This window comes from Pseudomonas sp. PGPPP1, from assembly GCF_002255865.1.
Taxonomy (GTDB): Bacteria; Pseudomonadota; Gammaproteobacteria; order Pseudomonadales; family Pseudomonadaceae; genus Aquipseudomonas; species Aquipseudomonas cremoris.
Genome location: NZ_NKIG01000010.1, coordinates 56,274 through 111,354, shown reverse-complemented (window position 1 = coordinate 111,354; position 55,081 = coordinate 56,274). Strand labels below are relative to the sequence as shown.

Below are 55,081 nucleotides of genomic sequence, written 5' to 3'. Positions count from 1 at the left end.
TGATCGGTGTACACCTGGCGGAAAACCAGTTGAACGTGGCCGACGTGAAGCGCTTCTGGCTGCACCAGGCCAACCTGAGCATGAACCACCTGATCGTGAAGAAACTGCTGGGCCGCGAAGCCACGGTGGAAGAAGCTCCGGTGATCCTCGATACCTACGCCAACACCAGCTCGGCGGGTTCGGTGATTGCCTTTCATAAATACCAGGACGATCTGCCTAAGGGCACCGTTGCGGTACTCAGTTCGTTCGGTGCAGGTTATTCGATCGGCAGCGTGATCCTGCGTAAACGCTGATACCGCGACGGGCTGTAGTGAGCGGGCTTGCCCCGCGCTGGAGTGCGTAGCGCTCCCGTTTTGTGGGGCCGCTGCGCAGCCCGGCGCGGGGCAAGCCCGCTCACTACAGGGGCCGCGTCCAACGTGAAATCGAGGTAGACAATGGCAGCAGCGGACGACGCGCACCTGCTTGAACGGCTGCTCAAGGGTGAGCAACGCGCCTATAAAGAGTTGGTCACCACCTACCAGAGCGCCATGCGCGCGGTGGCCTATGCCATCGTCGGTCAGCGCCACGCCGATGAAATCGTCCAGGACGCCTGGCTGTCGGTGGTGCGCAACCTTTCCAAGTTTGAAGGGCGTTCCAGCCTCAAGACGTGGCTGCTGACCATCACCGCCAATGCTGCCAAGGGTCGCTACAAACAAAACCGCCGCGAAGTGCTGCTCGATGATCTGCCTTCACCCCACGGCACCATTGGTGATGATCGCTTCGTCCCTGACGATGGGCATTGGGCAGTAGCGCCGTACGCATGGCATCAGGACACCCCAGAAGCCCTGCTGACCGAAGATGAGCTGCGTGATTGCCTGGAGCATACGTTGCTGAGCCTGTCGGATTTGCAAAGCAGTGTGCTGGTGCTGCGTGAACGCCAGGGCCTGGAGTTGGAGGAGATCTGTAATCTTCTGACGCTCTCGCTCTCCAATGTCCGTGTGCTGTTGCATAGAGCACGGCTTAAAGTCTTCGCCACGGTGGAGCATTTTGAGGAAACGGGCGAATGTTGACCTGTAAAGAACAAGTGGCACGTTCCAGTGACTATCTCGATGGGCAACTGACCTTTCGCGAGCGCTTGCTGGTGCGTCATCACTTGATGTTTTGCCCTAACTGCCGACGTTTTATCCGCCAGATGCGCCTGATGCAGGCCACGCTGAAGCTAATGCCGGAACAGCCGGTAGAGGGGGTGGATGCCTTGGCGCAGCGTCTGGCCGACGAGCGACTCAAGGATCAGAAAGGCTTGGAATAAGCAGGCTCGCGTGGCGGAGTCGAACGGATGATGGGGATCGATCCAACCACGCAAGACTGTTGCAGCGACCTCGGGCCGTCCTGGCCCAAGGCTTTTAACACTCACATTTAGAACTTGGCTTCTGCGTCCAGTTGCAGGGTGTTGACCTTCGCATCCCGGTAGTTAGGCGCGCTGGAGTAATCGGCCTTGGTCAGGAAGTAAGTGGCGCCGATGGCGAAGTTTTTGTCGATGTCGTAACCGACCTTGAACTTGTGACCACGCGAACCGGTGACACCGCCGGCGAAGTCCGAGTCGGTGAAACCACCCACCACGGCATAACGCTGAATGTCGCGATAGTTGTAGTCCAGGTTCAAGCCAAACACTTTGGACTTGGCGCCCACCAGCCAGGCAGTGTCCTTGTCGCTGTCAGTGGCTTTGGTGTTTTGCACATATTGACCGTAGAACGACAACGGTACGGCCAGGCCGCCAACATCCACTTGGCTGAAGCCTTCGTACAAGCGGTACTCGCTGGCATTGCCGGCGACGGTGTTGAGGATGGTTTCCTGTGGCGTCAGGCAAGCCACGGAGCCCGCGGTCGGGCAACGGCTGTCTTCGTCATTCTGGAAGGCGTACATGCTGCCGCCCACGGTGACTTTGAGGTTATCGGTCACGGAGAAACGAGCGCCCAACTGGCCGGCGTTCATGCGCAGGTCGTTGCGAAATTGCACGCCTTCGCCGTTGACGTTGTCCTTGAGGCTGTAGGTACCGGCGCTGCCGAACAGCTCGGCGCTGCTACCCAGTGGGTACTTGTAGGTCAGGGCCAGACCTTCCGGGTTCACGTCGGTGTCCCAGATCACGTCTCCCATGCTGACCCACGGTTGCAGCATCTTGCCGCCGATTACGTGCAGGTTCTTGATCTGGTCCGGGTGGTAGTCGATGTAGCCCAGGTCCAGCCACAGTGCTTTCTTGACGAAGTAGCCGTCCAGATCCACGTTGGTGGAGCGCGGGTCTTCGCTGCTGCCAGTGGCGATGCGGATGCCGCTGTCCACTTGCGAGTTGATTTCGGTGAAGGCACCCAGGCGGGCACGCAAGCGCTGACGATCCTTGTCCTTGCCGCCGTTGTTTGGCGAGCCTTCGACCTTGACGGTTTCCTGGCGAACACGCACGTCGCCTTTGAACTGAGTCTTGGCCGCCCAGGCCAGCTTCTGGTCAAACGTGCTCAGCTCGTTGGTTTTTTTCGCGGTGGCCGCGATCTGTTCGTTGGTCTCTTGTTGAGCTTGCCGTGCGATCTGCTTTTCTTTCTGATCGTTGGCCAGTTCGGTTTGCAGTTCGGTGTACTGCGCGGCAGTGATCTGGCCGTTGGCCTTGAGCATGTCGAGCAATTTAGCGTCGACTGCAGCGCTGGCCGGAACGCTCACGGCCAATAGCAGGCCGCCGCACAGAATCGCCGCAGTTTTAGTGGAAGCAAGACGCATATCAATCTCCGAAGGTGAGGAGGGATGGCAAACCATCCAGGACACAACCGACCGATGACGGACGGAAAAATAACCACCTGCTAGAACCAGGCGCTCTAAAAACAGGCGTCAGTATCACGATCGTTTATGACGGCGCAGTGGCTAAGTGATGTCATGTAGATGACAAAAAATTTAAGTTGGAACTAATCGATTTGCGTCTTGTCGCTCGATTTCGAGGTGTGCGAAGCCAGCTGATCGGCGATACTCGCCAGGCTTTTACGTCCGAAACAGTGAGGATTGCGATGCCGCTGCAACGCCTGGACAGCCTGTCCGAAATCGCCCCGCAGGCCTGGGATTGCCTGGTGCCGCAGGCACAGCCGTTCGTGCGGCATGCGTTCCTCAGCGCGCTGGAAGACAGCACCAGCCTGGGCCCGCAATCGGGCTGGCAACCGGAGCATTTGCTGCATTGGGAAGGCGACAGGCTGGTGGCGGCCTTACCCAGTTATCGCAAGTGGCATTCCTACGGCGAGTACGTGTTCGATCATGGGTGGGCGGATGCCTGTGAGCGGGCGGGTATCGATTACTACCCCAAGCTGCTGACGGCGGTGCCGTTTAGTCCAGTGAGTGGCCCACGCCTATTGGCGGCCACTGCCGATGATGGTTTTGAGTTGCTGAAAAGCCTGCCGGGCTATCTGGAAATCGAAGGGCTCTCCAGTGCCCATATCAACTTCACCGACGAGTTGGCCGACACGGCGTTGGCCCAACAGCCGGGCTGGCTGCAGCGCCTGGGTTGCCAGTTTCACTGGCAGAACCGTGGCTACCGTGACTTCCAGGATTTCCTCGACGCCCTCAGCTCGCGCAAGCGCAAGCAAATGCGCAAGGAGCGCGAACAAGTGGCCGGGCAGGGCATCGACTTCGAGTGGCTGCAAGGCCATGAGCTGAGCGAGGCGCAGTGGGATTTTGTCTACGCCTGCTACGCCAACACCTACGCGGTCCGCCGCCAATCGCCCTATCTGACCCGCGCGTTTTTCAGCCTGTTGGCCGAGCGCATGCCCGAGGCCATTCGTGTGGTGCTGGCCAAGCAGGGCACCCGGCCGGTGGCCATGGCCTTCAGCCTGATCGGTGGCGACAGCTTCTACGGCCGCTACTGGGGTTGCTTGGCGGAGTTCGACCGCCTGCACTTCGAAACCTGTTTCTACCAGGGCATGGACTACGTCATCGCCCACGGCCTGCAACGTTTCGACGCGGGGGCACAGGGCGAGCACAAGTTGATTCGTGGGTTTGAGCCGGTGATCACACGGTCCTGGCACTACCTGCGCCATCCCGGATTGAAGAATGCCGTGGAGGATTTCCTGGAGCGTGAGCGCGTAGGCATTGTGGCGTATGCCGAGGAAGCGCGGGCAGCCCTGCCTTACCGGCAGGGCTGAACCCGCGTTGTCTTATGCCGGCTCCTCCTTGCCCAGCCACCGATAGACAAAACCACCCACCACCGCGCCCAGGATCGGCGCGAGCCAAAACATCCACAATTGCTGGATCGCCCAGCCGCCGACGATCAAGGCCGGGCCGGTACTGCGGGCCGGGTTGACCGAGGTGTTGGTGACGGGGATGGAGATCAAGTGGATCAACGTCAAGGCCAGGCCGATGGCGATGGGCGCGAAGCCCTTCGGGGCGCGATGGTCGGTGGCGCCGAGGATGATCAGCACGAACATCGCCGTCATCACCAACTCACACACAAACCCCGCAGCCATCGAATAACCGCCCGGCGAATGCTCGCCATAGCCGTTGGAGGCCAGGCCCGACGCCAGTTCAAACCCCGGCTTGCCGCTGGCAATGAAGTACAACAGCGCAGCGGCGATGGTGCCGCCGACGACCTGCGCCACGATATACGCCGGTAACTCCCTGGCCGGAAACCGCCCGCCCACTACCAGCCCCACCGACACTGCCGGGTTGAGGTGGCACCCGCTGATGTGCCCGATGGCAAACGCCATGGTCAGCACCGTAAGCCCGAATGCCAGGGCCACACCCAATAAGCCGATCCCGACTGCAGGGAACGCTGCGGCCAACACCGCACTCCCGCAGCCGCCCAACACCAGCCAAAACGTACCCAACCCCTCCGTGACTGAACGCTTGAACAAAGACATGGAACACGTCCTTGATAGATCGCTCTACCGAAACAGTAAAACCGTGATGCTCCCTGCGATTACTACAGCGCCTATCTGGGCACTGCTGTGAGTACAGCACGGTTATGGCACAAATCCAGTGCATGAAAAAACGCCAGGGCCCAATGAAATCGGGCGCCTGGCGCTGATTAAATGTGTATGACCTGTCAATTATCAGTCGATACCGACGAAGCCTCCGGTCTGGTGCTGCCACAGCCGCGCATACAGCCCGCCATGGGCCAGCAGCTCGGCATGGCTGCCACTTTCGGCGATCTTGCCTTTCTCCAGCACCACCAAGCGGTCCATCCGCGCGATGGTCGACAACCGGTGGGCAATGGCGATTACCGTCTTGCCTTGCATCAGGGTTTCCAGGCTTTCCTGGATCGCGGCTTCCACTTCCGAGTCCAGCGCGGAGGTGGCCTCGTCCATGATCAGGATTGGCGCATCCTTGAGCAGCACACGGGCGATGGCAATCCGTTGACGCTGCCCGCCGGAGAGTTTCACTCCGCGCTCACCGACGTGCGCATCCAGCCCTGTGCGACCTTCTGAGTCGGACAGCAGTGGGATGAATTCATCGGCCCGCGCCTTGTGCACGGCAGCCCAGAGTTCTTCATCGGTGGCGTCCGGCTTGCCGTACAGCAGGTTGTCGCGGATCGAGCGGTGCAGCAGTGACGTGTCCTGCGTGATCATGCCGATCTGTTCGCGCAAGGACTCCTGGGCCACGTCGGCGATGTTCTGGCCGTCGATCAGGATGCGCCCGCCTTGCAGGTCGTACAAACGCAGCAGCAGGTTGACCAGTGTGGACTTGCCCGCGCCGGACGGGCCGATCAGGCCGATCTTTTCGCCGGCCTTGATCTCAAGGTTCAGGCCGCCAATGATCCCGCTCTTCTTGCCGTAGTGGAAATCCACCTGTTCAAAGCGTACTTCGCCACGGGGCACGTTCAGGCGCGGGGCGTTCTCGCGGTCGATCACCGCCAGCGGCTGGGCGATGGTTTTCAAACCGTCCTGCACCATGCCGATGTTTTCGAAAATGCCGTTGACCACCCACATGATCCAGCCGGACATGTTGACGATACGGATCACCAGGCCGGTAGCCAGGGCGATGGCGCCGACGGAGATCAGCGACTGCGTCCACAACCACAACGCCAGGCCGGTGGTGGTGACGATCAACAGGCCGTTCATGCTGGTGATCACGATGTCCATGCTGGTGACGACACGGCTGGCCAACTGGGTTTTTTCGGTCTGCTCGATGATCGCTTCCTTGGCGTACTGCTGCTCATACTGGGTATGGGCGAACAGCTTCAAGGTGGTGATGTTGGTGTAACCGTCGACGATGCGGCCCATCAACTTGGAACGCGCCTCGGAGGAGATCACCGAGCGTTCCTTCACCCGTGGCACGAAGTAGCGCAGTGCCAGGCTGTAGCAGATGATCCAGGTCACCAGCGGGATCATCAGGCGCCAGTCGGCCTCGGCAAACAGCACCAGGGAACTGATGGCGTAGATCGCCACGTGCCAGATCGCATCCACTGCCGCTACGGCGGAGTCACGCAGTGAGTTGCCGGTTTGCATGATGCGCTGGGCGATACGCCCGGCGAAGTCGTTCTGGAAGAAATTCAGGCTCTGCTTGAGCACGTAGCTGTGGTTCTGCCAGCGGATCAGGCTGGTCATGCCGGGGCTGATGGTCTGGTGCACCAGCAGGTCATGCAGGGCGCCGAAGATCGGGCGCAGCAACAGGGCGACCACGGCCATCCAGATCAGCTCGGTGCTGTGCAGTTGGAAGAAATTGGCCGGCGGGGTGCCCTGGGCCAGGTCGATGATGCGGCTCAGGTAGCTGAACAGCGCGACTTCGATCAGCGCACCAATCAGGCCCACTACCAGCAGCGCGGCAAAATGTGGCCATACCTGACGCAGGTAGTAGAGGTAGAAGGGCAGGACTTTATCGGGCGGGGCGGCGCTGGGTGCGTCGCGGAAAATATCGATCAGTTGTTCGAAACGACGATAGAGCATTAAGTATGACGCCCGCAGGGCGGGCTCTCCTTTCAAATGCGCGCGCGACCTTGTGGGCCACGCGCGGAGCTACCTGCTACCTCAGTCGATGCGCTTGGCCGACTTGATGTACACAGGATCGATTGGCACGTTCTGCATGCCCTGCTTGGTGGTGGTCTGGGAGTTGACGATGATATCGACCACATCCATGCCCTTGACCACTTTGGCGAATACCGCGTAACCGGCATCACGGCCCGGGTCGAGGAAGGCATTGTCGGCGACGTTGATGAAGAATTGGCTGGTGGCCGAGTTCGGGTCGTTGGTGCGGGCCATGGACAGGGTCCCGCGTACGTTATGCAGGCCGTTGCTGGCTTCGTTCTTGATCGGTGCTTCGGTCGGCTTTTGCGACATCTGTGCGGTGAACCCGCCGCCCTGGACCATGAAGCCCGGGATCACGCGGTGGAAGATCGTGTTGGTGTAGAAGCCCTTGTCGACATAGGCCAGGAAGTTCTTGGTGCTGATGGGCGCCTTGACCGGGTCCAGTTCGATCTCGATGTCACCGTTGGTGGTGGTGATCAGCACGTGGGGCGCCTTGGCAGGCTCGGCGGCCATCAGGTTGGCGGCGAACAGAACAGAACCGGCGAAGAAGGCGATTTTTTTCAGCATGGGTCAGTGATCCTGGGTAGTGGTTTCGACTGTCTTTAGAAATTCGAGCAGGGTTGCGTTAAAGACTTCGGGTTGGTCCAAGGGCGTGGCGTGGCGCGAATCTTCAATCACCACCAGCCTCGCATCGGGCAGCAGTTTTACATAGTTTTCTTTTTGCGCCACGGGGGTGTAGTCGTGGTCGGCGCTGATGACCAGGGTTGGACAGGTAATCCTCGAAAGTCGTTCCTGTACGCCCCAGCCCACAATCGCATCGAAGCTGGCGAGATAAGCACGTTTGTCGTTTTTTGCCCAGCGTTCGGCCATCTTGCGGCGCAGGTCGGCCTGTTCGGGTTTCGGGAACAACCGGTCGCCCAGCGCCTTGCCGATAGTGCCAAGGCTAAGCACACGTGCCAGGCTCCAACGCTTGGCCCACTGCCAATAATCATCGGCACTGCGCACCTTGACCTCAGGCGCGCTGTTGACGATGCACAGGCTCTTGACCTGTGCGGGTTCATCCACCGCCAATTGGAACGCGATCATGCCGCCCATGGACAAGCCGACCACATGGGACGGCGGCAGGTGCAAGTGTTCGATCAGGGCAAGCAGGTCGAAGGTGAACCCCTGGATGCTGTAGCGCTCGCGCGGTTTGTCGGAGCGACCATGGCCGCGCACGTCTACCACGATCAGGCGGTAATGCCTGGCCAATACCGGGATTTGCAGCTCCCAATCCTGGCTGCTGGAGCCCAAGCCGTGGATCAGGATCAGCGGCGTGCCGTGGCCATATTCCTCGTAGTGCAGACTGCATCCTTCGTGGTCGAACCAGGCCATGCGTGAACTCCGTTTCAGGCTTGCTGGGGGGCGGCGAAAGGCGCGTCCAACGGGGCGGTGTCAAAGGTGCGCAGCAGCTCCACGAGGATCTGCGTTGCCGGCCCCAAGGGTTTGTCCTTGTTTGAATACAGGAAGAACGTAGGGTGGCGGCTGCCGCCCTGTTCCAAGGGTAGCTGCTTGAGTATGCCTTCGGCGAGTTCGCGTTCGATCATGTGCCGGGGCAACCACGCAAACCCCAGGCCGCTGCCCACAAAGGCGGCCGCGGTAGCCAGGCTGCCGACGGTCCAGCGTTGTTCGGCGCCGAGCCAGCCGACATCGCGGGGCTGTTGGCGGCCAGAGTCACGGATCACCACCTGCATCTGGCTTTCCAGGTCCTGGAAGCTCAGCTCGCGGTGCATGCGATGCAGGGCATGTTCGGGATGCGCCACGGCGACAAATTCCACATCGCTCATTTCCGTGCCCAGGTAGCCGGGGATGCTGAAACCGCAAATGGCCAGGTCGGCCACGCCTTCTATCAACAACTCCTCAACACCCGACAACACCTCTTCACGAAGGCGCACGCGGCAACCGCGGCTTTGCGGCATGAAGGCGGAGAGGGCGCGCACCAGGCGGGCATTCGGATAAGCCGCGTCGACCACCAGGCGCACTTCGGCTTCCCAGCCTTGTTCCATATGGTGAGCGAGGTCTTCCAGTTGGCTGGCGTTTTTCACCAGTTGCCGGGAGCGGCGCAACAATACTTCACCGGCGTCGGTGAGCACCGCCTTGCGCCCGTCGATACGCAGCAGTGGCACGCCAAGCTGGTCTTGCATGCGGGCCACGGTGTAGCTCACCGAGGACTGCGAACGGTGCAGCGCTTCAGCCGCCTGGGCGAAGCCGCCATGGTCGACCACGGCTTGCAACGTACGCCATTGATCGAGGGTAACGCGGGGCGCTTTCAAGATGGGTTCCTCTTGTCCTAAGCTGACAGTCCTTATTGGAGACTGCCGAATGAGAAAATTCTGTTGTGTGTTGCTGGCGCTGCTGCCGATGAGCGCGTTTGCCTACCCCATCGACGTCACCAAAAAGATCGACGGCGTAAGCATTGATTACACCCCCTCCGACGTGGACGGCGATATCAGTTCGATCCAACTCAATAACTACGGCACCAACGACGCGGTGTGTTCGGTAACCTTCACCAACGGCCCGGAATCGCCGCGCCGTCGTACGGTCACGGTGCCGGCGGGCAAAAGCACCAACACCACGGTCAAGTTCAACCGGGCCATCATCAAGATGCGGATTGCCCTGGCCTGCACGCCGAAATAACCAGCAGCGGAGCATGGCTCCGCTTATAAACAAATTTATAGATGGGTTATAGCAGTTTTTTGCGCTTTTTTATCGAATGAGCCCTGGTTAATCTTATCTCCATCGTCTTACAGCAATTACAGATGGAGCCTACGAAGCCATGTCCAACGTTCTGATCATCGAAAGCAGTGCTCGCCAGCAGGATTCGATCTCCCGCCAACTGACCCAGCAGTTCATCAGCCAATGGCAGGCCGCCCATCCGGCGGATCAGATCACCGTGCGTGACGTAGCCCTTAACCCGGTGCCGCACCTGGACGCCAACCTGCTCGGCGGCTGGATGAAACCTGCGGATCAGCGCAACGCAAGCGAACAGGCGTCACTGGCTCGCTCCAACGAATTGACCGACGAATTGCTGGCTGCCGACGTGCTGGTGATGGCTGCGCCGATGTACAACTTCGCCATCCCCAGCACCCTTAAAGCCTGGCTGGACCACGTGTTGCGTGCGGGTGTGACCTTCAAGTACACCGCCACCGGCCCTCAAGGTCTGCTGACCGGCAAGCGTGCCATCGTGCTCACCGCTCGCGGCGGTATCCACACCGGTGCGAGCTCCGATCACCAGGAACCGTACTTGCGTCAGGTCATGGGCTTTATCGGCATTCACGATGTCACCTTCATTCACGCCGAGGGTGTGAACCTGAGCGGCGACTTCCAGGAAAAAGGCATCAACCACGCCAAGGCGCTGCTCGCACAAGTCGCGTGATGATCCTTTAATCGTCAGATAATCCCGCGATGTTTATATCGCTTCACGCAAACCCTTCAAGTACGCGTAACGAACCTCCCTTTGCACTTCTGCTCCTGAGTGCTCCAGCCCGACTGCCGCTATAGCGAGGTCGGGTTTTTTTTGCCCCGAGTTTCGTGAAACGCCGAAAACCTTTAATGTCCCGCCCATTCGAAACGAGGCGCGCATGGGCTATCTACTGGTTGTCACCCTGATTCAGGCATTTTCCTTCAGCTTGATCGGCGAATACCTCGCCGGTCACGTCGACAGCTACTTCGCGGTGCTGGTGCGCGTATTGCTGGCCGGGCTGGTATTTATCCCATTGACCCGCTGGCGCTCGGTGGAACCGGCGTTCATGCGCGGCATGCTAGTGATCGGCGCGTTGCAGTTTGGCGTGACCTACGTGTGCCTGTACCTGAGCTTTCGCGTGCTGACGGTGCCGGAGGTGTTGCTGTTCACCATCCTCACGCCGCTGCATGTGACCTTGATCGAAGACGCCCTTAATCGGCGCTTCAACCCTTGGGCATTGGTGGCGGCACTGGTGGCCGTGGCCGGCGCGGCGGTGATTCGCTTCGACCAGATCACCCCGCACTTCCTCGGTGGCTTCCTGCTGCTGCAGCTGGCCAACTTCACCTACGCCGCTGGGCAAGTGATGTACAAGCACCTGGTGAAACGCTACCCAAGCGACCTGCCGCATTACCGGCGTTTTGGCTTCTTCTACGTGGGTGCGCTGCTGGTGGTGTTGCCGGCGTTCCTGATGTTCGGCAAGGCCAACTACCTGCCCGATGCACCGCTGCAATGGGGCGTGTTGGTGTTCCTTGGGTTGGTCAGCACGGCGCTGGGCATGTACTGGTGGAACAAAGGCGCCTGCCTGGTGCAGGGCGGAACGTTGGCGGTGATGAACAACCTGCACGTGCCGGTGGGGTTGTTGCTGAACTTGCTGATCTGGAACCAGCATGAGCCGCTGGGCCGCCTGGCGTTGGGTGGGTTGGTGATCTTGGGAGCGGTGTGGATCAGTCGGTTGGGGGTACGCAAGGAGCCGATTCTTCGCTGAACCCTGTGGGGGCGGGCTTGCCCGCTCCCACAGTAGGTGGCGTCAGGCCAACTTGTTTTCCAGCGTCGGCAAGTGACTGGCACCTAATAACGCAGGCAACACCCCAGCGCGCAAATCATTGCCACTCGGCTGCTGATACAAGCTCAAACCGAACTCTGGCAGCACCGCCAGCAGATAATCAAAAATATCCCCCTGGATGCGCTCGTAATCGGCCCACGCCGTAGTGCGGGTAAAGCAGTAGATCTCCAGCGGCACGCCTTGGGCGGTGGTCTGCATCTGGCGCACCATGCAGGTCATGTTCGGCTGGATGTCCGGATGGCTTTTCAGATAGGCCAGCGCATAAGCGCGGAAGGTACCCAGGTTGGTCATGCGACGACGGTTGGCCGACAGTTGCGCGCTGTGGCCCTGGGCTTCGTTCCAGGCCTTGAGCTCGGCCTGCTTGCGCCCGATGTAGTCGGTGAGCAGGTGCACTTGGGTCATGCGTACTTCTTCGTCGTCACGCAGGAAGCGCACGCCGCTGGCGTCGATAAACAGGCTGCGTTTGATGCGCCGCCCGCCGGAGGCCTGCATGCCGCGCCAGTTCTTGAACGATTCGGACATCAGGCGCCAGGTGGGGATGGAGACGATGGTCTTGTCGAAGTTCTGCACCTTGACCGTGTGCAGGGTGATATCCACCACGTCGCCATCCGCGCCAACCTGAGGCATTTCGATCCAGTCGCCAACTCGCAGCATGTCGTTGCTGGTCAGTTGCACACTGGCGACGAAGGACAGCAGGGTGTCCTTGTACACCAACAAGATCACCGCCGACATGGCACCCAGACCCGACAGCAGCAACAGCGGCGAACGGTCGATCAGCGTGGCGACGATGATGATCGCGCCAAACACGTAGAGGACCATTTTCGCCAACTGCACGTAGCCTTTGATCGAGCGGGTGCGGGCGTGTTCGGTGCGGGCGTAGATGTCTAGCAGGGCGCTGAGCAGGGCGCTCATGGCCAGCATCAGGAACAGGATAGTGATCGCCAGGGCCACGTTGCCGATGAACAGGATCGCGGTCTTGCTCAGGTCCGGTACCAGGTACAGGCCGAACTGGATCACCAGAGAGGGCGTCATCTGGGCCAGGCGGTGGAAGACTTTGTTGTGCCGCAGGTCGTTGAGCCAGTGCAGGGCCGGTTGCCTGCCAAGCAATTTGATGGCGTGTAGGGTGACGTAGCGCGCCACTCGTCCGAGCAGCAGGGCCACTACCAGTAACACCAGCAAGCCGAGGCTGGCATGCAGCAGTGGGTGTTCGTCGAGGGCGCCCCAGAGGTCTTGGGCGTTGAGCCAGAGCTGTTTGATATCCATGGATGAAACCGATTCTTCTGTGGGACAAGACGGGGCGATTAGAGCATTTAAGTGCAACAAAGTTGTCCTTACAGACAAATGCCCTGACAAAAAAGCAGCTGATTAGCACCGTTCGCGTAAAGAAACTCGGTTTGGACGCCCGAAACCGGTAACCTATGCCGCTGATATTTTGTATTTCTTCGAGGTAGCACCCGTGTTTTCCCAATTCGCCCTGCACGAACGCCTGCTCAAAGCCGTGGCCGAGCTTAAATTTGTCGAGCCTACGCCTGTGCAAGCAGCGGCCATCCCGCTCGCGCTCGAAGGGCGTGACCTGCGGGTGACGGCTCAAACCGGTAGCGGCAAAACTGCCGCATTCGTCCTGCCGGTTCTGAACCGCCTGATCGGCCCGGCCAAGGTTCGCGTCAGCATCAAGACCCTGATCCTGCTGCCGACCCGCGAGCTGGCCCAACAGACCCTGAAGGAAGTCGAGCGCTTCTCGCAGTTCACCTTCATCAAGTCCGGCATCATCACCGGCGGCGAAGACTTCAAGGTCCAGGCCGCCATGCTGCGCAAGGTTCCGGATATCTTGATCGGCACCCCGGGCCGCATGATCGAGCAACTCAACGCCGGCAACCTCGACCTCAAGGAAGTCGAAGTGCTGGTGCTTGACGAAGCCGACCGTATGCTCGACATGGGCTTTGCCGACGACGTACAGCGCCTGGTGGGTGAATGCGTCAACCGTCAGCAGACCATGCTGTTCTCGGCGACTACTGGCGGTTCGACCCTGCGTGACATGGTTGCCAAGGTTCTGAACAACCCTGAGCACCTGCAGGTCAACAACGTCAGCGACCTGAACGCCACCACGCGTCAGCAGATCGTCACCGCCGACCACAATGTGCACAAAGAGCAGATCCTCAACTGGCTGCTGGCCAACGAGACCTATCAGAAGGCCATCGTGTTCACCAACACCCGCGCCGCTGCCGACCGCATCTACGGTCGTCTCGTGGCCCAGGAATACAAGGCGTTCGTGCTGCACGGCGAAAAAGACCAGAAGGACCGCAAGCTGGCCATCGACCGCCTCAAGGCAGGCGGCGTGAAGATCCTGGTGGCCACCGACGTCGCCGCTCGCGGCCTGGACGTGGACGGCCTGGACCTGGTGATCAACTTCGACATGCCCCGCAGCGGCGACGAATACGTGCACCGTATTGGCCGTACCGGGCGTGCCGGCAACGACGGCCTGGCGATCTCGCTGATCTGCCACGGCGACTGGAACCTGATGTCGAGCATCGAGCGCTACCTCAAGCAGTCGTTCGAGCGCCGCACCATCAAGGAAGTCAAAGGCACCTACACCGGGCCGAAGAAGGTCAAGGCTTCGGGCAAGGCCGTGGGTGTGAAGAAGAAAAAGACCGACGCCAAGGGCGACAAGAAAAAAACCGGCGCCAAGTCGCCAACCAAGCGCAAGATCGCCAACCGTCCGAAGACCGACAACCTGTCGCTCGTCAGCAAGGACGGCATGGCCCCGCTCAAGCGCCGCAAGCCAGAAGCGCCAGCTGCCGAGTAAGGCTGGGCGGATGTGAAAAAACCGGACGATTGTCCGGTTTTTTTATGGGCGTAGGTTTGTAGCTTCGTCAGATGGACTGAACGGCGCGAACGGCAACCGGTCCACCGCTTAACGGGCCACTTTTCCATCAGCCCGCAGGAGGAATCAGGATGACGACTTACAATTGGGATCTGATCGAACGTCTGCTGCATGAAGTGCAGAACGGTGAGGGCAGCTTCGCTCCGCGTAAGTATGCCGAGCAGGAAGCGGCTGAAAAGGCTACGGCGGGAGAGTCCACCGGGAACCTGGATGCGCTGAAAAAGACCGCGGCGGATTATGAAGCGCTGTTGTTCAAGCGCGGGTTTATCGAGTCGCGGCCCGAAGAGCAGGGCGGTAACGGCGAGAACTTTATTCTGACCCCGCTCGGCGCGCAGTTATTGGCGCTGATCGACAGTTCGATCCCGGGCAATGACCACCCGCGCCAGGTGCTGGATGAGCAAGCCGATGCGCTGGACCCGGCGACCTTTGCCGAGGTGGCCTCCAAGGCCCAGATCGCCTGATACCCACGCGCCCCGGCACCCGTTGCGGTGCCGGGCGAAACTGTCAGATCAGTAATCTGCCGCTAAGCTGGCTGACAGCCGCCCCTGACTACCCTGCTGCCATTCAACTCATGGAATTGAATCGGCATGCACTCCAAAACCACCCGACGAACCTTTGTCAAAGGCTTGGCCGCCAGCGGCTTGCTGGGCGGGCTCGGGCTCTGGCGCAGCCCGGTCTGGGCCTTGACCAGTGCCGGGCAACCCACGGTATTGGCAGGTACCGAATTTGACCTGTTTATCGACCAGACCCCAGTCAACCTGACCGGCCGCCCGCGTACCGCACAGACCGTCAATGGCAGACTGCCCGGCCCGCTGCTGCGCTGGCGCGAAGGCGACACCGTGACCCTGCGCGTGAAGAATCGCCTGGCTGAGCCAACGTCGATTCACTGGCACGGCATTCTCCTGCCGTCGAACATGGACGGCGTGCCCGGTTTGAGCTTCAAGGGTATCGAGCCGGGTGGCGAGTTTGTCTACCAATTCACGGTCAAGCAGCACGGCACCTACTGGTACCACAGCCACTCTGGGTTCCAGGAGCAGCAGGGCGTATATGGTCCGCTGGTGATCGACCCTAGGGAGCCTGAGCCATTTACCTATCAGCGCGACTACGTGGTGATGCTGTCGGACTGGACCGACGAAGACCCCGTCGCGCTGATGAAAACCCTCAAGAAACAGTCCGACTACTACAACCTGCACAAGCCCACCGTGAGCGATTTTGCGAGGGATGTGGGCAAAGAGGGGTGGTCGGCCACGGTTGCCGACCGCCTGATGTGGGCGCAAATGAAGATGAACCCCACGGATCTGGCCGACGTCAGCGGTGAAACCTACACCTACCTGCTCAACGGCCAGCCGCCGGAGCGCAATTGGACGGGCGTGTTCCAAGCCGGTGAAACCCTTCGCCTACGGTTTATCAACGGCTCGGCGATGAGCTATTTCGACGTGCGCATTCCGGGCCTGAAGATGACCGTGATTGCCGCCGATGGCCAGCCGGTGCAACCAGTGAGCGTCGATGAGTTCCGCATCGCCGTGGCAGAGACCTTTGATGTGCTGGTCGAGCCGTCGGCTGCGGCCTACACGCTGTTTGCTCAGTCGATGGATCGCAGTGGCTACGCTCGCGGCACACTCACCCGGCAAGCCGGAGCGACGGCGTCGGTGCCTGGGCTGGATCCGCGTCCCTGGATCAGCATGGACGATATGGGCATGGGCGGTATGGACCATGGCGCCATGGCGGATATGCCGGATATGGCCGGCATGGACCACAGTGCCATGGCGATGCAGGCGCATCCGGCCAGCGAGCAACACAACCCGCTGGTGGATATGCAGGCCATGAGTCCAGTGCCCAAGCTCGACGACCCTGGCATCGGCCTGCGCAACAACGGGCGGCGTGTCCTGACGTACGCCGACCTGCGCAGTACCTTTGAAGATCCCGACGGCCGTGACCCTGGCCGCACCATCGAGTTGCACCTCACCGGGCATATGGAGAAGTTCGCCTGGTCGTTCAATGGCGTGAAGTTTTCCGATGCCGAGCCCTTGCTCCTGACCTACGGCGAGCGGGTCCGTCTGGTGCTGGTCAACGACACCATGATGAGTCACCCCATCCACCTGCACGGCCTGTGGAGCGACCTGGAAGACGAAAACGGTCAGTTCCAGGTGCGCAAACACACGATCGACATGCCACCGGGCTCCCGGCGCAGTTACCGGGTGACCGCCGACGCGTTGGGCCGCTGGGCCTATCACTGCCACCTGCTGTACCACATGGAAATGGGCATGTTCCGTGAGGTGCGTGTGCATGAATGAGGACGCGAGCATGAGCCGTCATGTTTTACCCGCGTTGATCGCGCTGGTGTTCGTTCCGCTGGCGCAGGCCGACGAGTTCCAGGGCATGAGCCCGGCCACGCCGGCACTCACCGAGAGCCGTACCCCGATCCCCGTGCTGATGGATGCCGATCGCGCTGCGGTCTACAACGCGCCCGGCGGCCATATCGTTCACGACAGTGCGATCAACTCGCTGCTGCTGATCAACCAGTTGGAATGGCAAGGCGGCGGCGGTGATGGCGCGCTGAACTGGGATATCAAGGGTTGGGTCGGTGGCGATATCGACCGCCTGTGGCTGCGCAGCGAAGGCGAGCGCAGTGCCGGTCGCACCGAAAACGCCGAAGTCCAGGCTCTGTGGGGCCATGCCATCAGCCCGTGGTGGGACTGGGTGGGCGGTGTGCGCCAGGACTTCAAACCGGGTGATGGCCAGACCTGGGCGGCGTTTGGCGCCCAAGGCATGGCGCTGTACAACCTTGAAGTGGAAGCCACGCTGTTCGTCGGTGAGGCGGGGCGTACCGCTGCTCGGTTGGAAGGCGACTACGACATCCTGCTGACCAATCGGTTGATCCTGCAGCCTACGGCCGAATTCAATTTTTATGGGCGCAACGACCCGCAGCGCGACATTGGCTCGGGCCTCTCGGACAGTGAGCTGGGCCTGCGGTTGCGTTACGAAGTGCGCCGCGAATTCGCTCCCTACGTAGGCGTCACCTGGAATCGCAGCTACGGCCAGACCGCGCAATACGCCCGTGATGAGGGCGAAGACACGAGCCAGGTGCGCTGGGTGGTCGGTGTGCGCCTGTGGTTCTGATATTTGTACTCTTCCTATAACTCGCCGCCATGAGCGGCGTGGAGCCTTGCATGTCGATGTTTAAAACCGCCCTGGCGGGCGTTGTGCTGTGCGTTGGATCAATCACCAGCCTGGCGGCTTCAGCCCATCCGAAGCTGCTGTCTTCGACCCCGGTGGCCGGTGCCCAGGGAGCGGCCCCGGCAGTGATTGAGCTGCGTTTCTCGGAAAACCTGCTGACGCAGTTTTCCGGCGCCAAGCTGATCATGACCGATATGCCCGGCATGCCGAACTCGCCGATGCCGGTTAAAGCCAGTGTTGCGGCCAGCAGCGATCCCAAGGTGATGCTGATCAAACCGGCCTCTACGTTAACGACGGGAACCTACCGTGTGGACTGGCGTGCGGTGTCTTCCGACACCCACCCGATCCTGGGCAATGTGGTGTTCAGCGTTCAGCCATGAGTGAACTGGTCCCGGTTTTATTGCGTTTTGCGCTTTATCTGGACTTGATGCTGGTGTTTGGTCTGGGGCTATTTGGCTGGTACGCCGACAGCAGGCTGTTGCTTCTGAAATCGCCGCTAAGGATGTTGGCGTGCTTGGGCGTGCTGCTTTCGATGGTGTCGCTGCTGTCCATGACCCAGGCCATGAGCGGCGCCGAAGATTGGCAAACACTGCGCACGCACCTGCAGGTGATGCTCTGGCAGACCGAGCTGGGCTGGACCTGGTGGCTACGTATTGCGGCGCTGGTTCTGGTTGCGTTCAACACCCGTTTGGCCACCCTGTGCGGCGGCGTCGCTTTGGTGACGTTGGCCTGGACGGGGCATGGCGTGATGCATGAGGGCGTACTTGGGACGTGGCATATGTTCAGCGACGGTGTGCACTTGCTGGCGGCGGCGGGTTGGGTCGGGGCGTTGGCGGCGTTCGGGTTGTTACTGATGTGCGCGTCTTCGCAGGCGGTGCCGGTGCTTGCGCGTGCCTTGGCGGGCTTTGAGCGTATGGGCGCGGTATTCGTGGGGGTGCTGATCATCACGGGCGTGGTGAATTATCTGTTTGTGGTAGGGCCGAACCTGGAGGGCATCACGCGGGGGACTTACGCGATCCTGTTGTGCCTCAAGCTGGGATTGTTTGGCCTGATGCTGGGGTTGGCTGCGCTCAATCGCTGGCACCTGACGCCGTTGTTGCAGCGCTCCTTGGCTGCTGGCGACGTGACGGCGGCGCATAAGACACTGCGCCGCAGCATAGGCTTGGAATGTGCGGCGGTGGTGCTGATCCTGGTGTTGGTGGCTTGGTTGGGAACCTTGGCGCCGAATTAGGCCTGTGCACTCTTCAAGCATTTAAGCGCCTGGAAATCGCTGCGCACCTTGTCGATTTTCTGAGTGAGCTTCTGTCGTTGCTGCAAGGTGCTTTCGGCCATCACGTCGACAATCAGGCTGCGGGCCGCCGCCTCTGTCTGTGCATAGGCTGCGCGGTACTGCGCAGGCCACAAACTCTCGCGGTCTACCAGCAGTTGCTGGATTTTCTGTGGGAAATCGGCGCTGTGGCGTTGCTGCACGGCGTCGATGAATTGTGCCTGCCAACGGGCGCGGTTGCCGATCCATTCCTGGTTCTGTTCGCCCAACGCGATGGACCAAGCGGTCACGCGGTTCTGCTGGCTGGTGCTGAGCGGGCCGATCCAGGCGTCCAGGCGTTTGTTCATGCGCTCGGCGCGTTCCTTGATCTGCTGGGCCAGAGGCGGTTTGAGGTATTCGTCTTGACGCTTGCGCAGGTCCTTGGCCAGAGCGTCGTTCATTTCCTTGACCTGTTGATCGTCCAGGCCTTGAAGCAATTCGATGGCGGACGGTGTTATTTCGCGGGCGATCTCGTCGATGGCCTGTTTGGCCTCGGTGGTACGGGCCTGTAGGGCGGCGTCGGTGACTTGGTTGTCATCGGCCATCTTTTGCAGGCGGTCGAGCCAATCCAGATAGCCGGGCAATTGCGTCGTGCAGTGCCAGGCCAGGTGTTCCTTGAGTTTGTCGTTGAACCAGTTCTTCTGCTCGGCGTGCATGCCCAGGTAGTCATTGAGGGTCCAGGGGATGATCACATCAAGGTTGCGGTAGGCCAGGCCCACCCGATTGCAGCCGCCGAGCACCAGGCTCAGGGTCAGCAATACCACCAGTAGTTTGAGCCGACGCAGCATGGGCGGGTCCTTCGCAGAGTGGGTTGTCACATGTGAACCCACGCGGTGCGCGACAGTTCAGCCCATCAATAAAACGACCGTGCAGCCTTCAAGGTCAACAGACCATCGCATTGCGAATTGTGTCCGGAATAGGCCGAGCAATCGCCGCCGCTGAGGCTGGAGTCGCTGTAGATCAGGTTGAGGTCAACGCCCATCCACTGCCGGGAGAATTGCACCGACCAGTCGCTGAACGTGCGAATGGAGCCGCCATCCACCGAAACCGGGGTGCCCAACTGATGAGTGGTGTATTTCATGCTCACACCGATGCCGAAGGGCTGGGTGCCACCGAGGTCGGCGAACAGGGTGCTGTCTTGGCGGTCCGGATCGTTGCTGAAAGAGGCGCCGAAGCGATTGCCCAACAGGTTCAGGCCGCCGTAGAACTCCTGGCTGTCCAGAGGGCTGAGCTTGGGGTAGCTGTAGTGGATCAGGCCTACTTCGTAGCCCAGGGTCTGGTCGAAAGGGTGTTTAAAGCCCATGTAGGAATCGACTTCGAGGGTGCTGGCGGAGGAGAGGCCCATATTGGGTGAGAATTGACCGAAATACAGGCCGCTGTCGTGGCTCAGGTCGAGGCCACCGTGGAATGAGTCACTGCCGGGAGATGTTGGCTTAACCAACCCCTGGGCCATGCTGCGGCTGGGCGTGGTGCCCAATTTCAGGTCGAAGTCGCCCAATTCGCGCTGGAAGATCTGCGCTTCGGCAAGGGGGCTGGCTGCTAAGGCAGTGACCAGGAAGATGCAGGCTTTGAACATGCTTCACTCCATGAAAAGCGAGGAGCAGTAACGGAGGAAATCGGGCAGATGCCCGTTCTAGACGTGTGCAAGCATACCGGCGAATGCAAGGCGGTGAGGCCCGTTCGTCGATTGGCTGGCTAATGAAAAGAGTTGCGAGGGTGTTTCGGGCTCTAGTCCTAGCGCCTTGATGGCAAGACGCTTAGGGACCAGGTGTGCTGCGCGGTGTTACTTTTTACCCAGGCTGATCTGCTTGGACGGGCCGAAAGTCTGGCCGCTTACGCCCTTGGCAATTTGCTGGATTTCGCCGCCGGACTTGAGGAAAGCAGCAATCTGGCTGTTGATCGATTCGCTGGTTTCAACGGCGGGAGCTGGCTTTGCTTTGCTGTTGGATGCTTTTACGCGCATGGCGGCCACTAACCTGTAGAAAATTAACTTGGCCAGGCATCGTACAGGAAATACTTGACAATTGCTTGGCAAATATCCCCCTGAAATAAAGGCGGTGCGTGAAAATAACCAAAGTTCATCTTTGAAATAAGCCGCTAACTTACTGTTTTAACTCGAATCCAAGGGCGTACCGGCGCCGAGGGAGGCATAAAAATTCAGCCGATTGATCGGACGAGCGGGGCGGTGCCACTGGAACGCCACGCAAGCCCGCGATTTTTCAGGCGCGCGCGCGTGGCGGGCGCAACTCGGGTAGAATGCCGCCCACGTAACGAGGGTATTGGAAATGGCTTTAGTCGGGCGCTACAACAGCTTGCAAGTGGTTAAACACACTAACTTTGGTTTGTACCTGGACGGTGCGCAAGACGGTGAAATCCTCTTGCCTAATCGGTATATCCCCAAAGATATTCCCAGTGAAGATGAAGATTGGCTTAACGTTTTCATTTATCTGGACAGCGATGACAAACTTATCGCCACGACTGAAAAGCCGAAAGTTCAAGTAGGCGAGTTTGCCAGTTTGAAAGTCGTGGAAGTCAACAGCATTGGCGTATTCCTCGATTGGGGTTTGCCAAAAGATCTGTTGTTGCCGTATTCGGAAGAAAAACGCCAGATGACGGCCGGCGAGTACTGCGTGGTGCACGTCTACCTCGACAAGCACACCAAGCGCATCACCGCGACCGCACGCCTGGACCGCTACCTGGACAAGACCCCGGCCAACTATCAGGTCGGCCAGGAAGTTGACCTGCTGGTTGCCGAAGCCACGGACATGGGCTTCAAGGCGATCATCAACAACAAGCATTGGGGCCTGATCCACAAGAACGAAGTGTTCAAGTTCTTGCGCCCTGGCAAGGAAGAGAAAGGCTTTATCAAAGAGATCCGTGCCGATGGCAACATCAGCCTGAGCTTGCAACCGGTCGGCCAGGAAGCGGCCTCCAGTCTGAACTCGAAGATCCTCGCCAAGTTGCGTGAGAACAACGGCACCTTGCCGGTCAGCGACAAGAGCGATCCGGCGGTGATCAGCAACTTGTTCGGCGTAAGCAAGGGCAACTTCAAGAAGGCCATCGGTGCCCTCTACAAGCAGGGCCAGATTGTAATTCATGCGGATCGCATTGAACTAAGCTGAGAGCGGTTTGCTCTTCTGTAGGAGCCAATCGGCTCCTGCAGAGGCTGTCTCAATGTCCAGAAAAGCTATCTTCGCCTACCTCGGCACCCTGTTCGCCTTCCTTGTGCTCGACGGCCTCTGGCTCGGCGTCGTGATGGGGCCCACCTACAAATCCCTGCTGGGCCCGCTGATGCTTGATCAGCCACGCCTGTTGCCCGCAGCACTCTTCTACCTTCTCTATGTCCTCGGTTGCGTGGTGTTTGTTGTCCTGCCCAGTGCAAGTTGGCGGCGCGCTGCCCGCTTGGGCGCCTTGCTGGGGTTGGTTGCCTATGGCACCTATGACTTGAGCAATTGGGCAACCCTGCAAGGCTGGTCCGCCGGGTTGGCGGTGATGGACATGGCGTGGGGCACCGTCCTGACGGCAATGTGCTGCACAGTTGGGTATTTGTGTGCACATCGGGTGCGGGAGTGATTGTGTACAGGATTTTTGTGCACCGTTGCTGAGCGATGCCCCCGCTTCTAAACCTTGTTCACATCCTTTGGAACGCCGTATTAGAAGGATTGTGTGCCATTGGCACGCATTCTGCTGACTGCTTCGTATACAAACCGCGCCGCCTTCCGTATGCACACCCGCAACGGCAGCGCAGGCGGGTATTACGAGGAGCCCAGCGATGACCGAACAATTGCCCAAAGGCTATAGCCCGCGCCTGTATAACCAGGACTTGGGCCCACTGCCGCAAAAGTGGACCTGGTACAACATCTTTGCCTTCTGGATGAGCGACGTGCACAGCGTCGGCGGCTATGTGTTCGCCGCCAGTTTGTTCGCGCTTGGCCTGGCCAGTTGGCAGGTGCTGATCGCCTTGCTCGCGGGTATCTGTATCGTGCAGTTGATCGCCAATCTGGTGGCCAAGCCGAGCCAGCAAGCTGCTGTACCGTATCCGGTGATCTGTCGGTTGGCCTTCGGCGTGTTCGGCGCGAATATTCCCGCAGTGATCCGCGGCCTGATCGCTGTAGCGTGGTATGGGATTCAGACGTACTTGGCGTCGAGTGCCTTGATCATCGTGGTGCTGCGGTTTTTCCCACAGATGGCGGTATACGCCGAGCCGCATTTTGCGGGCCTGTCCTACCTCGGCTGGTTTGGTTTCCTCAGTCTGTGGGTGCTGCAGGCGGCGGTGTTCTGGGCCGGCATGGAGTCCATCCGTCGTTTTATCGATTGGGCCGGGCCGGTGGTGTATGCGGTGATGTTTGCCTTGGCCGGTTGGATTGTGTGGAAGGCCGGCTGGGCGAACATCAGCTTTACCCTGGCGGAAAAATCCCTGTCGGGCTGGCAGGCTTTTGGCCAGGTGATCGTCGCAACCGCATTGGTGGTGTCGTACTTTTCCGGGCCGACCCTTAACTTTGGCGACTTCAGCCGTTACTGCCGTAGCATGCACGACGTACGACGCGGCAACTTCTGGGGGCTGCCGGTGAATTTCCTGGCGTTCTCGCTGGTGACGGTAGTGATTGTCTCGGGCACCTTGCCGGTGTTTGGCGAAATGCTCCACGACCCGATTGCCACTGTCTCGCGCATCGATAACAGCATGGCCGTATTGCTCGGTGCCTTTGCCTTTGTGACCGCCACTATCGGCATCAACATCGTCGCCAACTTCGTATCCCCGGCGTTCGATTTCGCCAACGTTGCGCCAAGCAAGATCAGCTGGCGTGCGGGTGGGATGATCGCCGCCGTGGCCTCGATCTTTATCACTCCCTGGAACCTGTTCAACAACCCGCTGATGATCCACTACACCCTGGACATCCTCGCCGCCTTTATCGGGCCGTTGTTCGGCATCCTGTTGGTGGACTTCTACCTGATCAAAAAGCAGAAGATCGACGTGGATGCGCTGTTCGATGACAGCCCGAGCGGGCGCTATTACTTCGACGGTGGTGTGAACTGGACGGCGGTCAAGGCGCTGGTGCCGGCGACGCTAGTGGGTGTCGCCATCACCTTCACTCCGGCGTTGCAGGGCATGGCCAACTTCGCCTGGTTCACCGGATGCTTTCTGGGTGGGTTGTTTTTCCTGGTATTAGCGCGACGGGAACAGGTGCGCACGCCCGTTCCGTTGGTGGCTGGCTGAATGCCGCAATAACACCGCCCCCGCCACAAGCAAGCCGCAACCGGCGACGACCAGCGCCGGTTGCAGGCCACCACTCAGGTGGCTGCTGACCGATGCCAGCAAAGGCCCGCACAATTGACCGATGGCAAAGCTGGCCGTGAGCAGGCCGGTGCTGCGTTGGTAGCCGTGGGGGGCGATGTCCCGCAGGCGGGCCATCACCAGTTGCATGCACGCCAGGAACGGTGCGCCACACAGCAACACACCCAATGCCAGGCCCCAGCCATTGCCCAGCAGGCAGGCGAATACGCCGAAAGCTTGCAACCACAACGTGGTCATCAACCAACGGCGGGTGGTGTGTGGGTCCTTGCGGCGCAAGCTCGCGACCACCACGCCCATTGCCGCTGCCAAGCCAAAGCACGGCCAGAACAGATCGGCCTGCCAGGCCCCCTTGAACTGCGCGCTGGCCATCTGCGACAAAAACGTCGCCGGGATGATGTAGCCCAAGCCGTAGAGGAAGTAGATCCAGCCCAGGTGCGCAATGCTCTCATTGCTGCCGGCGCTGGTGTCGGGGGCGGCTGTGAAGGTGGGTTGCGGCAGGAACGGCAGGATCGCCAGCAGCATCACCAGCGCCACCGAGCCATACACTAACCACAACGTTGCAGAGTCTTGTCCCAGCAAGTTCGAACCCAGCGCCAGCAACCCCGTCAATAAAATCCCCAGGCCCGGCCCGGCAAATACCAGCGCCCCAAGGCGCAGACGACCCGCAGCAATCGCCAGCGGCTGGCTCAGGCTGGTGATCATCACCAACGCCCATGCACTGGCGACACCCGTACCAAAGCGCAACAGCAGATGCGGCCAGAACCCATGCGCCCAGTACGACACCAGGGTCAGCAGTACGCATAACCACAGCCCGCCATAAAGACGTCCGCGAACGTGGTGATGGCTGCGTGCAAAGATCGAATCCACCGCACCTACGAAGTAGCCCAGGTAATTGGCCGCTGCGATCAGGCCGGCGCCCGTCAGGTCGATCTGGCCTTCGCTAAGCAAGTGCGGCATTTGCGGGGTGAGGGCGAAACGGCCAATGCCCATCGCCATCATCAAGGCGACAAAGCTGGCGAGTAAGCGGATCAGGGGTGACATGTTCGGGTTTCCTGCAGGTCAGCGATTGATCTTCAGGCTAAAGCCGATTGACTTTCTGTAAAATTGAATAATAGTGAGTAACTTGTTCAGTTTTGGAGAAAGGTATGGAGTTCAGTCAATTGCGCATTTTCCAGGCCGTGGCAGAAGAGGGCTCCATTACGCGCGCGGCCGAGCGCCTGCATCGCGTGCCGTCGAACCTGTCGACGCGACTCAAGCAGATGGAGGAGCAACTCGGCGTCGAGCTGTTCGTGCGTGAACGCCAGCGCTTGCAGCTTTCTCCTGCGGGCAAAGTGTTGCTGGACTACAGCACGCGCCTGCTGGCCTTGCATGACGAAGCCCACGGCGCGGTGCAGGGCGGGCAACCGGCTGGCGATTTTGTACTGGGCAGTATGTACAGCACGGCGGCGGTTCATTTGCCCAAGCTGCTGGCGCGCTATCACAAGGCGTATCCGATGGTGAACCTTCAGGTGCAATCGGCGCCCAGCGGTGAGTTGCTTGAAGGCTTGATCACCGGTCGCCTGGACGCTGCTTTTGTGGACGGCCCCATCACGATCGCCACACTCGACGGTGTGCCGTTGTGTGAAGAACGCCTGGTATTGATCTGCGAAGCCGATCACCCGCCCGTGCGTGGGCCGCAAGATGTCGCGGGGCGCTCGGTGTTCACGTTCCGACGCAGCTGCGCCTATCGCACACGGCTAGAGACGTGGTTTTCCCACGAGCACGTGGCTATGGGGCGGGCGATTGAGATCGAGTCCTATCAGGGCATGCTGGCCTGTGTGATTGCCGGTTCCGGGGTGGCGCTCATGTCTGAATCCATGCTCGACAGCTTGCCGGGCAAGGACAGTGTGTCCGTTCATCCGCTGACAGGGCCATTTGCCACTGCCACCACCTGGCTGATGTGGCGAAAGGGTATGCTCGGCGCTAACCTCAATGCGTGGATTGACCTGCAGCAAGTGGATAGGGCTGAGGTGTTGCAAGACACACGCGCCATTGCTTGAACGATCCGTCAGGATTCAGATCAATTCAGTAATAGTTCGTTGTGGTTTCGTTCAAGCATTACGTAGGACTTAGGGCTACTATCACTGTAGGAAGGGGCGACAGAATTTGCGCCCGCCAGCATTACCCTCAAAGGGGGCAAACCATGAAAGAGAAAATTCAAAACTGGCTCCACGACCTCGGTGTTGCATTGGGCTTGATCGAGCCGCCACTGCAGCCGGTGCCGATCCGCACTGACGACGAGCAGCGCCGTCCGCGTCGTAGGTAATACGAGTCTAAGCCGAATTAAAACTGTGGGAGCGAGCTTGCTCGCGAATGCGGTGTGACAGTCGATGAAAGGTTGACTGACACGCCGCCTTCGCGAGCAAGCCCGCTCCCACATTGGGTTCTACGTCAGGCAAAAAACAGCCGCGACAGCCCACAACGCCAACGTCCCCTTCACTCGCCCAATCACCAGGCTTTGGCATTCCAGTGTCGGAATTGGGCTACCTGCCTATCAGAATCGGCTGACTTATTAGATTTTAAAGACGCGCGTAGGTTGAGTTCCGCCGGGTAATGATTTGTATCGTTTACCCCCACTTTATTGAGTGCCTCTCATCGGGGTATCAGTAAGTTTGCGGAGATATCGCCATGACACTCTCTTCCGTTCCGCCCGTCGCTGCGTCACTCATCGCTACAACCGACAATATTTTACAGATCGCACCTGTGTCGAAACGCTGGAAGGCTGACGCACCCAGCAACGTAGTGTTTCTGCGCCCGACAATAACCAAGCACGCTTTGCTGATACAGATCGGACTTCTGCGCCCATCCACGATCATTGTTGCCGACCAAACCATCGATGCCGACATCATTGATCAATGGCGTGCATCTCACCCCTTTGGAGATCTTTGCCTGGCCCGCAGGGGTACAAGCTTGGATAAGGTGCGGGTGGATCTTTGCAAGTTCAACGGCATTCAAGTGGTCAATACACCTGGGATCAACGCGCCGCATGTGGCTGCTTATATCGCGCATTGGCTGACACTGGGAGATCTCACTGCCCCGCATGAGATCTGTGTAGTGGGGTTCGGCAATGTAGGCAAAGAGCTGGTCAAGTTACTGCTGGATCAAGATCCGGACGTTCGGATCAAGGTGTTGGTTCGGCAGGGGCGAGCGTCCGATAGAACCGAGAAAGTCTTTTGCAAGAGTCGAGTGTCGTTTGTCGTGGATTGGTTAGAGGCGCTGGAGGGGGCTTCTGCTGTCGCCATCTGCTTGTCTCTGAATGATGAGTCTGCACATCGTATTGATCGAGGCCTCATTCAGTGCATGCACAGTCACGCTCGCTTGGTCTGCGTCGCCAAACCGGATGTCTTTAGTGATGATGCTTTGCAGACGTTGGCGGTGGCTGAAGGCGTCCAGCTTGTAGTGGACTACGGGCCTGCAACATTGGATGCGTTCCGGATGCGCACACAAGCGCTCGGTTGTAGGGTTGACACCTGGCGCAACCCTGCAACCCTGACGACGCACGCGGCCACTAATGAAGCCTGCAATGTTGACCTTGATTACGCGGTCTCAGTCCAACTGAGCTTGACGGCCCTGAGCGGCATTGTCCGGCGCCAACTTGCGCAATCCTTGGCGATTCCCTCGCAGCCCTTAGAAACCGGTGCGCCGCAGGTGTCGATCATCGGCAGGGGTATCAACGGTCTGCTCCAAGCGGTGATGCTCCGGTTGGCGAATTATCAGGTGACGATCTACGAAGGCAATCAGGATCGCGATGGTGCCAGTCATCGGTTTCCTGCAAGACCGTATTTGGCGGTTGAGTGTCATCGCGCAGGTGTCGAATTGTTTGAAAAGCTCCTTGCGGACAATCCATCGCTGGCTCCCTTATTTAAAGAGGCAGCCTACGATATCGAGTTCGTCCCTTTAGAGGGTGAGATAGAGGCCCTTTTGCGGCGCTCTGGGGTTCAGTTTCAGCCTAAGCATCTGAGTTTGGGCGAAATTGCCGAATTGAGCAGAGAGCATGTCGTCGTCAGTACGATGGGGGGAGAGGAGGAGGTTTCGATAATTTATTGCGCTGCCTACTATCGAATTGCGGCCGGGGGCATATCACAGAGTTTGGTAGGGGCGTCTCTAGTCCAGGAAATCATCCAGGCAAACCGAAGGTTGTCAGTTGAATCATAAAAAAACGGGCGCGACATCCGACGTCGCGCCCGCTGAAGAAACCGCTCTACATCCTGTTATGCATCAAACCGCCCGAGCCACCGCTGCCTCCGGCTTGGGCGACAGCAAACTCACTACAACAAAACTCACCAACCCAATCGCCAGGCTGTAGTAGATCGGCGTGTTCGAATCCAACCCATCCTTGAACATGAACACCAGCGCGGTCACAAAGCCTAGGGTCATGGACGCAATCGCCCCGGACGTGGTTGCGCGTTTCCAGAAAATCGCACCCATCAGCGGAATCAGCATGCCGCCCACCAACAGGTTGTACGCCAGGGTCAACGCACTGATCACATCATTCACCACCAGTGCAATACCCAGCACGGCAATGCCCGTCAGCATTGTGAACAAGCGGTTGATCGCCAGGCTCGACTGTCTACCGCGACGCAAACGCGGCAGCAGGTCTTCGGTCAATACGGTGGACGCAGCCAGCAAGCCGGCACTGGCGGTGGACATCATTGCGGCCAGTGCTGCAGCAATCACCAAGCCACGGATGCCGTCCGGCAGCGAGACTTTAACGATGGCGGCAAACGCGTTGTTGACGTTGTCCAGGTCCGGGATCAGCACATGCGCCGCCATGCCGATCAGTGCACAGGCCAGGCCGTAGAGGATGCAGTAGAAACCCGCGAAGGTGCCGGCGTACTTGGCGACCTTTTCGTCACGGGCGGTGAACACCCGTTGCCAGATGTCCTGGCCGATCAGGATGCCGAAGAAGTAGATCATGAAGTAGGTGATGATCGTGTCCCAGCCAATCGCGGTGAAGCTGAAATTCGACGCTGGCAGCTTGGCCACCAACTCATCCCAGCCGCCAACGCGGTACAGGCAGATCGGCAGCAGGATAAACATCAGGCCGACGGTCTTGATCACGAACTGCACGATGTCGGTGAGGGTCAGCGACCACATGCCACCGATGGTCGAGTACACCACCACCACGCCACCGCCCAGCAGCACGGAGATCCAGAACGGCAGGCCGAACAGCACTTGCAGCACGGTGCCGATGGCCAGGATCGAGGTCACGCCGATCATCAGCGCGTAGGCCAGCATGATCACCGCACTCGCTTGGCGGGCCATGGGGTTGTAGCGTTTTTCCAGCACTTGGGTGACGGTGAAAATCTTCAGCTTCAGCAGCGGCTTGGCCAGGAACAGGTTCAGCGCGATGATGCCCATGCCCAGTGCGGCACACAGCCAGAAGCCGGAAATGCCATGCACGTAGCCCAGGCGTACGGTGCCGACGGTAGAAGCACCGCCCAATACCGTGGCAGCCATGGTGCCCATGTACAGCGACGGGCCCAGGTTGCGACCGGCTACCAGGTAGTCCTCGTGGGTCTTGGCGCGGCGCATGCCGTAATAGCCGAGCACGAGCATGCCGGCGGCGTAGATGAGTACGACGAATAAATCCAAAGCCATGACGGCGATTCTCCGGTTATCTTTTTTATGGGCGATCAGGCGGCTGGTTGCAGCGCCGGTTTAACGCGCGCATCCGTGCGCTTGCTGCGAGGGTCGGTAGGGCCATAGACAGCGGCTGGTTCCGGGAACACGCGAAGCAACGTCAGGTACACCACCGACGCCAGCCCCAGCGTCACTGGCAAGCTGATATCGATGCCATCGGCCAAATTGCCCAGCGGCCCAACGAACTGGCCCGGCAAGTTGACGAAGCACAGGCCCACCAATGCGCTCGGAATCCACGCCCCGAGCCCGCGCCAGTTCCAGCCATGGCTGAACCAGTAGCGGCCGCCGGTTTCACCACGGGTGAATACCTGCAGGTCATCCGGGCAGTAGAAGCCGCGACGCACGATCAGCCCAATGATCATCATCACCATCCACGGCGTGGTACAGGTGATGATCAGCACGGCGAAAGTCGACACGCTCTGCACTAGGTTGGCAGCGAAACGTCCGATAAAGATGAAGGCAATCGACATCACCCCAATCAGCAGCGTGGCCTTGACCCGCGACAGCAAGCGCGGGAACACGCTGGACATGTCCAGCCCCGTGCCATACAGCGAAGTCGTTCCGGTGGACATGCCGCCGATCACAGCAATCAGGCACACCGGCAGGAAAAACCAGCTCGGCGCCACGGCCAGCAAACCGCCGACATAATTGTTGGCCGCGATGTAGTCCGGTGCCTTGATCGCCACGATGGTCGCGGTGGCCAGGCCGAACAGAAACGGGATCAGGGTGGCGATCTGTGCAGCGACTACCGCCAGCATGATGCGCATTTTCGACGTCTCACGCGGGATGTAGCGTGACCAGTCACCCAGGAACGCGCCGAAGGAAATCGGGTTGCTCATGGCCACCAACGCCGCACCGATGAACGCAGCCCAGAAGCCGGTCTGGCCCATGGCAACCGTGCCGGCAAAGTGACTGTCAAAGGCCGGTGCGAAGGCGAAGATGCCCAGCAAAAACAGCAAGCTCGCTGCCCACACCGCAATACGGTTGACCCACAGCATGAAGCGAAAGCCGTAGATGCACACGGTCAGCACCAGAATCGCGAATACGCCATAGGCCAGGCCCAGGGTCAGGTCGGTTTCCGGCAGGCCGATCAGCCGTTTCGCACCGCCCACCAGCGCGTCGCCTGAACTCCACACCGACAGTGAGAAGAAGGCAATCGCCGTCAGCAGCGACAGGAATGAGCCGACAATCCGCCCGTGCACGCCGAAGTGCGCACCGGAAGACACGGCGTTGTTGGTGCCATTGATCGGCCCGAACAGGCCCATGGGCGCCAGGATCAGCGCGCCCACCAATACGCCCAGCACAATCGCCCAGACACCGGCCTGGAACGACAAGCCGAACAGTACGGGGAAGGAGCCCAGCACGGCGGTGGCAAAGGTATTGGCGCCGCCGAAGATCAGTCGGAACAGATCCTTGGGGCCGGCGGTACGTTCGTGGTCCGGGATCTGTTCGACCCCGTTGGTTTCTATTTTTCGAATACTTTTATCGTTGTTTTTATTATTCATGATCAGCTCCGATCACATTGGCTAAGGGGGCGGCAGCCCTTCCGGCATAGCGGACAAATGTTCGTGACAGGCCAGCCACAGGCCTTCTTTTTGTTCTGTGCGAGATCCTTGTCGTTTGAAGACAATGGTCTCGCGCTCCTGGCTAAAAAATTGCTCCCCGTTCATGCGCAGCTCGGTGGCCACGTCATGAATAAAAATCGCCACGTCGCCTTGCAGGCTGACAAAGGCGTTGCTCGAGGTGCACGAGAGCACTTCGAACCCCTCGTCCCGACGCCAGCTGTCCCACAACGCCTGGTAGGCATCGCGACTGAGTAGCGGCTGGGGGAGGGTGTAGAACACAAAGCTGGCGTCGCTGCTGAACGCGCCAAAATAGGCGGCGCGATCATTACGAGCGAAGGCCGCCACCAGGTCGGCGGCGGCTTGCATAACGGCTTGCGCGCTCATCAGCGGTGCGCCACGCCAGGCAACACGCAGAGCATCTCGTACAGCAAGTTGGCGCCCAGCAACGAGGTGTTGCCGGTGGTGTCGTAGGGCGGCGAAACTTCTACCAGGTCACAACCAATCAGGTCGAGGCCCTGGCAGCCACGGATGATCTCGATGGCCTGGATGGTGGTCAGCCCGCCGATTTCCGGGGTGCCGGTGCCGGGTGCCCAGGCGGGGTCGATGCCGTCGATATCAAAGCTCAGGTACACCGGGCCGCCGCCGACTTTTTCACGCACTTCGGCCATCAGCGGCGCGAGGGAGTGGTGCCAGCATTCTTCGGCCTGGACCACGCGGAAACCCTGCTTGCGGCTCCAGTTGAAGTCTTCGGCGGTGTAGCCCTGGGCACGCAGGCCAATCTGTACCACGCGGTCGCAGTCCAGCAGGCCTTCTTCCACGGCGCGGCGGAAGGTGGTGCCGTGGGCGATTTTCTCGCCGAACATATGGTCGTTGACGTCGGCGTGGGCATCGATGTGCACCAACCCGACCTTGCCGTGTTTCTTATGGATAGCGCGCAGGATCGGCAGGGTGATGGTGTGGTCGCCGCCCAGGGTCATCGGGATCACATCGTGCTCAAGGATCTCGTCGTAGGCTTCTTCGATGATGCGCACGGCGTCGAGCAGGTTGAAGGTGTTGATCGCTACGTCGCCGATATCGGCTACCGATAGCGAGTCAAACGGTGCGGCGCCGGTGGCCATGTTGTAGGGGCGGATCATCACCGATTCAGCGCGGATTTCACGCGGCCCGAAACGGGTGCCGGCGCGCAGCGAGGTGCCGATGTCCAGGGGCACGCCGATAAAGGCGGCGTCCAGGCCCTTGGCCGATTGCAGGTGGGGAAGACGCATCATGGTGGCGATGCCGGCAAAGCGCGGCATTTCGTTGCCGCCCAGTGGTTGGTGAAAAATCTTGTCCACGGGAGTGCCTCATCGTTGTTTTGTTTATTAGGGGCCGATTCTGCGAAATACATGGAAACGAAAGAATCGGCAGGGGCAAATACTTAGTTCAGATTTTTCTAAACTAATGCCTGAGGTAAACTCGGTTCAAATGTGGGAGCGAGCAAGCCCGCTCCCACAGGTTTTTGTGTATATCTGGAGAACCGATGGCCAACGCCTTGCCCGACCTGAAACTCCTGCGCATCTTCGTCAGCGTCGTGCGGCACCAGGGGTTTGCCAATGCCCAGCACGAGCTCAACCTGTCGACGTCGGCCATCAGCACGTATATGAGCCAGTTGGAGTCGGCGCTGGGCCTGGTGCTGTGCCATCGCGGTCGGGGTGGGTTCAGCCTCACCAGCAAGGGCGAGTTGTTCCATCAGGAAACCTTACGGCTGCTGGGCGAACTGGAAGGCTTCGAGCAATACGCGGCAGCGTTGAAAGGCGAATTGCGCGGCACGCTAAAGCTCGGCGTGCTCGACTCCACCGTCAGCGACAAAGCCTTGCCGTTCGCCGAAGTGATCGGCGCCTACAGCCTGGAACACCCGGCGGTGCATTTGCATTTGTCGGTGATGAGCCCGTATGAACTGCAACTCGGCGTACAGGACAACCGCCTGGACCTGGCCATCGGCGCCTTCTCCAACCGCATGAGCGGGTTGATCTACATGCCGCTGTACCGCGAACAGCACTGGTTGTATTGCAGTACCCGCCATCCTTTATTCAATGAGCGGCGTATTCCCGAACAAGTGATCACGCAGCAACGCATGGTCGGTCGTGGCTATTGGAGCCAAGCTGAACTGGCGCGGCACGGCTTCAAGCACAGCGCCGCGACGGTGGAGAGTATGGAGGCGCAACTGATCTTGGTGCTCTCCGGCGCCTACATCGGCTACCTGCCCGAACACTACGCCCAGGCCTGGGCCGACAAGGGCGACCTGCGCGTACTGCTGCCAGCCACCTTTGGCTATCAGGCGCCGTTCTCGATGATCATGCGCCGGGGCCGTAGCCGTGAACCGTTGATCCAGACCTTCCGTGACTTGCTCAAAACCCAGCTCAACCAGGCCTGATAAACATGTCCAGACCCCAATGCTCCCGCTGCCTGCGGCCTGTTACCCATTGCCTGTGCGCGCTGATCCCCAGCCTCGACAGCCGCACACGCGTGTTGCTGCTGCAGCACCCAAGCGAGGTTGGCCATGCGTTGAATACTGCTCGGTTGGCGGCGTTGGGTTTGAACAATGCGCAATTGGTGGTGGGCGAGGTGTTTGAGGACCTGCCGAGTTTGTTGAATGTGCCCGGTTACCAGGCGCGGCTATTGTTCCCCGCCGATGATGCCCAGCCGTTGCGGGCCTACGCATCGTCCGATGCGCCGCTGCTGCTGGTGGTTCCCGATGGCACCTGGCGCAAGGCGCGCAAGATGCTGCACCTCAATCCGTTGCTGGCCGCGTTGCCACGAGTAACCCTGGCCGAGGGCGGCGTATCCCGTTACCGGCTGCGCAAGGCACCGGGGCCTGGGGCGTTGTCGACGGTTGAAGCCATTGTGCAGGCGTTGCAGGCGTTGGAAGCGCCGACGTCATTTGAAGCGTTGCTCAAACCTTTTGAGGCCTTGATCGACGGTCAGATTGCAGCGATGGGTGATGAGGTATTTCAGAGAAACCATGGCGATCGGTCCCTCGACACATGATCGGCTTATTCTTTTAGGTCATAAGCACCGCACTTTGCGTGATATGGCGCGCCGGCCTTTCCCGGTATGATGTGCGCCCCGCAGTCTGGATTGCGAATACGCCATGACCTTGCAGTACCCTACAATCGCCGATTGCGTCGGCAACACACCCCTGGTCCGCTTGCAACGCATGGCGGGTGAAACCAGCAATACCCTGTTGCTCAAGCTCGAAGGGAACAACCCGGCTGGTTCGGTAAAAGACCGCCCGGCGTTGTCGATGATCACCCGCGCCGAGTTGCGCGGGCAGATCAAGCCTGGCGACACCCTGATCGAAGCCACCTCCGGCAACACCGGGATCGCCTTGGCCATGGCCGCCGCGATCAAGGGTTACAAGATGGTGCTGATCATGCCCGACAACGGCAGCGCCGAGCGCAAGGCGGCAATGACCGCCTATGGCGCCGAGTTGGTGCTGGTGACCCAGGAAGAAGGCATGGAAGGCGCCCGCGACCTCGCCGAGCGCATGGCCGCCGAAGGCCGTGGTCAGGTGCTGGACCAGTTCGCCAACGGTGACAACCCTGAGGCGCACTACACCACCACCGGCCCGGAAATCTGGCGCCAGACTGGCGGTACCATCACCCATTTCGTCAGCTCCATGGGCACCACCGGTACCATCATGGGCAATTCGCGCTACCTGAAGGAGCAGAACCCGGCGATCCAGATCGTTGGCCTGCAACCGATGGAAGGTGCGGCCATCCCCGGTATCCGCCGTTGGCCCGAAGAGTATCTGCCCAAGATCTACAACGCGACCCGCGTGGACCGCATCATCGACATGGCCCAGCGTGAAGCCGAAGACACCACTCGCCGGCTGGCCCGTGAAGAAGGCATTTTTTGCGGCGTCTCGTCCGGCGGGGCAGTGGCGGGCATGTTGCGCCTGTCCAAAGAGGTGGAAAACGCGGTGATCGTCGCGATCATCTGTGACCGAGGCGACCGTTACTTGTCGACCGGCATCTTCGACGAACCCAACTGATGGCCAAGCACGAGAGAGGCCTGCGCTTCCAACCGACGGGCGGCAGCCGGGCCCCACAGATTCCTGTGGGCAAGAAGCAGCGCTTGACCATTGAACGCCTGGCCAATGACGGCCGGGGCATCGTGTTCTTTGAAGGTCGCACGTGGTTCGTCAACGGCGCGCTGGCCGGTGAAGAAGTCGAAGCGCGGGTACTGGGCGCCCACGGCAAGATCGTCGAGGCCCGTACCGAGCGTGTGTTCAAAGCCAGTGAATTGCGCCGCCCGGCGCCGTGTGCCCATGTTGGCCGCTGCGGCGGGTGCAGCGTGCAACACTTGCCCCATGCCGAACAACTTGCCCTGAAACAGCGCATGCTCGCCGAGCAATTGTCGCGGGTGGCGGGTGTCGAACCGCAAGAATGGGCGGCGCCTTTGAGTGGCCCGGAGTTCGGCTATCGCCGCCGCGCCCGCGTGGCCGTGCGCTGGGATGCCAAGGCGAAGAAACTCGAAGTGGGTTTCCGTGCCGTGGCCAGCCAGGACATCGTCGCCATCGACGATTGCCCGGTGCTGGTACAGGCCTTGCAACCGATCATGCAGCGTCTGCCTAACATGTTGCGTCGTCTGAGCAAGCCGCAGGCCTTGGGGCATGTGGAGTTGTTCAGTGGCACGTCCATCGCGGTGTTGTTGCGACATATGTCGCCTTTGTCCGATGCAGACCTGCAGGTGTTGAAAGAATTTTGCGCCTTCCATGAAGCCCAATTGTGGCTGCATGGCGAGGGCCAGCCGGAGCCGGTCGAGGCCGATTCGGCGTTGGGGTTTCGGTTGGAACAGTGGGACCTGGAGTTGGCGTACCGACCGGGTGACTTCGTGCAGGTAAATGCGGGAGTCAACGAAGCGATGGTTGCCCAGGCCCTGGAGTGGCTGGCGCCACAGCCCGATGAGCGGGTGCTGGATCTGTTTTGTGGCCTGGGCAATTTTGCCCTGCCACTCGCCAAGCAAGTGCGCGAAGTGGTGGCGGTGGAGGGTGTGCAGACCATGGTGGACCGGGCGGCCCTCAATGCCGTCAGCAACAATTTGCATAATGCGCAGTTTTTTCAGGCCGATTTGTCCCAGCCTTTGACCGACGCAGAATGGGCCAAACAGGGCTTTTCTGCGGTACTCTTGGACCCACCCCGCGATGGTGCCCTGGAGGTCGTGCGCAAGCTTGCGACCCTCAAGGCCAAGCGCTTGGTGTATGTGTCCTGCAACCCGGCCACGCTGGCGCGGGACACGGTTGAGTTGGTCAAGCAAGGCTACCGGCTAAAACGTGCCGGGATCCTCGACATGTTTCCGCAAACAGCGCATGTCGAGGCCATGGCGTTATTTGAAGCGGGCTAGGATGCCCGTTTAATCCGACTGGCCTGCATTCTCCAAGGCCGTGACCTGCCAGGGAGCGTGTGTAAGCTTTAATAGGTAAAGCAGGTCAGCGATGATTTCTGGCGCATCGAAGGTGCGTCGTAGGGAAGGTAAGCAAGATGGTACAGGTGAGAGCACACCAGCCGATCAACACCGACGGCAGTATCAATCTCGAGGCATGGCTGGATCATGCCGTCAGTGTCGACCCGGCACTGGACCGTGAAGCCTTGAAGGCCGCTTGCGAGTTCGCTCGTGAGTCTGAGCAACAGAACAATGCAGCCAAGAACCTGTGGGCCGAAGGCACTTCAAGCTTTCGCACCGGGCTTGAGATCGCCGAGATCCTCGCCGACCTCAAGCTGGACCAGGATTCGCTGATCGCCGCTGTGCTCTATCGCGGCGTGCGCGAAGGGCATATCGCGTTGCCGCTGGTGAGCCAGCGCTTCGGCTCCGTGGTGGCCAAGCTGATTGACGGCGTGCTGCGCATGGCGGCCATCAGTGCCAGCCTCAGCCCGCGCCAGTCCATGGTGCTGGGCACCCAGGGCCAGGTGGAAAACCTGCGCAAGATGCTGGTGGCGATGGTCGACGACGTTCGCGTCGCCCTGATCAAGCTGGCCGAACGCACCTGCGCGATCCGTGCCGTGAAGACCGCCGACGACGAGAAGCGCAACCGCGTCGCTCGTGAAGTCTTCGACATCTATGCGCCGCTCGCGCATCGCCTGGGCATCGGTCATATCAAGTGGGAGCTGGAGGACCTGTCCTTCCGTTACCTCGAGCCCGATCAATACAAACAGATTGCCACGCTGCTCCACGAGCGGCGGCTTGACCGTGAGCGCTTCATCACCGATGTGATGAACCAGTTGCGCTCCGAGTTGCAGGCCACCGGCGTTGAGGCCGACATCAGCGGCCGCGCCAAACACATCTATTCCATCTGGCGCAAAATGCAGCGCAAGGGCCTGGCCTTCAGCCAGATCTATGACGTGCGTGCCGTGCGTGTGCTGGTGCCGGAAATGCGCGACTGCTACACCGCGCTGGGCATCGTCCACACCCTGTGGCGACATATCCCGAAGGAATTCGACGACTACATCGCCAACCCCAAGGAAAACGGCTATCGCTCGCTGCACACCGCAGTGATCGGCCCCGAGGGCAAGGTGCTAGAAGTGCAGATCCGTACCCACGCCATGCACGAAGAGGCGGAGCTGGGCGTGTGCGCGCACTGGCGCTACAAGGGTACCGACGTCAAGGCCGGTTCCAACCAGTACGAAGAGAAAATCTCCTGGCTGCGCCAAGTGCTGGAATGGCACGAAGAGCTCGGCGATATCGGCGGCCTGGCCGAACAGTTGCGGGTGGATATCGAGCCGGACCGGGTCTACATCTTTACCCCTGACGGCCACGCCATCGACTTGCCGAAGGGCGCCACGCCGCTGGACTTTGCCTACCGCGTGCACACCGAAATCGGCCACAACTGCAGGGGCGCCAAGATCAACGGGCGCATCGTGCCGCTCAACTACAGCCTGCAAACCGGTGAACAGGTCGAGATCATCACCAGCAAGCACGGCACGCCGAGCCGCGACTGGCTGAACCCGAACCTGGGGTACATCACCACGTCGCGGGCGCGGGCGAAGATCGTCCACTGGTTCAAGTTGCAGGCGCGCGACCAGAACGTTGCTGCCGGCAAAACCCTGCTCGAACGCGAATTGGCACGCTTGGGCCTGCCTCAGGTGGATTTCGACAAGCTGGCCGAAAAGGCCAACATGAAGATCGCCGAAGACATGTTTGCGGCCCTCGGTGCCGGCGACCTGCGTTTGGCGCAACTGGTCAACCTGGCCCAGCAACTGGTGGAGCCGGAGCGCGGCAGCGAACAACTGGAGCTGATCCCACGCAAAGCCACAGGCTACAAGCCGGGCAAGCGTGGCGATATCCAGATCCAGGGCGTGGGCAACCTGATGACGCAAATGGCCGGCTGCTGCCAGCCGTTGCCGGGCGACGCCATCGTCGGTTACATCACCCAGGGCCGTGGCGTGAGCATTCACCGCCAGGACTGCGCCTCGGTGCTGCAACTGGGCGGGCGTGAGCCAGAGCGGATCATCCAGGTCAGCTGGGGGCCGGTGCCGGTGCTCACTTATCCGGTGGATATCGTGATTCGGGCCTACGACCGTTCCGGCCTGCTGCGCGACGTGTCGCAAGTGCTGCTCAATGAGCGGATCAACGTGCTGGCGGTCAACACCCGCTCGAACAAAGAGGACAACACCGCGCTGATGTCCCTGACCATCGAGATTCCGGGGCTGGACGCATTGGGGCGGTTGCTGGGACGGATTTCCCAGTTGCCGAACATCATTGAGACACGGCGTAACCGCACACCATGATGTATTCGCTTGAAGACCTGCTGCACCTGATGAATCGCCTGCGGGACCCGCAATACGGGTGCCCGTGGGACATCAAGCAAACCTACGCCACTATCGTGCCGCACACCCTGGAAGAAGCCTACGAGGTCGCCGACGCCATCGAGCGCGGCGACTTCGATCACCTGCAAGGTGAGCTGGGCGACCTGTTGTTCCAGGTGGTGTATTACAGCCAGTTGGCACGGGAGGAGGGGCGTTTCGAATTTGCGGGGGTGATCGACAGCATTACCCGCAAGTTGATTCGTCGTCATCCTCACGTATTCCCCACCGGCGACCTGTATGCACCGTTGGATATCCCGCAGTTGAGCGAGGAGCAGGTCAAGCAGCGCTGGGAGCAGATCAAGGCCGAGGAGCGCGCGGAAAAATCCGACGCGCCGGAGCAATTGTCCCTGCTGGATGATGTGCCCACGGCCTTACCGTCGCTGTCCCGTGCCGCCAAATTGCAAAAGCGCGCCAGCCAGGTCGGCTTTGACTGGCCATCCGCGTTGCCGGTAGTGGACAACGTGCGCGAAGAGCTGGATGAAGTGCTCGAAGCCATGGCTGATAACGATTCGGTGGCCATCGCCGATGAGGTCGGCGACCTGCTGTTTGCGGCGGTCAACCTGGCCCGTCACCTCAAGGTCGACCCGGAAACCGCGCTGCGTGGCGCCAATGCCAAGTTCGAACGACGTTTCCGATTTATCGAACAGGCATTGCGCGATACGCACAAACCCATAGAAGATTGCACCCTCGAAGAGTTGGACGCCCTATGGGGCGAAGCCAAACGTCAGGAAAAGAATATGTCCAGCTGCGGTTGAGCGGCTGCCTAAGTGAGTAAGCACCATGAGCATTTCCCTTCGCGATCAGTTGCTCAAAGCAGGTCTGGTCAACCAAAAGCAGGCCAAGCAGGTCGGCAAAGAGAAACAGAAACAGCAGCGCCTGGTACACAAGGGGCAGATCGAGGCGGATGACACTCAGGCGCGCCTGGCTCAGGAAGCGCAGGCCGAGAAGGTCAAGCGCGACCAGGAGCTGAACCGTCAGCAGCAGGAAAAAGCCGAAGCCAAGGCCCGCACCGCTCAGGTCAAGCAACTGATCGAGACGTCGCGTCTGCCCAAGCTGACCACCGAGGACTACTACAACTTCGTGGACGACAAGAAGGTCAAGCGCCTGTCGGTCAACACGTTGATGCGTAACAAGCTGAGCAACGGCTCCCTGGCCATCGTGCACCACGGCGGCGGCTACGAGGTGATCCCGCGTGAAGCGGCGCTCAAGATTCAGGAGCGTGCCCCGGAGCGTATCGTGCAGCTTAATATCCTGACTGAAAGCCAAGTGCCGGATGAGGATGATCCGTACGCGGCGTACCAGATCCCGGATGATCTGATGTGGTAAGGCTGTAGAAACAACAAACCCCGCTCAAAAGGCGGGGTTTTTTTGTAGTGAGTGGGCTTGTCCCGCGCTGGGTGGCGGAGCCGCCCTAAACCCAGACACCTCGGTCTTTCTGAAAATCCTCGATGTCGTTGTTGGGGCGGCTTCGCCACCCAGCGCGGGGCAAGCCCGCTCACTACTGGATGATTTCAGGAGCTTTCTGCCTGGCGTTTCATCTCAAGCGACTCAAGCTCGTTTTTATAATTATGAGCGTCGCTCTCGTTGTGAAACATGCCGACCAGCAGGTCTTGTTGGTGTACATCCCAGATGTGAATCCCATGGCCCAGCGCTTCGTGGGACATGTGTGCATCGTCGCGTTCAGTTACTTTTACAGTCATCTGCTTGCTCCAATCTCTGGTGGGTCTGCGGCAAGTCGTCGCAGGCCTCTTTTATATGATTTGTTAGCTTGCTAAGTAAACCGACTTTTCGCGCAACAAATACTTGCGGGAAATGCAACAGTGCTGCAGCCCTTTAAAACCGTGACATTGCGTCGCAGGTGCTTGAGTTTTATGACAGAAGTTTCATGTTCAGGTCAGGCGTTGGGCCGGTATTGACCGTGCCGTCCTCATCGCAGGCAAGCCAGCTCCCACAGGGGAATGCATTCCAAGTGTGGGAGCTGGCTTGCCCGCGATGGCGCCAGCGGCTTCAACACACACACTCTCCAGGCGAAAAAAAGCCCCGCATTCAGCGAGGCTCTTTTCTTCACACATCAGTGCATCAGCTACCTTTGACAGCCTTACCGTCAACGGTACCGTCCTGCAGCATGATGTTGTATTCCTTGCCGTCAGTCTCAACCTGGCGCAGGGCAACCAGAATGCCGCCCTGGTCCTTGGCAAACCACATCTGGGTGATGCGCTTGCTTTGCGTCGGGTCACGCACGCGCTCAACCTTGATCGCGTCAATGGAACCGACCTTGGTCTGGACCTTTTCCGGGCCGATCACACGGAAGTCGTAGGTGTCGACGTCGGTGCCTTCGACCACGTTGTAACTCATGCTTTTCTTACCGGCGGCGACGTCGCGCTGCAGCGCCAACTGGTAGGTCGACTTGTCGAGCATGCCGCTTTGCAGGGCCACGTTGACCGGGTCCTTGTTTTCAAAACCGGTGACTTTCTTGGCGGTTTGATCGAAGTCCAGATTGATCTTCTTGGCCTTGCCCAAGCCGCCGCGTTCGAAGGTGTAGCTCTTGGGTTGCAGGGTGTCCTTGTCAAACAGGATCACGCTGGTTTCGGTTAGGCTGGCAATCATCATCGAAGCCTTGAAGTTCAAGGTCCAGGTGCCGTCGCCATTCTTGGCCAGGCTGCGTTCAGCCGAACCACTCATGGGCAACTGTTTCCAGTCGGCGGTGTAGCTTACGGAGAAAGGGTGAAGGTCCGCTGCTTGCACGGCAGGCAAGGCAAACAGAGCAAAAGCGAAGAGCAAGGCGCGACGCATAAAATCTCCTAGGTTCGAATCAAGTGGCCGCTGGCCGCAAGTAACTGACCGTCCAATAATGCACCCTGGTCACCAAGAATCAACCGTCCCTCGGCAAACCAGCGAACAGCCAGTGGGTAAATCCTGTGTTCCTGGGTGTGAACCCGTTGCGCAAGTGTCTGCGCCGAGTCGTCAGACTCTACCGGAACCACTGCCTGTACGACCAGAGGCCCGCCATCGAGTTCCTCGGTCACAAAATGAACGCTGCAGCCATGCTCGCTGTCGCCAGCATCGAGCGCGCGTTGGTGCGTGTGCATGCCTTTGTACTTGGGGAGCAGGGAAGGGTGGATATTCAACAGGCGCCCTTCATAGTGCCGCACGAAGTCAGCGCTGAGGATGCGCATGAAGCCGGCCAGTACCACGAGTTTGGGGTTGAAGGCGTCGATCAGTTCGACCAAGGCGGCATCGAAGGCTTCGCGGCCTTCGAAGGCCTTGTGATCCAGCGAGCGGGTGTCGATCCCCGCGTCCCTGGCGCGTTGCAGGCCGTAGGCGTCACTGCGGTTGGAGATCACCGCAGCGATGCGCACCGGGCTATCGCCGGTGCGCGTGCTGTCGATCAGGGCCTGCAAGTTACTGCCGGTGCCGGAGAGCAGCACCACGACATCACAGGTCTGGGACATCAATGAGCCTTGAGGTTCTTCAGTTCAACCTGGGCGGCGCCTTCCGGTGCGGTGGCGATCTGGCCGATCACCCAAGGCTGTTCACCGGCTTCGCGCAACACGTTCAGTGCGGTTTCAACGTGCTCTTGAGCGACGCAGATAACCATGCCTACGCCGCAGTTCAGTACGCGGTGCATCTCGGTTTCGTTGACGTTGCCTTTCTCTTGCAACCAGTCGAATACCGCAGGACGCTGCCAGCTGGCCACGTCGACGATGGCCTGGGCGCCTTTTGGCAGTACGCGCGGGATGTTGTCCAGCAGGCCGCCACCGGTGATGTGGGCCATGGCTTTGACAGCGCCAGTGTCCTTGATCAGCTTGAGCAGAGGCTTGACGTAGATGCGGGTCGGGGCCATCAGCAGGTCGGTCAGCGGCTTGCCGTCGAGTTGGATGTTCTCGATGTCGGCGCCGGACACTTCGATGATCTTGCGGATCAGCGAGTAGCCGTTGGAGTGCGGGCCGGAAGATGGCAGGGCCAGCAGGGCGTCGCCGGCGGCAACCTTGGAGCCGTCGATGATCTCGGCTTTTTCTACAACGCCGACGCAGAAGCCGGCCAGGTCGTAGTCTTCGCCTTCGTACATGCCTGGCATTTCAGCGGTTTCGCCGCCTACCAGGGAGCAACCCGACAGCTCGCAACCCGCGCCAATGCCGGTCACTACCTGGGTAGCGGTCTCGACGTTGAGCTTGCCGGTGGCGTAGTAGTCCAGGAAGAACAACGGCTCGGCGCCGCAGACCACCAGGTCGTTGACGCACATGGCGACCAGGTCGATGCCGATGCTGTCGTGCTTGTTCAGGTTCAGTGCCAGGCGCAGCTTGGTGCCCACGCCGTCGGTGCCGGAGACCAGTACAGGCTGCTTGTAGCCGGCCGGGATCTCGCAGAGGGCGCCAAAACCGCCCAGGCCGCCCATGACTTCGGGGCGCGCAGTGCGCTTGGCGACGCTCTTGATGCGTTCGACCAATGCTTCACCGGCGTCGATGTCTACACCGGCGTCCTTGTAGCTCAGGGAGGGTTGCTTGCTCATGATCCAGGCCTTTAGGGGGGATTCAGGGGTAACGACCGAGTTGGCGGGGGCTTTTATAAAGGCCACGCCGTTGACGGTCTGCGAAGGCGCGCGATTTTATCAGGCTTGAGGGGCAGCGGCCATCCTCGGGCCGACGGGCAGGGCCATATAGATCAAAAAAGCCGGTTAAAAAAAAGCTATTCGGCTCGGCTTTGGTGCGTATTAAGGTATAGCCTTGAATGCGCTAGCGTTATGACAGTACGAAAACTTACCAAGACCCTGTGAATGTTTTACCGGTCGCTGTGGTCACAGCCTTGCAACACCGGATTCACGCGGTCTGTTCCAGCCGCTAAATTTGTCGTTCGGGAATCTTCCATGCGTCTGTGTAAATTCTTCTTTGTGGGCTGCTTGTCGTTGGTCAGCCTGGCGAGTCATGCCGAAACCCTCAATGGCCTGTATCAAGTTCTGGAACCTGTCAGCAGCCAGTCGCCCCAAGAGCGCGACCAGGCCACCCAGCGTGCCGTGCAAACCCTGGTGATCCGCCTGACCGGTGACGCCAAGGCCGCCGATGGCCCAGGCCTGGCGGCGGTACGCAAGGACCCGCAACAAATCATCAGCCAGTACGGCTACGACGCAGGGCCGCCCGAAAGCCTGCAGGTGGATTTTGACCCAGTCAGCACTGATCGCGTCTTGCGTGAAGCCGGCCTGTCGATCTGGGGCAGCAATCGTCCGTCGATTCTCGGCTGGTGGCTGAACGATTCCACTGACGGCAGCAGCCTGGTGGGCGATGGCCAGGCTGTCGCGCAAGCACTGCGCCGCGCGGCACAACACCGCGGCTTGCCGCTGCGCCTGCCGTTGGGTGACCTGGAAGAGCAGGTCGTCGCCACCGCACCCAATCTTGAAAGTGCCGATGCCACGCCACTGCGTGCGGCATCCGAACGTTACGGCGCCGATGCGTTGCTGGCCGTGCATGCGCGCCAGGAAGGCAATCAATGGCAAGCCAAGTGGCGCTTGTGGCTGGGCGACAAGAGCGAGCAGGGCACTGCCCAAGGCGCTGACACTGGCGCCGTGGCCGATGCGGTGATGCTGGCGGTCAGCCAGAAGTTGGCGCCGCGCTTTGCAGTCAAGCCGGGTGTCAGCACTGAACAGTTGCTGGAAGTGCAGGGCATGACCCTTGAACGTTATGCCGCGCTGGGTCATCTGCTCGAGCCTTTTGGCGGCCAGCCCCAACGGGTGGACGGCAACCGCATTGTGTATCGCGTCAATGGCAGCGCCGATCAACTACGTACTCAATTGAGCCTGGCCAAGTTGCAGGAGGTGCCCGCAGGTGAATCGCCGGCTCCACAACCGGTGGTAGAGGGCGCTCAGGCACCTGCCGCACCTGAACCCCAGGCGCAACTGCGTTTTCATTGGTAAATGTTCTTCTATATAGATAGAAGCAAATAAAGGGTGGAGTGGTTTATGGCGGATACGCGTCGTTGGGTGTGGCTTGGCGGGATTGTCCTGCTGTGCGGTTTTGTGTTTTTGCTGCATTCGATCCTGACGCCGTTCCTGGTTGCGTTACTGCTGGCCTATCTGTTCGATCCGGTGGTGGATCGCCTGGAAAAAGCCGGCCTGTCGCGTACCTTGGGTGTGGTGGCGGTGTTCGCCTTGTTTACCTTGATCATCACGGCATTGGTGTTGGTGTTGGTGCCGATGCTGGCCAAGCAACTGTTTCGCCTCTATGAATTGGCGCCGCAGATGCTCGATTGGTTGCAGCACACGGCAATGCCGTGGGCGCAGGCCAAGCTGGGGTTGTCGGATGGGTTCTGGAAGTTCGACAAGGTCAAGGCGGCCATCAGCGAGCATATGGGCCAAACCACCGACATCGTCGGTGTGGTGCTCAGCCAGGCCACTGCATCCAGCCTGGCGCTGATCGGCTGGTTGACCAACCTCGTATTGATCCCGGTGGTGGCGTTCTACCTGCTGCGCGACTGGGACATCATGATGGCCAAGATCCGCAGCCTGCTGCCGCGTAACCGTGAGGAGCAAATCGTCTCCCTGGCCGGAGAGTGTCATGAGGTGCTGGGCGCGTTTGTGCGTGGCCAGTTGCTGGTGATGTTGGCGCTGGGGATCATCTACGCAGCGGGCTTGATGGCAATCGGCCTGGAGCTGGGCCTGTTGATCGGCTTGATCGCTGGCCTGGCCGCTATCGTGCCGTACATGGGCTTTGTGATCGGTATCGGCGCGGCCTTGGTGGCCGGGTTGTTCCAGTTCGGTGGCGACTTGTACCCGATGCTCGGGATTGTCGCGGTGTTCATGGTCGGCCAGGCGTTGGAAGGCATGGTGCTGACGCCGTTATTGGTGGGGGACCGGATTGGTCTGCACCCGGTGGCGGTGATCTTCGCGATCCTGGCGGGCGGTGAGCTGTTTGGGTTTACGGGCATCCTGTTGGCACTGCCGGTAGCGGCGGTGATCATGGTGCTGGTGCGCCATGTGCACGATCTGTACAAGGATTCGGATGTGTACACCGGGGTTGAAGACCCCGACCTGTAACCGTTGCGTAACAAACCCGGCCTTGGCCGGGTTTGTTGTTTCTGGGGCATTGCGTCAAACAATCTGCAAAAAAACCTGCAAGTTAACGCAAACCTTTGATTTTGCTTGTGGTCTGCTGCATTGTGCGCCCGGCGTCACGGGTATAAACTTTGCAAACTTTACACAGAGGCCACTAACGGTTCGTTTGGAGCCGTTCAGTCAGCATGAAACCGATTCAGCTGCCCTTAGGTGTGCGTCTGCGTGATGACGCCACCTTTATCAACTACTACCCAGGCGCCAATGCCGCTGCACTCGGCTATGTCGAGCGGCTATGCGAAGCCGACGCCGGGTGGACCGAAAGCCTGATCTACCTATGGGGCAAGCACGGCGTAGGGCGTACCCACCTGTTGCAGGCTGCGTGCCTGCGTTTCGAGCAGATGGGCGAGCCGGCGGTCTACCTGCCTCTGGCAGAGCTGATGGACCGTGGCATTGGGATCTTCGACCATCTTGAGCAATACGAACTGGTCTGCCTGGATGACCTGCAGGCCATCGCTGGCAAGGCGGAATGGGAAGAAGCGCTGTTTCACCTGTTCAATCGCCTGCGTGACAGCGGTCGGCGCTTGCTGATTGCGGCATCGACCTCGCCGCGAGAGTTACCGATCAAGCTGGCCGACCTCAAGTCGAGGATGACCCTGGCGCTGATCTTCCAAATGCGCCCGCTGTCCGACGAAGACAAACTGCGTGCCCTGCAGTTGCGTGCTTCTCGTCGCGGCCTGCACCTCACCGACGAAGTCGGGCACTTTATCCTCACCCGTGGCACCCGCAGCATGAGCGCGTTGTTCGATTTGCTCGAACAGCTCGACCAGGCGTCTTTGCAGGCCCAGCGCAAGCTGACCATTCCCTTCCTGAAAGAAACCCTCGGCTGGTAGTCAGCCCTTTGTTTTTGGGGCTTTCGGCAAATTCCAGGCGTCAGAAAACCTGCGTTTTAGCCGGTTTGGCCACGCAAAAGGCAGGTAAAGGGTGTTAAGGGCTTAGATGTCATAGTCCAAACAAGAAGTCACATAGATCGCGATTGAATTTGCAAATCGATCCGATAGTGGGCATAGTCTCGACTTCTTTACATATCAGCCACGGTCGTGCCCATGCTAAATCGCTTCGCACCCCTCGTGCCTCTCGCACTCGTTACCCTGTTGTTTGGTTGCGCCTCCCACCCTCAGCAAGTGGCAGAGCAGCAAAAATCCCAGCAACAGTCCCAGGCAAAATTCGTCGCTTCCCAATCTTCGACTGTTTATGAAGAAGAAGTGGCAACCGAGACAGAACTGGCCAACTTTGCCGGCAGCAAGCCTTATCAGCTTCCAGTTCTGGCCGACAGCATCCTCGAACGCGGCATGTCCCTGATCGGTACCCGTTACCGTTTCGGCGGTACCTCCGAAGCCGGTTTCGACTGCAGCGGTTTCATCGGCTACCTGTTTCGTGAAGAAGCTGGCATGAACCTGCCGCGCTCCACTCGCGAAATGATCAACGTGAATGCACCGTTGGTCGCACGCAACAACCTCAAGCCCGGTGATCTGCTTTTCTTTAGTACTGCTGGTCGTGGCCGTGTGAGCCATGCCGGTATCTACTTGGGCGATAACCAGTTTATCCACTCCAGCAGCCGTCGCAGTGGCGGTGTTCGAGTCGACAACCTGGGTGACAGCTACTGGAGTAAAACCTTCATCGAAGCCAAGCGCGCACTCGCCATGGCCCCGACTACGGTTACCGCTAGCAAGTAAACTTAAAGTGATACTTGAAGTTTGACGTGTAAGCGCTAGAATCCCTGGATATTGTTGGAATCCGTTCGCGCGAGCTTTGCTTGCGCGTTCTGGTTTTCAGCGTTCGGCAGCGAAAGCCGCATCCAGACCAGGATTGTTCTGCACATGTCGACCTCGGCCCGCCTGATCCTTATTCTCTGCGCCGCGCTCATCAGCGCCTGCGCAAGCCGTCCCCCACCCGCGCCCGTGGCCGTCAAGCCGAAGCCGGTGTTCAACTATTCCACCCAGAATTACTCGCCTGCTGCCGAAGACGTGCTCTTCCGCGCGCTGGGCCTGGTCGGCACGCCTTATCGATGGGGCGGTAATACGCCAGACTCAGGCTTTGATTGCAGTGGCCTGATCGGTTTTGTTTTCCGCGATGCCGCCGGGATCTCCCTGCCGCGCACCACCCGCGAATTGATCGTGATGCGCGCCCAGGATGTCAGCGAACAGAACCTGCAGACCGGCGACTTGCTGTTCTTCGCCACCGGTGGTGGCTCGCAGGTCAGCCATGCCGGGATCTACGTGGGTGAGGGCCGCTTCGTACACGCGCCGCAAACCGGCGGAACGGTGAAGCTGGATACCTTATCCAAGGCGTATTGGCAGAATGCTTACCTGAGTGCCAAACGCGTATTGCCAGGCAGCTTGGCGCGTAATCCCTGAACTAGCCACGTTCAAATGTGGGAGCGGGCTTGCTCGCGAATGCACAGTGTCAGTCACCGAATATATTGACTGACCCACCGCATTCGCGAGCAAGCCCGCTCCCATATTTGTTTTGTGGTGGCTTTAATTGACGCTCCACCCCCAACCCACTACCCTTCGCGACTTGTTCCAGGTGCTCTGTGACCCATGGGTCGACAGAGTGAAACAGGGAAGCCGGTGAGTGAGCGCACTTGTACACAGTGCTGCCGCGATTCCGGCGCTGCCCCCGCAACGGTAAATGAGTCAAGACGCTGCCTTTTGCCACTGTATCGCCTGCGATATGGGAAGGCGCAACGTCGGCTTGCTCTCCAGATAGAGCGCCACTCATGAGCCCGGAGACCGGCCCGGAGCATCCAACAGCATCACGGTGGGCGATGCTTGGCTGTCTGTATTGTCTTTTTCCTGCCCGCCGTTTTTGTCCAGCCCCAACGGAGAGCTGCCATGACTGATTCCCCCGACCGTGAAGAACGCCACTTGGCGCGCATGCTGCGCAAGAAAGCCGTGATCGACGAGCGCATCGCCAATTCCCCCAATGAGTGTGGCTTGTTGCTGGTGCTGACCGGCAACGGCAAAGGCAAAAGCAGTTCCGCGTTCGGCATGCTCGCCCGGGCCATGGGCCACGGTATGCAGTGCGGCGTGGTGCAGTTCATCAAGGGTCGCAACAGCACTGGCGAGGAATTGTTCTTCCGTCGCTTCCCTGAGCAAGTGCGCTTTCACGTGATGGGCGAAGGCTTCACCTGGGAAACCCAGGACCGCCAACGCGACATCGCCGCCGCCGAAGCGGCCTGGGCGGTGTCCCGCGAGTTGCTGCAGGACCCTTCCATTGGCCTGGTCGTGCTGGACGAGCTGAACATCGCCCTCAAGCACGGCTACCTCGACCTGGACCAGATACTGAGTGACCTGCAAGCCCGCCCGCCGATGCAACACGTGGTGGTCACTGGTCGTGGCGCCAAGCCTGAATTGATCGAAATGGGCGACACCGTCACCGAAATGGGCATGCTCAAGCACGCGTTCCAAGCCGGTATCAAGGCACAGAAGGGCGTCGAACTTTGAATCAGCCCCGTCACTGCCCGGCCGTATTGATCGCCGCACCGGCATCCGGCCAAGGCAAAACCACCGTCACCGCAGCCCTTGCCCGCTTGCACCGCAACCTGGGGCGCAAGGTGCGCGTGTTCAAATGCGGGCCGGACTTCCTCGACCCGATGATCCACGAGCGCGCCAGCGGTGCGCCGGTGTATCAGTTGGACATGTGGATGGTGGGCGAGCAGGAAAGTCGCCGCCTGTTGTGGGAAGCGGCAGGGGAGGCCGACCTCATCCTGATCGAAGGGGTGATGGGGTTGTTCGACGGCACACCTTCCAGCGCTGACCTGGCGCGCCACTTCGGCGTGCCGGTACTGGGTGTGATCGACGGCACCGCCATGGCGCAGACGTTTGGTGCGCTGGCCCTCGGCCTGGCCCGTTATCAGCCGGACTTGCCGTTCGCCGGGGTGCTGGCCAACCGCGTTGGTACCCTGCGTCATGCGCAACTGTTGGAAGGCAGTCTCACTGAAGGCCTGCGTTGGTACGGTGCGTTGTCCCGCGAGACCGGGATCGAATTGCCAAGCCGTCATTTGGGCCTGGTACAAGCCAGCGAACTGAATGACCTTGACGTGCGCCTGGACGCCGCCGCCCAAGCCTTGGGCAGCAGCTGCGAAGTCGCGCTGCCGCCGCCGGTAACCTTTGCTGCGCCGGAAGAAATCGTCGCCGAGCCGCTTCTCGACGGCGTGCGCATTGCTGTGGCTCGTGACGAAGCCTTTGCCTTCACCTACGGTGCGAGCCTCGACCTGTTGCGGGCGATGGGCGCTGAGTTGCGCTTCTTCTCGCCGATCCACGATCGCGAATTGCCTGACGCCGACAGCCTCTATCTGCCCGGCGGTTACCCGGAACTGCACCACAAGGCACTGTCGGAAAATACCCCGATGCTCAACGCCATCCGCGCTCACCACGCGGCCGGCAAGCCGTTGCTCGCCGAATGTGGCGGCATGCTTTATCTGCTGGATTCGCTTACCGATGTGGAGGGCACCCGTGCCGAACTGGTCGGCCTGTTGCAGGGCGATGCGGTGATGCAGAAAAAGCTGGCGGCGCTGGCACTGCAAAATGTTGAGTTGCCCGAAGGCGTGCTGCGGGGTCATACCTATCACCACTCGTTGACCAGTACCGAGTGGCAACCGATTGCTCGTGGCGTGAGCCCCAACGGTGGGCGCGGGGCAGAGGCGGTGTATCGGCAGGGGCGGATGACGGCTTCCTACGTGCACTTTTACTTTCCGTCCAATCCTGCGGCGGTGGCTGCACTGTTTGCGCCATGACTGACAACGCCTTCCCCCAAGCCGACCGTGACGCCGTCTACCGCGCCATCGCCGAACGCCGCGACATGCGCCACTTCAGCGGCGGCACGGTTGCCCCTGAGTTGCTGCATCGCCTACTTCAGGCCGCCCACCAGGCGCCCAGTGTCGGCCTGATGCAGCCATGGCGTTTTATCCGTATCAGCGACCGCCAATTGCGTGGCCAGATCCAGCATCTGGTGGAAGAAGAGCGCGTACGGACCGCTGAAGCCCTGGGCGAACGCTCCGACGAGTTCATGAAACTCAAGGTCGAAGGTATCCACGACTGCGCCGAAGTGCTGGTGGCCGCGCTGATGGATGATCGCGAGCGCCACATCTTTGGTCGCCGTACGTTGCCGGAAATGGACATGGCCTCACTGTCCTGTGCCATCCAGAATCTGTGGCTGGCGGCCCGAGTCGAAGGCCTTGGCATGGGTTGGGTCTCGCTGTTCGAGCCCCAGGCCCTTGCCGACCTACTGGGCCTGCCGCCTGGTGCCAAACCCCTGGCCGTGCTGTGCCTGGGGCCGGTGACCGAGTTCTACCCGGCACCGATGTTGCAGCTCGAAGGCTGGACCGAGCCTCGGCCGCTGAGTGACATGTTGTATGAGAATACGTGGGGAGTGAGTCAATGAGTGTGGCCTTGCTGTGTGTCGCGGCAGTGGCGCTGGATGCGCTGCTGGGCGAGCCCAGGCGCTGGCATCCGCTGGTGGCGTTCGGCAATTTCGCCGGGCGCATCGAGCAACGTTTCAACACCGGTGGCCGGGGCTGGCGCAGCCATGGCGTGACCGCTTGGTTTATCGCGGTGGTGCCGCTGACCTTGCTGGCCACCGCGTTGTCGTGGGCGCCGTATATCGGCTGGATACTGGAGATTCTTGCGCTGTATTGCGCCCTCGGGATGCGCAGCCTTGGCGAACATGTGATCCCGGTGGCCCAGGCGCTGCGCAGTGATGACCTGGACGAAGCCCGCAAGCGCGTGAGCTACCTGGTGAGTCGCCAGACCAATGAGCTGGACCGCACCGAAGTCGCCCGCGCCGCCACCGAGTCGGTGCTGGAAAACGGCAGCGATGCGGTATTTGCCGCGTTGTTCTGGTTTGTCGTCGCCGGGGTGCCGGGTGTGGTGCTTTATCGCCTGAGTAATACCCTCGACGCCATGTGGGGCTATCGCAACGAACGCTTCGAGCGTTTCGGCTGGGCCGCGGCCAAAATCGACGACGTATTGAACTACATTCCTGCACGACTAGTGGCGTTGACCTACGCCTTGCTCGGCAAAACCCGACTGGCTCTTAAATGCTGGCGCACCCAAGGCCCAACATGGGACAGCCCGAACGCTGGTCCGGTAATGGCTGCGGGCGCTGGCGCGCTGGGCGTCGAGTTGGGCGGCCCGGCGATCTACCACGGCGAAGTGCATCAGCGCCCGCAACTGGGTGAAGGCCCGGCGGCGGATGCAGACGCCATCGACCGGGGCTGGCAACTGGTGCAACGCGGCGTATGGTTGTGGCTGCTGATCCTGTGCGCGGGGGCGCAATTCTATGCTTGAACACGGTGGTCGACTGCGCAAGGCGGCGATTCAATACGGGATCGCCGAGGCCGACTGGCTGGACCTGTCCAGCGGTCTGGCGCCCTGGCCCTTCCCAATTCCCGAGATTCCACTACGGGCCTGGGCGCGCTTGCCGGAAACCGATGACGGCCTGGAGCAGGCCGCCAGCGAGTATTACGGCGCCGCGCACTTGCTGCCGGTAGCGGGTTCCCAGGCGGCGATCCAGTTGCTGCCGCGCCTGCGTCGTGCCGGCAAGGTCGGCGTGTTGTCGCCGTGTTACGCCGAACACGCCGAAGCCTGGCGCCGTGCCGGTTACGTGGTGCGCGAAGTGCAGGAGCAGGAAGTCGACTTCTTTCTCGACAGTTTCGACGTGCTGGTGGTGGTCAATCCCAATAACCCCACAGGCTTGAGCCTGACGCCGCAGCGTCTGTTGGACTGGCATACCCGCCTGGCCCAACGCGGCGGCTGGCTGGTGGTGGACGAAGCCTTCATGGACGTGACGCCACAGTTGAGCCTGGCGAGTGAGGCCCATCAGGTTGGCCTGATTGTGCTGCGTTCATTCGGCAAGTTTTTCGGTTTGGCCGGTGTACGGCTGGGCTTTGTGTTGGCAGAACGCAAGCTGCTCAAGTTGCTGGCCGAACAGGTCGGACCGTGGGCCGTCAGCGGGCCGACCCGCGTAGTGGGCAAAGTGTGTCTGCGTGATTTCGCCGGGCATGCGCGGCAACGAGCGCGGTGCATCGAGGCCGGCCAGCGTTTGTTTGCGTCTCTGGAGCGTCATGGCTTTCAACCCCAGGGCGGTTGCGCGTTGTTCCAATGGCTGATCACCCCGCACGCCGAACGCATGCATGAGTTCATGGCGCAGCGCGGGATTCTGCTGCGTTTGTTCGCCCACGACAGCAGCCTGCGTTTTGGCCTGCCCGACACCGAGGCCGATTGGTTGCGACTCGACAATGCCCTGGCCGCCTATAAGGACGCCACATGAGTACGCTGATGGTGCAAGGCACCACCTCCGACGCCGGCAAGAGCACCCTGGTGACCGCGCTGTGCCGCTGGCTGGTGCGCCAGGGTGTGGCGGTGGCACCTTTCAAGCCTCAAAACATGGCCCTCAACAGTGCCGTGACGGCCGAGGGCGGTGAGATCGGCCGCGCCCAGGCGGTACAGGCCCAAGCCGCCAACCTGGCGCCGCATACCGATATGAACCCGGTGTTGCTCAAGCCCAACAGTGACACCGGCTCCCAGGTAATCATCCATGGCCGCGCCGTGACCAGCATGAACGCCGTGGCCTATCACGATTACAAAGCCATCGCGATGCAGGCTGTACTGGCCTCCCATGCGCGGCTGAGCCAAGCCTACTCGGTGGTGATGGTAGAAGGCGCAGGCTCCCCGGCAGAGATCAACCTGCGCGCCAATGACATCGCCAACATGGGGTTTGCCGAGGCGGTGGATTGCCCGGTGTTGTTGATTGCCGATATCAACCGTGGCGGCGTGTTCGCTCATTTGGTGGGCACCCTGGAGTTGCTTTCGCCCAGTGAGCAGGCGCGGGTCAAAGGTTTCATCATCAACCGCTTTCGTGGCGATATCGCGCTGCTGCAACCGGGGCTGGACTGGTTGCAAGCGCGCACAGGCAAACCGGTGGTGGGCGTGTTGCCCTACGTGATGGACCTGCACCTGGAGGCCGAAGACGGCATCGACCGGCGCCAGATCGACAAGGCGGCCCAAGTGCTCAAGGTGGTGGTCCCGGTGTTGCCGCGTATCAGCAACCACACGGATTTCGACCCGCTGCGCCTGCACCCCCAAGTGGATTTACAGTTTATCGGCCCTGGCCAATCGATTCCGGCTGCCGACCTGATCATCCTCCCCGGCTCGAAAAGCGTACGCAGCGACCTCGCGTACCTGCGCGCCAACGGCTGGGACACCGCCGTGGCGCGGCACCTGCGCTACGGCGGCAAGGTGCTGGGTATTTGTGGCGGCTTGCAGATGTTGGGTGAGCACGTCCATGACCCGCTCGGCCTGGAAGGGCCTGCCGGCTCCAGCGATGGCCTGGGGCTGCTGGCGTTCAGCACCACGCTGGAAGAAGAAAAGCAGCTACGCAATGTGCGCGGGCGTTTGTTGTTGGAAGACGCCGAAGTCAGCGGGTATGAGATTCATGCGGGCGTAACGTCCGGTCTCGCGTTGGAACACGCGGCCGTGCTGTTGGATGATGGCCGAAGCGACGGCGCGCAGAGCGCAGACGGGCAGATCCTCGGCACGTACCTGCACGGCCTGTTTGAAACGCCGGCTGCCTGCGGTGCCCTGTTGCGTTGGGCGGGTTTGCAGGATGTGCAGGCAGTGGATTACCACGCGCTGCGAGAGCGCGATATCGAGCGCTTGGCGGACCTTGTGCAACACCATCTGGACACTGATCTGCTGCG

56 protein-coding genes and 1 riboswitch (2 of these 57 only partly in view) are annotated in these 55,081 nt (G+C 60.3%); of the genes, 37 read left to right on the top strand and 19 right to left on the bottom strand.

What is annotated here, in order from left to right; genetic code table 11:
- The 3 genes from CFE47_RS13800 to CFE47_RS13790 form a co-directional block, all read left to right on the top strand.
- A protein-coding gene (locus CFE47_RS13800; protein WP_286837766.1) for a beta-ketoacyl-ACP synthase III crosses the window boundary here: on the top strand, positions 1–293 show its 3' end. The gene continues 829 nt to the left of window position 1, outside the view; the window shows 293 of its 1,122 coding nt (coding positions 830–1,122); its start codon lies beyond the left edge, outside the window; it ends in the stop codon at positions 291–293.
- Between the two features lie 141 nt (positions 294–434).
- The gene (locus CFE47_RS13795; RefSeq protein WP_185703510.1) at positions 435–1,049 is read left to right on the top strand and encodes an RNA polymerase sigma factor; all 615 of its coding nucleotides are present in this window, start codon (positions 435–437) and stop codon (positions 1,047–1,049) included.
- Positions 1,043–1,288 (top strand): anti-sigma factor family protein, encoded by a 246-nt coding sequence (locus CFE47_RS13790; RefSeq protein ID WP_185703512.1) that lies wholly within the window; start codon positions 1,043–1,045, stop codon positions 1,286–1,288. The genes CFE47_RS13795 and CFE47_RS13790 overlap by 7 nt, the downstream gene beginning before the upstream one ends.
- Positions 1,289–1,395: 107 nt before the next feature.
- Here CFE47_RS13790 and CFE47_RS13785 read toward each other — a convergent pair whose 3' ends face one another.
- Entirely contained in the window at positions 1,396–2,742 is a 1,347-nt protein-coding gene (locus CFE47_RS13785) for a putative porin (protein WP_185703514.1), read from the bottom strand.
- Between the two features lie 281 nt (positions 2,743–3,023).
- Here CFE47_RS13785 and CFE47_RS13780 point away from each other — a divergent pair, with 281 nt between their 5' ends.
- Positions 3,024–4,148 carry a GNAT family N-acetyltransferase gene (locus CFE47_RS13780; protein ID WP_286837762.1) on the top strand — a complete coding sequence of 375 codons (1,125 nt, stop codon included), beginning with the start codon at positions 3,024–3,026 and terminating at the stop codon, positions 4,146–4,148.
- Positions 4,149–4,160: 12 nt separating this feature from the next.
- Here the strand turns inward: CFE47_RS13780 and aqpZ are convergent, their stop codons facing one another.
- The 5 genes from aqpZ to CFE47_RS13755 all read right to left on the bottom strand — a co-directional run bounded on the left by aqpZ (position 4,161) and on the right by CFE47_RS13755 (position 9,277).
- The gene (aqpZ, locus tag CFE47_RS13775; RefSeq protein WP_185703519.1) at positions 4,161–4,862 is read right to left on the bottom strand and encodes an aquaporin Z; all 702 of its coding nucleotides are present in this window, start codon (positions 4,860–4,862) and stop codon (positions 4,161–4,163) included.
- A 192-nt stretch (positions 4,863–5,054) separates the two neighbouring features.
- A complete protein-coding gene (locus CFE47_RS13770) occupies positions 5,055–6,887 on the bottom strand; it encodes an ABC transporter ATP-binding protein (protein ID WP_286837759.1) in 1,833 nt (610 codons plus the stop codon).
- Positions 6,888–6,968: 81 nt separating this feature from the next.
- The gene (locus CFE47_RS13765) at positions 6,969–7,532 is read right to left on the bottom strand and encodes a peptidylprolyl isomerase (protein ID WP_185703523.1); all 564 of its coding nucleotides are present in this window, start codon (positions 7,530–7,532) and stop codon (positions 6,969–6,971) included.
- A gap of 3 nt (positions 7,533–7,535) precedes the next feature.
- Positions 7,536–8,339 (bottom strand): alpha/beta fold hydrolase, encoded by an 804-nt coding sequence (locus tag CFE47_RS13760; RefSeq protein ID WP_286837757.1) that lies wholly within the window; start codon positions 8,337–8,339, stop codon positions 7,536–7,538.
- A gap of 14 nt (positions 8,340–8,353) precedes the next feature.
- Positions 8,354–9,277: a PA3225 family LysR-type transcriptional regulator gene (locus tag CFE47_RS13755; RefSeq protein WP_185703527.1), complete on the bottom strand. Its 924-nt coding sequence runs from the start codon at positions 9,275–9,277 to the stop codon at positions 8,354–8,356.
- 49 nt (positions 9,278–9,326) lie between these two features.
- Here CFE47_RS13755 and CFE47_RS13750 point away from each other — a divergent pair, with 49 nt between their 5' ends.
- The 3 genes from CFE47_RS13750 to CFE47_RS13740 all read left to right on the top strand — a co-directional run bounded on the left by CFE47_RS13750 (position 9,327) and on the right by CFE47_RS13740 (position 11,452).
- Positions 9,327–9,641, top strand: coding sequence for a 3-phosphoglycerate kinase (locus CFE47_RS13750; protein WP_286837754.1), 315 nt, complete (start codon positions 9,327–9,329; stop codon positions 9,639–9,641).
- 139 nt (positions 9,642–9,780) lie between these two features.
- The gene (locus CFE47_RS13745) at positions 9,781–10,380 is read left to right on the top strand and encodes an FMN-dependent NADH-azoreductase (protein ID WP_286837752.1); all 600 of its coding nucleotides are present in this window, start codon (positions 9,781–9,783) and stop codon (positions 10,378–10,380) included.
- A gap of 205 nt (positions 10,381–10,585) precedes the next feature.
- Complete coding sequence (locus CFE47_RS13740; RefSeq protein ID WP_286837750.1) at positions 10,586–11,452, top strand: carboxylate/amino acid/amine transporter; 867 nt, start codon at positions 10,586–10,588, stop codon at positions 11,450–11,452.
- A 42-nt stretch (positions 11,453–11,494) separates the two neighbouring features.
- Here the strand turns inward: CFE47_RS13740 and CFE47_RS13735 are convergent, their stop codons facing one another.
- Positions 11,495–12,793, bottom strand: a complete 1,299-nt coding sequence (locus CFE47_RS13735) for a mechanosensitive ion channel family protein (protein ID WP_286837747.1) — start codon at positions 12,791–12,793, stop codon at positions 11,495–11,497.
- A gap of 193 nt (positions 12,794–12,986) precedes the next feature.
- Between CFE47_RS13735 and CFE47_RS13730 the strand changes: the two genes are divergently transcribed.
- From CFE47_RS13730 to copD, 6 genes are all read left to right on the top strand, one after another.
- Positions 12,987–14,333, top strand: a complete 1,347-nt coding sequence (locus CFE47_RS13730) for a DEAD/DEAH box helicase (RefSeq protein ID WP_016979359.1) — start codon at positions 12,987–12,989, stop codon at positions 14,331–14,333.
- A 149-nt stretch (positions 14,334–14,482) separates the two neighbouring features.
- Complete coding sequence (locus CFE47_RS13725; RefSeq protein WP_185703537.1) at positions 14,483–14,872, top strand: transcriptional regulator; 390 nt, start codon at positions 14,483–14,485, stop codon at positions 14,870–14,872.
- Positions 14,873–14,998: 126 nt separating this feature from the next.
- Positions 14,999–16,705: a copper resistance system multicopper oxidase gene (locus tag CFE47_RS13720; RefSeq protein WP_286837745.1), complete on the top strand. Its 1,707-nt coding sequence runs from the start codon at positions 14,999–15,001 to the stop codon at positions 16,703–16,705.
- 10 nt (positions 16,706–16,715) lie between these two features.
- Complete coding sequence (locus CFE47_RS13715) at positions 16,716–17,531, top strand: copper resistance protein B (RefSeq protein WP_286837743.1); 816 nt, start codon at positions 16,716–16,718, stop codon at positions 17,529–17,531.
- A 50-nt stretch (positions 17,532–17,581) separates the two neighbouring features.
- A complete protein-coding gene (gene copC / locus CFE47_RS13710) occupies positions 17,582–17,968 on the top strand; it encodes a copper homeostasis periplasmic binding protein CopC (protein ID WP_502695489.1) in 387 nt (128 codons plus the stop codon).
- On the top strand, positions 17,965–18,819 hold the full coding sequence (gene copD / locus CFE47_RS13705) for a copper homeostasis membrane protein CopD (RefSeq protein WP_286837741.1): 855 nt from the start codon (positions 17,965–17,967) through the stop codon (positions 18,817–18,819). The genes copC and copD overlap by 4 nt, the downstream gene beginning before the upstream one ends.
- Here the strand turns inward: copD and CFE47_RS13700 are convergent.
- The 3 genes from CFE47_RS13700 to CFE47_RS13690 form a co-directional block, all read right to left on the bottom strand.
- The gene (locus CFE47_RS13700) at positions 18,816–19,682 is read right to left on the bottom strand and encodes a DUF6279 family lipoprotein (RefSeq protein WP_286837739.1); all 867 of its coding nucleotides are present in this window, start codon (positions 19,680–19,682) and stop codon (positions 18,816–18,818) included. The two genes, copD and CFE47_RS13700, sit on opposite strands and share 4 nt — an antisense overlap.
- 65 nt (positions 19,683–19,747) lie before the next feature.
- The gene (locus tag CFE47_RS13695; RefSeq protein WP_185703549.1) at positions 19,748–20,470 is read right to left on the bottom strand and encodes a TorF family putative porin; all 723 of its coding nucleotides are present in this window, start codon (positions 20,468–20,470) and stop codon (positions 19,748–19,750) included.
- Between the two features lie 207 nt (positions 20,471–20,677).
- Entirely contained in the window at positions 20,678–20,857 is a 180-nt protein-coding gene (locus CFE47_RS13690) for a PFL_1563 family small protein (RefSeq protein WP_003193095.1), read from the bottom strand.
- 322 nt (positions 20,858–21,179) lie between these two features.
- Here CFE47_RS13690 and CFE47_RS13685 point away from each other — a divergent pair, with 322 nt between their 5' ends.
- The 3 genes from CFE47_RS13685 (at position 21,180) to CFE47_RS13675 (ending at position 24,109) form a co-directional block, all read left to right on the top strand.
- On the top strand, positions 21,180–22,016 hold the full coding sequence (locus CFE47_RS13685; protein WP_015885267.1) for a CvfB family protein: 837 nt from the start codon (positions 21,180–21,182) through the stop codon (positions 22,014–22,016).
- 52 nt (positions 22,017–22,068) lie between these two features.
- The gene (locus CFE47_RS13680) at positions 22,069–22,467 is read left to right on the top strand and encodes a DUF2177 family protein (protein WP_286837736.1); all 399 of its coding nucleotides are present in this window, start codon (positions 22,069–22,071) and stop codon (positions 22,465–22,467) included.
- A gap of 199 nt (positions 22,468–22,666) precedes the next feature.
- On the top strand, positions 22,667–24,109 hold the full coding sequence (locus tag CFE47_RS13675; protein WP_286837735.1) for an NCS1 family nucleobase:cation symporter-1: 1,443 nt from the start codon (positions 22,667–22,669) through the stop codon (positions 24,107–24,109).
- Here CFE47_RS13675 and CFE47_RS13670 read toward each other — a convergent pair.
- Positions 24,059–25,228: an MFS transporter gene (locus CFE47_RS13670; protein WP_286837733.1), complete on the bottom strand. Its 1,170-nt coding sequence runs from the start codon at positions 25,226–25,228 to the stop codon at positions 24,059–24,061. The genes CFE47_RS13675 and CFE47_RS13670 overlap by 51 nt on opposite strands.
- Positions 25,229–25,332: 104 nt before the next feature.
- Between CFE47_RS13670 and ptrR the strand changes: the two genes are divergently transcribed.
- The 3 genes from ptrR (at position 25,333) to CFE47_RS13655 (ending at position 28,381) form a co-directional block, all read left to right on the top strand.
- Positions 25,333–26,226 carry a putrescine utilization regulator PtrR gene (ptrR, locus tag CFE47_RS13665; protein ID WP_286837731.1) on the top strand — a complete coding sequence of 298 codons (894 nt, stop codon included), beginning with the start codon at positions 25,333–25,335 and terminating at the stop codon, positions 26,224–26,226.
- A 143-nt stretch (positions 26,227–26,369) separates the two neighbouring features.
- A complete protein-coding gene (locus tag CFE47_RS13660) occupies positions 26,370–26,492 on the top strand; it encodes a PA1414 family protein (RefSeq protein WP_003193089.1) in 123 nt (40 codons plus the stop codon).
- Positions 26,493–26,854: 362 nt separating this feature from the next.
- The gene (locus tag CFE47_RS13655) at positions 26,855–28,381 is read left to right on the top strand and encodes an NAD(P)-dependent oxidoreductase (protein ID WP_286837729.1); all 1,527 of its coding nucleotides are present in this window, start codon (positions 26,855–26,857) and stop codon (positions 28,379–28,381) included.
- A gap of 63 nt (positions 28,382–28,444) precedes the next feature.
- Here CFE47_RS13655 and CFE47_RS13650 read toward each other — a convergent pair whose 3' ends face one another.
- Genes CFE47_RS13650 through speB form a run of 4 tightly spaced genes read right to left on the bottom strand, consistent with a single transcriptional unit; the run spans position 28,445 to position 32,768 of the window.
- The gene (locus CFE47_RS13650; protein ID WP_286837727.1) at positions 28,445–29,827 is read right to left on the bottom strand and encodes a sodium:solute symporter family protein; all 1,383 of its coding nucleotides are present in this window, start codon (positions 29,825–29,827) and stop codon (positions 28,445–28,447) included.
- A gap of 35 nt (positions 29,828–29,862) precedes the next feature.
- Positions 29,863–31,374 (bottom strand): purine-cytosine permease family protein, encoded by a 1,512-nt coding sequence (locus CFE47_RS13645; RefSeq protein WP_286837725.1) that lies wholly within the window; start codon positions 31,372–31,374, stop codon positions 29,863–29,865.
- A 21-nt stretch (positions 31,375–31,395) separates the two neighbouring features.
- Positions 31,396–31,818, bottom strand: coding sequence for a YybH family protein (locus CFE47_RS13640; RefSeq protein ID WP_286837723.1), 423 nt, complete (start codon positions 31,816–31,818; stop codon positions 31,396–31,398).
- Positions 31,818–32,768 carry an agmatinase gene (speB, locus tag CFE47_RS13635; protein WP_010563906.1) on the bottom strand — a complete coding sequence of 317 codons (951 nt, stop codon included), beginning with the start codon at positions 32,766–32,768 and terminating at the stop codon, positions 31,818–31,820. Before speB ends, CFE47_RS13640 begins: the two co-directional genes overlap by 1 nt.
- Before the next feature lie 185 nt (positions 32,769–32,953).
- On the opposite strand from speB, the gene CFE47_RS13630 reads away from it, so the two are divergent.
- The 7 genes from CFE47_RS13630 (at position 32,954) to CFE47_RS13600 (ending at position 40,604) form a co-directional block, all read left to right on the top strand.
- Positions 32,954–33,847, top strand: coding sequence for a LysR family transcriptional regulator (locus CFE47_RS13630; RefSeq protein ID WP_034108063.1), 894 nt, complete (start codon positions 32,954–32,956; stop codon positions 33,845–33,847).
- A gap of 5 nt (positions 33,848–33,852) precedes the next feature.
- Entirely contained in the window at positions 33,853–34,461 is a 609-nt protein-coding gene (locus tag CFE47_RS13625; RefSeq protein WP_286837719.1) for a tRNA-uridine aminocarboxypropyltransferase, read from the top strand.
- A gap of 103 nt (positions 34,462–34,564) precedes the next feature.
- A complete protein-coding gene (gene cysM / locus CFE47_RS13620) occupies positions 34,565–35,467 on the top strand; it encodes a cysteine synthase CysM (protein ID WP_017735422.1) in 903 nt (300 codons plus the stop codon).
- The gene (rlmD, locus tag CFE47_RS13615) at positions 35,467–36,819 is read left to right on the top strand and encodes a 23S rRNA (uracil(1939)-C(5))-methyltransferase RlmD (RefSeq protein WP_286837715.1); all 1,353 of its coding nucleotides are present in this window, start codon (positions 35,467–35,469) and stop codon (positions 36,817–36,819) included. Before cysM ends, rlmD begins: the two co-directional genes overlap by 1 nt.
- 137 nt (positions 36,820–36,956) lie before the next feature.
- A complete protein-coding gene (gene relA, locus CFE47_RS13610) occupies positions 36,957–39,200 on the top strand; it encodes a GTP diphosphokinase (RefSeq protein ID WP_185703569.1) in 2,244 nt (747 codons plus the stop codon).
- Positions 39,200–40,033 (top strand): nucleoside triphosphate pyrophosphohydrolase, encoded by an 834-nt coding sequence (mazG, locus tag CFE47_RS13605; protein ID WP_286837848.1) that lies wholly within the window; start codon positions 39,200–39,202, stop codon positions 40,031–40,033. Before relA ends, mazG begins: the two co-directional genes overlap by 1 nt.
- A 25-nt stretch (positions 40,034–40,058) precedes the next feature.
- Entirely contained in the window at positions 40,059–40,604 is a 546-nt protein-coding gene (locus CFE47_RS13600; RefSeq protein ID WP_286837713.1) for a DUF2058 domain-containing protein, read from the top strand.
- Positions 40,605–40,789: 185 nt separating this feature from the next.
- Here the strand turns inward: CFE47_RS13600 and CFE47_RS13595 are convergent, their stop codons facing one another.
- The 4 genes from CFE47_RS13595 to purM form a co-directional block, all read right to left on the bottom strand.
- A complete protein-coding gene (locus CFE47_RS13595) occupies positions 40,790–40,978 on the bottom strand; it encodes a hypothetical protein (RefSeq protein WP_017734626.1) in 189 nt (62 codons plus the stop codon).
- Between the two features lie 379 nt (positions 40,979–41,357).
- On the bottom strand, positions 41,358–42,071 hold the full coding sequence (locus CFE47_RS13590; protein ID WP_017734627.1) for a DUF3108 domain-containing protein: 714 nt from the start codon (positions 42,069–42,071) through the stop codon (positions 41,358–41,360).
- 8 nt (positions 42,072–42,079) lie between these two features.
- The gene (purN, locus tag CFE47_RS13585; RefSeq protein ID WP_286837710.1) at positions 42,080–42,730 is read right to left on the bottom strand and encodes a phosphoribosylglycinamide formyltransferase; all 651 of its coding nucleotides are present in this window, start codon (positions 42,728–42,730) and stop codon (positions 42,080–42,082) included.
- Positions 42,730–43,788 (bottom strand): phosphoribosylformylglycinamidine cyclo-ligase, encoded by a 1,059-nt coding sequence (gene purM, locus CFE47_RS13580; protein ID WP_005790182.1) that lies wholly within the window; start codon positions 43,786–43,788, stop codon positions 42,730–42,732. Before purM ends, purN begins: the two co-directional genes overlap by 1 nt.
- A 354-nt stretch (positions 43,789–44,142) precedes the next feature.
- On the opposite strand from purM, the gene CFE47_RS13575 reads away from it, so the two are divergent.
- The 11 genes from CFE47_RS13575 to CFE47_RS13525 form a co-directional block, all read left to right on the top strand.
- Entirely contained in the window at positions 44,143–45,183 is a 1,041-nt protein-coding gene (locus tag CFE47_RS13575) for a DUF2066 domain-containing protein (RefSeq protein WP_286837708.1), read from the top strand.
- 45 nt (positions 45,184–45,228) lie between these two features.
- Positions 45,229–46,302, top strand: coding sequence for an AI-2E family transporter (locus CFE47_RS13570; RefSeq protein WP_185703576.1), 1,074 nt, complete (start codon positions 45,229–45,231; stop codon positions 46,300–46,302).
- Between the two features lie 203 nt (positions 46,303–46,505).
- Complete coding sequence (gene hda / locus CFE47_RS13565) at positions 46,506–47,210, top strand: DnaA regulatory inactivator Hda (protein WP_010208669.1); 705 nt, start codon at positions 46,506–46,508, stop codon at positions 47,208–47,210.
- A gap of 213 nt (positions 47,211–47,423) precedes the next feature.
- Positions 47,424–48,053: a C40 family peptidase gene (locus CFE47_RS13560; protein ID WP_185703578.1), complete on the top strand. Its 630-nt coding sequence runs from the start codon at positions 47,424–47,426 to the stop codon at positions 48,051–48,053.
- 144 nt (positions 48,054–48,197) lie between these two features.
- Complete coding sequence (locus CFE47_RS13555) at positions 48,198–48,734, top strand: C40 family peptidase (RefSeq protein WP_286837703.1); 537 nt, start codon at positions 48,198–48,200, stop codon at positions 48,732–48,734.
- A 153-nt stretch (positions 48,735–48,887) separates the two neighbouring features.
- Positions 48,888–49,135: riboswitch (cobalamin riboswitch) on the top strand.
- Positions 49,136–49,214: 79 nt separating this feature from the next.
- A complete protein-coding gene (cobO, locus tag CFE47_RS13550) occupies positions 49,215–49,826 on the top strand; it encodes a cob(I)yrinic acid a,c-diamide adenosyltransferase (protein WP_286837701.1) in 612 nt (203 codons plus the stop codon).
- Positions 49,823–51,118, top strand: a complete 1,296-nt coding sequence (locus CFE47_RS13545) for a cobyrinic acid a,c-diamide synthase CobB (protein ID WP_286837699.1) — start codon at positions 49,823–49,825, stop codon at positions 51,116–51,118. The genes cobO and CFE47_RS13545 overlap by 4 nt, the downstream gene beginning before the upstream one ends.
- Positions 51,115–51,765 carry a 5,6-dimethylbenzimidazole synthase gene (gene bluB / locus CFE47_RS13540; RefSeq protein WP_185703584.1) on the top strand — a complete coding sequence of 217 codons (651 nt, stop codon included), beginning with the start codon at positions 51,115–51,117 and terminating at the stop codon, positions 51,763–51,765. The genes CFE47_RS13545 and bluB overlap by 4 nt, the downstream gene beginning before the upstream one ends.
- Complete coding sequence (cbiB, locus tag CFE47_RS13535; RefSeq protein WP_286837695.1) at positions 51,762–52,670, top strand: adenosylcobinamide-phosphate synthase CbiB; 909 nt, start codon at positions 51,762–51,764, stop codon at positions 52,668–52,670. The genes bluB and cbiB overlap by 4 nt, the downstream gene beginning before the upstream one ends.
- Positions 52,663–53,652, top strand: a complete 990-nt coding sequence (gene cobD, locus CFE47_RS13530) for a threonine-phosphate decarboxylase CobD (RefSeq protein WP_286837693.1) — start codon at positions 52,663–52,665, stop codon at positions 53,650–53,652. Before cbiB ends, cobD begins: the two co-directional genes overlap by 8 nt.
- On the top strand, positions 53,649–55,081 hold the 5' portion of the coding sequence (locus tag CFE47_RS13525) for a cobyric acid synthase (protein ID WP_286837691.1). 19 nt of this gene lie beyond the right edge of the window; 1,433 of the gene's 1,452 nt are visible here — the first part of the coding sequence; its start codon is at positions 53,649–53,651; its stop codon lies beyond the right edge, outside the window. The genes cobD and CFE47_RS13525 overlap by 4 nt, the downstream gene beginning before the upstream one ends.

Excerpts from the sequence above, each read along its gene's own strand:
- CFE47_RS13745 (WP_286837752.1), top strand. The coding sequence starts at position 9,781 with ATGTCCAACGTTCTGATCATCGAAAGCAGTGCTCGCCAGCAGGATTCG.
- CFE47_RS13685 (WP_015885267.1), top strand. The coding sequence starts at position 21,180 with ATGGCTTTAGTCGGGCGCTACAACAGCTTGCAAGTGGTTAAACACACT.
- purN (WP_286837710.1), bottom strand. The coding sequence starts at position 42,730 with ATGTCCCAGACCTGTGATGTCGTGGTGCTGCTCTCCGGCACCGGCAGT.
- aqpZ (WP_185703519.1), bottom strand. The coding sequence starts at position 4,862 with ATGTCTTTGTTCAAGCGTTCAGTCACGGAGGGGTTGGGTACGTTTTGG.
- CFE47_RS13765 (WP_185703523.1), bottom strand. The coding sequence starts at position 7,532 with ATGCTGAAAAAAATCGCCTTCTTCGCCGGTTCTGTTCTGTTCGCCGCC.
- copC (WP_502695489.1), top strand. The coding sequence starts at position 17,582 with ATGTCGATGTTTAAAACCGCCCTGGCGGGCGTTGTGCTGTGCGTTGGA.
- mazG (WP_286837848.1), top strand. The coding sequence starts at position 39,200 with ATGTATTCGCTTGAAGACCTGCTGCACCTGATGAATCGCCTGCGGGAC.
- CFE47_RS13655 (WP_286837729.1), top strand. The coding sequence starts at position 26,855 with ATGACACTCTCTTCCGTTCCGCCCGTCGCTGCGTCACTCATCGCTACA.
- CFE47_RS13560 (WP_185703578.1), top strand. The coding sequence starts at position 47,424 with ATGCTAAATCGCTTCGCACCCCTCGTGCCTCTCGCACTCGTTACCCTG.
- copD (WP_286837741.1), top strand. The coding sequence starts at position 17,965 with ATGAGTGAACTGGTCCCGGTTTTATTGCGTTTTGCGCTTTATCTGGAC.
- CFE47_RS13595 (WP_017734626.1), bottom strand. The coding sequence starts at position 40,978 with ATGACTGTAAAAGTAACTGAACGCGACGATGCACACATGTCCCACGAA.
- CFE47_RS13555 (WP_286837703.1), top strand. The coding sequence starts at position 48,198 with ATGTCGACCTCGGCCCGCCTGATCCTTATTCTCTGCGCCGCGCTCATC.
- CFE47_RS13660 (WP_003193089.1), top strand. The coding sequence starts at position 26,370 with ATGAAAGAGAAAATTCAAAACTGGCTCCACGACCTCGGTGTTGCATTG.
- CFE47_RS13750 (WP_286837754.1), top strand. The coding sequence starts at position 9,327 with ATGAGAAAATTCTGTTGTGTGTTGCTGGCGCTGCTGCCGATGAGCGCG.
- CFE47_RS13670 (WP_286837733.1), bottom strand. The coding sequence starts at position 25,228 with ATGTCACCCCTGATCCGCTTACTCGCCAGCTTTGTCGCCTTGATGATG.
- CFE47_RS13650 (WP_286837727.1), bottom strand. The coding sequence starts at position 29,827 with ATGGCTTTGGATTTATTCGTCGTACTCATCTACGCCGCCGGCATGCTC.
- CFE47_RS13570 (WP_185703576.1), top strand. The coding sequence starts at position 45,229 with ATGGCGGATACGCGTCGTTGGGTGTGGCTTGGCGGGATTGTCCTGCTG.
- CFE47_RS13795 (WP_185703510.1), top strand. The coding sequence starts at position 435 with ATGGCAGCAGCGGACGACGCGCACCTGCTTGAACGGCTGCTCAAGGGT.
- CFE47_RS13640 (WP_286837723.1), bottom strand. The coding sequence starts at position 31,818 with ATGAGCGCGCAAGCCGTTATGCAAGCCGCCGCCGACCTGGTGGCGGCC.
- CFE47_RS13600 (WP_286837713.1), top strand. The coding sequence starts at position 40,059 with ATGAGCATTTCCCTTCGCGATCAGTTGCTCAAAGCAGGTCTGGTCAAC.
- CFE47_RS13725 (WP_185703537.1), top strand. The coding sequence starts at position 14,483 with ATGACGACTTACAATTGGGATCTGATCGAACGTCTGCTGCATGAAGTG.
- cobO (WP_286837701.1), top strand. The coding sequence starts at position 49,215 with ATGACTGATTCCCCCGACCGTGAAGAACGCCACTTGGCGCGCATGCTG.
- rlmD (WP_286837715.1), top strand. The coding sequence starts at position 35,467 with ATGGCCAAGCACGAGAGAGGCCTGCGCTTCCAACCGACGGGCGGCAGC.
- CFE47_RS13760 (WP_286837757.1), bottom strand. The coding sequence starts at position 8,339 with ATGGCCTGGTTCGACCACGAAGGATGCAGTCTGCACTACGAGGAATAT.
- CFE47_RS13770 (WP_286837759.1), bottom strand. The coding sequence starts at position 6,887 with ATGCTCTATCGTCGTTTCGAACAACTGATCGATATTTTCCGCGACGCA.
- hda (WP_010208669.1), top strand. The coding sequence starts at position 46,506 with ATGAAACCGATTCAGCTGCCCTTAGGTGTGCGTCTGCGTGATGACGCC.
- cysM (WP_017735422.1), top strand. The coding sequence starts at position 34,565 with ATGACCTTGCAGTACCCTACAATCGCCGATTGCGTCGGCAACACACCC.
- CFE47_RS13590 (WP_017734627.1), bottom strand. The coding sequence starts at position 42,071 with ATGCGTCGCGCCTTGCTCTTCGCTTTTGCTCTGTTTGCCTTGCCTGCC.
- CFE47_RS13695 (WP_185703549.1), bottom strand. The coding sequence starts at position 20,470 with ATGTTCAAAGCCTGCATCTTCCTGGTCACTGCCTTAGCAGCCAGCCCC.
- bluB (WP_185703584.1), top strand. The coding sequence starts at position 51,115 with ATGACTGACAACGCCTTCCCCCAAGCCGACCGTGACGCCGTCTACCGC.
- purM (WP_005790182.1), bottom strand. The coding sequence starts at position 43,788 with ATGAGCAAGCAACCCTCCCTGAGCTACAAGGACGCCGGTGTAGACATC.
- CFE47_RS13715 (WP_286837743.1), top strand. The coding sequence starts at position 16,716 with ATGAGCCGTCATGTTTTACCCGCGTTGATCGCGCTGGTGTTCGTTCCG.
- cobD (WP_286837693.1), top strand. The coding sequence starts at position 52,663 with ATGCTTGAACACGGTGGTCGACTGCGCAAGGCGGCGATTCAATACGGG.
- CFE47_RS13700 (WP_286837739.1), bottom strand. The coding sequence starts at position 19,682 with ATGCTGCGTCGGCTCAAACTACTGGTGGTATTGCTGACCCTGAGCCTG.
- CFE47_RS13735 (WP_286837747.1), bottom strand. The coding sequence starts at position 12,793 with ATGGATATCAAACAGCTCTGGCTCAACGCCCAAGACCTCTGGGGCGCC.
- CFE47_RS13780 (WP_286837762.1), top strand. The coding sequence starts at position 3,024 with ATGCCGCTGCAACGCCTGGACAGCCTGTCCGAAATCGCCCCGCAGGCC.
- CFE47_RS13645 (WP_286837725.1), bottom strand. The coding sequence starts at position 31,374 with ATGAATAATAAAAACAACGATAAAAGTATTCGAAAAATAGAAACCAAC.
- CFE47_RS13630 (WP_034108063.1), top strand. The coding sequence starts at position 32,954 with ATGGCCAACGCCTTGCCCGACCTGAAACTCCTGCGCATCTTCGTCAGC.
- CFE47_RS13675 (WP_286837735.1), top strand. The coding sequence starts at position 22,667 with ATGACCGAACAATTGCCCAAAGGCTATAGCCCGCGCCTGTATAACCAG.
- ptrR (WP_286837731.1), top strand. The coding sequence starts at position 25,333 with ATGGAGTTCAGTCAATTGCGCATTTTCCAGGCCGTGGCAGAAGAGGGC.
- cbiB (WP_286837695.1), top strand. The coding sequence starts at position 51,762 with ATGAGTGTGGCCTTGCTGTGTGTCGCGGCAGTGGCGCTGGATGCGCTG.
- CFE47_RS13740 (WP_286837750.1), top strand. The coding sequence starts at position 10,586 with ATGGGCTATCTACTGGTTGTCACCCTGATTCAGGCATTTTCCTTCAGC.
- relA (WP_185703569.1), top strand. The coding sequence starts at position 36,957 with ATGGTACAGGTGAGAGCACACCAGCCGATCAACACCGACGGCAGTATC.
- CFE47_RS13690 (WP_003193095.1), bottom strand. The coding sequence starts at position 20,857 with ATGCGCGTAAAAGCATCCAACAGCAAAGCAAAGCCAGCTCCCGCCGTT.
- CFE47_RS13720 (WP_286837745.1), top strand. The coding sequence starts at position 14,999 with ATGCACTCCAAAACCACCCGACGAACCTTTGTCAAAGGCTTGGCCGCC.
- CFE47_RS13625 (WP_286837719.1), top strand. The coding sequence starts at position 33,853 with ATGTCCAGACCCCAATGCTCCCGCTGCCTGCGGCCTGTTACCCATTGC.
- CFE47_RS13680 (WP_286837736.1), top strand. The coding sequence starts at position 22,069 with ATGTCCAGAAAAGCTATCTTCGCCTACCTCGGCACCCTGTTCGCCTTC.
- CFE47_RS13790 (WP_185703512.1), top strand. The coding sequence starts at position 1,043 with ATGTTGACCTGTAAAGAACAAGTGGCACGTTCCAGTGACTATCTCGAT.
- CFE47_RS13575 (WP_286837708.1), top strand. The coding sequence starts at position 44,143 with ATGCGTCTGTGTAAATTCTTCTTTGTGGGCTGCTTGTCGTTGGTCAGC.
- CFE47_RS13785 (WP_185703514.1), bottom strand. The coding sequence starts at position 2,742 with ATGCGTCTTGCTTCCACTAAAACTGCGGCGATTCTGTGCGGCGGCCTG.